The organism is Streptomyces sp. NPDC028308, from assembly GCF_055565855.1.
Genome location: NZ_JBVHTO010000009.1, coordinates 1 through 56,092, shown reverse-complemented (window position 1 = coordinate 56,092; position 56,092 = coordinate 1). Strand labels below are relative to the sequence as shown.

The 56,092-nt window shown below is 72.0% G+C and carries 54 protein-coding genes (1 of these 54 cut by a window edge); 23 read left to right on the top strand and 31 right to left on the bottom strand.

The features are described 5' to 3' along the window. From ACZ4VA_RS21270 to hemL, 4 genes are all read right to left on the bottom strand, one after another. On the bottom strand, window positions 1-388 hold the 5' portion of the coding sequence (locus ACZ4VA_RS21270; protein WP_355791987.1) for a TlpA family protein disulfide reductase. Its footprint begins 245 nt before the window's first position; only the first 388 of its 633 coding nucleotides appear in the window; the start codon lies at window positions 386-388; its stop codon lies off the left edge, out of view. 66 nt (window positions 389-454) lie between these two features. After that, entirely contained in the window at window positions 455-1,744 is a 1,290-nt protein-coding gene (locus ACZ4VA_RS21265; protein ID WP_468082368.1) for a polysaccharide deacetylase family protein, read from the bottom strand. A gap of 202 nt (window positions 1,745-1,946) precedes the next feature. Then, window positions 1,947-2,660 (bottom strand): histidine phosphatase family protein, encoded by a 714-nt coding sequence (locus ACZ4VA_RS21260; RefSeq protein WP_355791993.1) that lies wholly within the window; start codon window positions 2,658-2,660, stop codon window positions 1,947-1,949. After that, complete coding sequence (hemL, locus tag ACZ4VA_RS21255; RefSeq protein WP_356167011.1) at window positions 2,657-3,973, bottom strand: glutamate-1-semialdehyde 2,1-aminomutase; 1,317 nt, start codon at window positions 3,971-3,973, stop codon at window positions 2,657-2,659. The genes ACZ4VA_RS21260 and hemL overlap by 4 nt, the downstream gene beginning before the upstream one ends. Before the next feature lie 364 nt (window positions 3,974-4,337). Between hemL and ACZ4VA_RS21250 the strand changes: the two genes are divergently transcribed. The 5 genes from ACZ4VA_RS21250 to ACZ4VA_RS21230 all read left to right on the top strand — a co-directional run bounded on the left by ACZ4VA_RS21250 (window position 4,338) and on the right by ACZ4VA_RS21230 (window position 7,894). After that, on the top strand, window positions 4,338-4,775 hold the full coding sequence (locus ACZ4VA_RS21250) for a hypothetical protein (RefSeq protein ID WP_003974483.1): 438 nt from the start codon (window positions 4,338-4,340) through the stop codon (window positions 4,773-4,775). A gap of 308 nt (window positions 4,776-5,083) precedes the next feature. After that, window positions 5,084-5,287: a cold-shock protein gene (locus ACZ4VA_RS21245; protein WP_003974279.1), complete on the top strand. Its 204-nt coding sequence runs from the start codon at window positions 5,084-5,086 to the stop codon at window positions 5,285-5,287. Window positions 5,288-5,571: 284 nt separating this feature from the next. Continuing rightward, window positions 5,572-7,134: a DEAD/DEAH box helicase gene (locus ACZ4VA_RS21240; protein ID WP_356167009.1), complete on the top strand. Its 1,563-nt coding sequence runs from the start codon at window positions 5,572-5,574 to the stop codon at window positions 7,132-7,134. A 151-nt stretch (window positions 7,135-7,285) separates the two neighbouring features. After that, the gene (locus tag ACZ4VA_RS21235) at window positions 7,286-7,576 is read left to right on the top strand and encodes a CBS domain-containing protein (protein ID WP_388906603.1); all 291 of its coding nucleotides are present in this window, start codon (window positions 7,286-7,288) and stop codon (window positions 7,574-7,576) included. Between the two features lie 6 nt (window positions 7,577-7,582). Continuing rightward, complete coding sequence (locus ACZ4VA_RS21230) at window positions 7,583-7,894, top strand: SCO5918 family protein (protein WP_356167005.1); 312 nt, start codon at window positions 7,583-7,585, stop codon at window positions 7,892-7,894. A 79-nt stretch (window positions 7,895-7,973) separates the two neighbouring features. Here the strand turns inward: ACZ4VA_RS21230 and ACZ4VA_RS21225 are convergent, their stop codons facing one another. Continuing rightward, entirely contained in the window at window positions 7,974-8,348 is a 375-nt protein-coding gene (locus tag ACZ4VA_RS21225) for a hypothetical protein (RefSeq protein ID WP_355795252.1), read from the bottom strand. Window positions 8,349-8,832: 484 nt separating this feature from the next. Here ACZ4VA_RS21225 and ACZ4VA_RS21220 point away from each other — a divergent pair, with 484 nt between their 5' ends. Further along, window positions 8,833-9,171, top strand: coding sequence for a MerR family transcriptional regulator (locus ACZ4VA_RS21220; RefSeq protein WP_355795253.1), 339 nt, complete (start codon window positions 8,833-8,835; stop codon window positions 9,169-9,171). Window positions 9,172-9,200: 29 nt separating this feature from the next. Here the strand turns inward: ACZ4VA_RS21220 and ACZ4VA_RS21215 are convergent, their stop codons facing one another. Further along, on the bottom strand, window positions 9,201-10,697 hold the full coding sequence (locus tag ACZ4VA_RS21215) for a HAMP domain-containing sensor histidine kinase (protein WP_356242397.1): 1,497 nt from the start codon (window positions 10,695-10,697) through the stop codon (window positions 9,201-9,203). Then, window positions 10,698-11,417 carry a response regulator transcription factor gene (locus tag ACZ4VA_RS21210; RefSeq protein WP_355786874.1) on the bottom strand — a complete coding sequence of 240 codons (720 nt, stop codon included), beginning with the start codon at window positions 11,415-11,417 and terminating at the stop codon, window positions 10,698-10,700. A 207-nt stretch (window positions 11,418-11,624) separates the two neighbouring features. Between ACZ4VA_RS21210 and ACZ4VA_RS21205 the strand changes: the two genes are divergently transcribed. After that, entirely contained in the window at window positions 11,625-12,917 is a 1,293-nt protein-coding gene (locus tag ACZ4VA_RS21205) for a glycosyltransferase family 4 protein (RefSeq protein ID WP_468082442.1), read from the top strand. A gap of 46 nt (window positions 12,918-12,963) precedes the next feature. Here ACZ4VA_RS21205 and ACZ4VA_RS21200 read toward each other — a convergent pair whose 3' ends face one another. Both ACZ4VA_RS21200 and ACZ4VA_RS21195 read right to left on the bottom strand, forming a co-directional pair. Further along, window positions 12,964-13,620 (bottom strand): FMN reductase, encoded by a 657-nt coding sequence (locus tag ACZ4VA_RS21200; RefSeq protein ID WP_468082367.1) that lies wholly within the window; start codon window positions 13,618-13,620, stop codon window positions 12,964-12,966. Further along, window positions 13,617-14,714, bottom strand: coding sequence for an LLM class flavin-dependent oxidoreductase (locus tag ACZ4VA_RS21195; protein WP_389391120.1), 1,098 nt, complete (start codon window positions 14,712-14,714; stop codon window positions 13,617-13,619). The genes ACZ4VA_RS21200 and ACZ4VA_RS21195 overlap by 4 nt, the downstream gene beginning before the upstream one ends. 124 nt (window positions 14,715-14,838) lie before the next feature. Between ACZ4VA_RS21195 and ACZ4VA_RS21190 the strand changes: the two genes are divergently transcribed. Both ACZ4VA_RS21190 and ACZ4VA_RS21185 read left to right on the top strand, forming a co-directional pair. After that, a complete protein-coding gene (locus ACZ4VA_RS21190; protein ID WP_468082366.1) occupies window positions 14,839-15,645 on the top strand; it encodes a DUF6597 domain-containing transcriptional factor in 807 nt (268 codons plus the stop codon). Between the two features lie 251 nt (window positions 15,646-15,896). Then, window positions 15,897-17,315 carry an MFS transporter gene (locus ACZ4VA_RS21185; protein WP_452922851.1) on the top strand — a complete coding sequence of 473 codons (1,419 nt, stop codon included), beginning with the start codon at window positions 15,897-15,899 and terminating at the stop codon, window positions 17,313-17,315. Window positions 17,316-17,321: 6 nt separating this feature from the next. Here ACZ4VA_RS21185 and ACZ4VA_RS21180 read toward each other — a convergent pair whose 3' ends face one another. Further along, complete coding sequence (locus ACZ4VA_RS21180; RefSeq protein ID WP_355795541.1) at window positions 17,322-17,804, bottom strand: MarR family winged helix-turn-helix transcriptional regulator; 483 nt, start codon at window positions 17,802-17,804, stop codon at window positions 17,322-17,324. A 622-nt stretch (window positions 17,805-18,426) separates the two neighbouring features. Next, window positions 18,427-18,813, bottom strand: a complete 387-nt coding sequence (locus ACZ4VA_RS21175; protein WP_355779321.1) for a hypothetical protein — start codon at window positions 18,811-18,813, stop codon at window positions 18,427-18,429. A gap of 218 nt (window positions 18,814-19,031) precedes the next feature. Here ACZ4VA_RS21175 and ACZ4VA_RS21170 point away from each other — a divergent pair, with 218 nt between their 5' ends. The 5 genes from ACZ4VA_RS21170 to ACZ4VA_RS21150 all read left to right on the top strand — a co-directional run bounded on the left by ACZ4VA_RS21170 (window position 19,032) and on the right by ACZ4VA_RS21150 (window position 22,539). Continuing rightward, window positions 19,032-19,370, top strand: coding sequence for a YnfA family protein (locus ACZ4VA_RS21170; RefSeq protein WP_355779324.1), 339 nt, complete (start codon window positions 19,032-19,034; stop codon window positions 19,368-19,370). A gap of 164 nt (window positions 19,371-19,534) precedes the next feature. Next, the gene (locus tag ACZ4VA_RS21165; RefSeq protein ID WP_356175545.1) at window positions 19,535-20,302 is read left to right on the top strand and encodes an SDR family NAD(P)-dependent oxidoreductase; all 768 of its coding nucleotides are present in this window, start codon (window positions 19,535-19,537) and stop codon (window positions 20,300-20,302) included. Next, window positions 20,302-20,574, top strand: a complete 273-nt coding sequence (locus tag ACZ4VA_RS21160; protein ID WP_355779330.1) for a hypothetical protein — start codon at window positions 20,302-20,304, stop codon at window positions 20,572-20,574. Before ACZ4VA_RS21165 ends, ACZ4VA_RS21160 begins: the two co-directional genes overlap by 1 nt. Before the next feature lie 60 nt (window positions 20,575-20,634). After that, window positions 20,635-21,387 carry a tyrosine-protein phosphatase gene (locus tag ACZ4VA_RS21155; RefSeq protein ID WP_355779332.1) on the top strand — a complete coding sequence of 251 codons (753 nt, stop codon included), beginning with the start codon at window positions 20,635-20,637 and terminating at the stop codon, window positions 21,385-21,387. 276 nt (window positions 21,388-21,663) lie between these two features. Beyond that, window positions 21,664-22,539: a hypothetical protein gene (locus ACZ4VA_RS21150; protein ID WP_468082365.1), complete on the top strand. Its 876-nt coding sequence runs from the start codon at window positions 21,664-21,666 to the stop codon at window positions 22,537-22,539. 44 nt (window positions 22,540-22,583) lie between these two features. On the opposite strand, the gene ACZ4VA_RS21145 is transcribed toward ACZ4VA_RS21150, so the two are convergent. After that, window positions 22,584-23,777: an RtcB family protein gene (locus ACZ4VA_RS21145; protein WP_356175548.1), complete on the bottom strand. Its 1,194-nt coding sequence runs from the start codon at window positions 23,775-23,777 to the stop codon at window positions 22,584-22,586. A gap of 203 nt (window positions 23,778-23,980) precedes the next feature. Here ACZ4VA_RS21145 and ACZ4VA_RS21140 point away from each other — a divergent pair, with 203 nt between their 5' ends. From ACZ4VA_RS21140 to ACZ4VA_RS21130, 3 genes are all read left to right on the top strand, one after another. Then, window positions 23,981-24,859 (top strand): DUF3558 domain-containing protein, encoded by an 879-nt coding sequence (locus ACZ4VA_RS21140; protein WP_356244510.1) that lies wholly within the window; start codon window positions 23,981-23,983, stop codon window positions 24,857-24,859. A 145-nt stretch (window positions 24,860-25,004) separates the two neighbouring features. Beyond that, a complete protein-coding gene (locus ACZ4VA_RS21135) occupies window positions 25,005-25,877 on the top strand; it encodes a DUF3558 domain-containing protein (RefSeq protein ID WP_356175554.1) in 873 nt (290 codons plus the stop codon). A 190-nt stretch (window positions 25,878-26,067) separates the two neighbouring features. After that, a complete protein-coding gene (locus ACZ4VA_RS21130) occupies window positions 26,068-27,405 on the top strand; it encodes a DUF2637 domain-containing protein (RefSeq protein ID WP_355779344.1) in 1,338 nt (445 codons plus the stop codon). A 63-nt stretch (window positions 27,406-27,468) separates the two neighbouring features. Here ACZ4VA_RS21130 and lysS read toward each other — a convergent pair whose 3' ends face one another. Beyond that, window positions 27,469-29,214, bottom strand: a complete 1,746-nt coding sequence (lysS, locus tag ACZ4VA_RS21125; RefSeq protein ID WP_355779347.1) for a lysine--tRNA ligase — start codon at window positions 29,212-29,214, stop codon at window positions 27,469-27,471. A gap of 146 nt (window positions 29,215-29,360) precedes the next feature. Here lysS and argS point away from each other — a divergent pair, with 146 nt between their 5' ends. After that, the gene (gene argS / locus ACZ4VA_RS21120) at window positions 29,361-31,130 is read left to right on the top strand and encodes an arginine--tRNA ligase (RefSeq protein WP_355779349.1); all 1,770 of its coding nucleotides are present in this window, start codon (window positions 29,361-29,363) and stop codon (window positions 31,128-31,130) included. A 91-nt stretch (window positions 31,131-31,221) separates the two neighbouring features. On the opposite strand, the gene ACZ4VA_RS21115 is transcribed toward argS, so the two are convergent. After that, window positions 31,222-31,506, bottom strand: a complete 285-nt coding sequence (locus ACZ4VA_RS21115; RefSeq protein WP_468082364.1) for a hypothetical protein — start codon at window positions 31,504-31,506, stop codon at window positions 31,222-31,224. Between the two features lie 844 nt (window positions 31,507-32,350). On the opposite strand from ACZ4VA_RS21115, the gene ACZ4VA_RS21110 reads away from it, so the two are divergent. Next, window positions 32,351-33,235, top strand: a complete 885-nt coding sequence (locus ACZ4VA_RS21110) for a DUF4253 domain-containing protein (protein ID WP_356175563.1) — start codon at window positions 32,351-32,353, stop codon at window positions 33,233-33,235. Window positions 33,236-33,280: 45 nt separating this feature from the next. Here ACZ4VA_RS21110 and ACZ4VA_RS21105 read toward each other — a convergent pair whose 3' ends face one another. Next, window positions 33,281-34,495, bottom strand: coding sequence for an aminotransferase-like domain-containing protein (locus tag ACZ4VA_RS21105; protein WP_388906623.1), 1,215 nt, complete (start codon window positions 34,493-34,495; stop codon window positions 33,281-33,283). 127 nt (window positions 34,496-34,622) lie between these two features. Further along, window positions 34,623-36,035 (bottom strand): transcriptional regulator, encoded by a 1,413-nt coding sequence (locus ACZ4VA_RS21100; RefSeq protein ID WP_356244497.1) that lies wholly within the window; start codon window positions 36,033-36,035, stop codon window positions 34,623-34,625. A gap of 216 nt (window positions 36,036-36,251) precedes the next feature. Between ACZ4VA_RS21100 and ACZ4VA_RS21095 the strand changes: the two genes are divergently transcribed. Further along, a complete protein-coding gene (locus tag ACZ4VA_RS21095) occupies window positions 36,252-36,956 on the top strand; it encodes a DUF4232 domain-containing protein (RefSeq protein ID WP_355794096.1) in 705 nt (234 codons plus the stop codon). 22 nt (window positions 36,957-36,978) lie between these two features. Here the strand turns inward: ACZ4VA_RS21095 and hemB are convergent, their stop codons facing one another. The 6 genes from hemB to ACZ4VA_RS21065 form a co-directional block, all read right to left on the bottom strand. Next, window positions 36,979-37,974, bottom strand: a complete 996-nt coding sequence (hemB, locus tag ACZ4VA_RS21090; protein WP_356175571.1) for a porphobilinogen synthase — start codon at window positions 37,972-37,974, stop codon at window positions 36,979-36,981. Between the two features lie 238 nt (window positions 37,975-38,212). Next, on the bottom strand, window positions 38,213-39,958 hold the full coding sequence (locus ACZ4VA_RS21085; protein WP_356175574.1) for a bifunctional uroporphyrinogen-III C-methyltransferase/uroporphyrinogen-III synthase: 1,746 nt from the start codon (window positions 39,956-39,958) through the stop codon (window positions 38,213-38,215). Beyond that, a complete protein-coding gene (gene hemC, locus ACZ4VA_RS21080; RefSeq protein WP_355780153.1) occupies window positions 39,955-40,968 on the bottom strand; it encodes a hydroxymethylbilane synthase in 1,014 nt (337 codons plus the stop codon). Before hemC ends, ACZ4VA_RS21085 begins: the two co-directional genes overlap by 4 nt. Further along, window positions 40,965-42,671 carry a glutamyl-tRNA reductase gene (locus ACZ4VA_RS21075; protein WP_355780156.1) on the bottom strand — a complete coding sequence of 569 codons (1,707 nt, stop codon included), beginning with the start codon at window positions 42,669-42,671 and terminating at the stop codon, window positions 40,965-40,967. Before ACZ4VA_RS21075 ends, hemC begins: the two co-directional genes overlap by 4 nt. Beyond that, window positions 42,668-43,417, bottom strand: coding sequence for a redox-sensing transcriptional repressor Rex (locus ACZ4VA_RS21070; protein WP_355780159.1), 750 nt, complete (start codon window positions 43,415-43,417; stop codon window positions 42,668-42,670). Before ACZ4VA_RS21070 ends, ACZ4VA_RS21075 begins: the two co-directional genes overlap by 4 nt. A 344-nt stretch (window positions 43,418-43,761) precedes the next feature. After that, window positions 43,762-44,073 carry a glutaredoxin family protein gene (locus ACZ4VA_RS21065; protein ID WP_356175578.1) on the bottom strand — a complete coding sequence of 104 codons (312 nt, stop codon included), beginning with the start codon at window positions 44,071-44,073 and terminating at the stop codon, window positions 43,762-43,764. A 184-nt stretch (window positions 44,074-44,257) separates the two neighbouring features. Between ACZ4VA_RS21065 and ACZ4VA_RS21060 the strand changes: the two genes are divergently transcribed. From ACZ4VA_RS21060 to ACZ4VA_RS21050, 3 genes are all read left to right on the top strand, one after another. After that, window positions 44,258-45,208: an HAD family hydrolase gene (locus tag ACZ4VA_RS21060; RefSeq protein WP_389392674.1), complete on the top strand. Its 951-nt coding sequence runs from the start codon at window positions 44,258-44,260 to the stop codon at window positions 45,206-45,208. Window positions 45,209-45,715: 507 nt separating this feature from the next. Next, the gene (locus ACZ4VA_RS21055; RefSeq protein ID WP_121405342.1) at window positions 45,716-46,489 is read left to right on the top strand and encodes an ECF subfamily RNA polymerase sigma factor, BldN family; all 774 of its coding nucleotides are present in this window, start codon (window positions 45,716-45,718) and stop codon (window positions 46,487-46,489) included. A gap of 256 nt (window positions 46,490-46,745) precedes the next feature. Then, on the top strand, window positions 46,746-47,969 hold the full coding sequence (locus tag ACZ4VA_RS21050) for a DUF5667 domain-containing protein (protein ID WP_468082363.1): 1,224 nt from the start codon (window positions 46,746-46,748) through the stop codon (window positions 47,967-47,969). Between the two features lie 115 nt (window positions 47,970-48,084). On the opposite strand, the gene ACZ4VA_RS21045 is transcribed toward ACZ4VA_RS21050, so the two are convergent. From ACZ4VA_RS21045 to ACZ4VA_RS21005, 9 genes are all read right to left on the bottom strand, one after another. Further along, the gene (locus ACZ4VA_RS21045) at window positions 48,085-49,134 is read right to left on the bottom strand and encodes a lysophospholipid acyltransferase family protein (RefSeq protein WP_355780171.1); all 1,050 of its coding nucleotides are present in this window, start codon (window positions 49,132-49,134) and stop codon (window positions 48,085-48,087) included. A 14-nt stretch (window positions 49,135-49,148) separates the two neighbouring features. Next, window positions 49,149-50,210 carry an NAD-dependent epimerase/dehydratase family protein gene (locus ACZ4VA_RS21040; RefSeq protein ID WP_355780174.1) on the bottom strand — a complete coding sequence of 354 codons (1,062 nt, stop codon included), beginning with the start codon at window positions 50,208-50,210 and terminating at the stop codon, window positions 49,149-49,151. Window positions 50,211-50,512: 302 nt separating this feature from the next. Then, window positions 50,513-50,611: a 30S ribosomal protein bS22 gene (locus ACZ4VA_RS21035; protein WP_003948845.1), complete on the bottom strand. Its 99-nt coding sequence runs from the start codon at window positions 50,609-50,611 to the stop codon at window positions 50,513-50,515. A 160-nt stretch (window positions 50,612-50,771) separates the two neighbouring features. Next, window positions 50,772-50,984, bottom strand: coding sequence for a helix-turn-helix domain-containing protein (locus ACZ4VA_RS21030; RefSeq protein ID WP_004984898.1), 213 nt, complete (start codon window positions 50,982-50,984; stop codon window positions 50,772-50,774). 129 nt (window positions 50,985-51,113) lie between these two features. After that, a complete protein-coding gene (locus ACZ4VA_RS21025; RefSeq protein WP_355780176.1) occupies window positions 51,114-51,929 on the bottom strand; it encodes a phosphatase in 816 nt (271 codons plus the stop codon). A gap of 110 nt (window positions 51,930-52,039) precedes the next feature. After that, window positions 52,040-53,212 (bottom strand): acetoin utilization protein AcuC, encoded by a 1,173-nt coding sequence (locus tag ACZ4VA_RS21020; RefSeq protein WP_355780179.1) that lies wholly within the window; start codon window positions 53,210-53,212, stop codon window positions 52,040-52,042. After that, entirely contained in the window at window positions 53,163-54,401 is a 1,239-nt protein-coding gene (locus tag ACZ4VA_RS21015) for an MFS transporter (RefSeq protein ID WP_468082362.1), read from the bottom strand. Before ACZ4VA_RS21015 ends, ACZ4VA_RS21020 begins: the two co-directional genes overlap by 50 nt. Window positions 54,402-54,461: 60 nt before the next feature. Then, window positions 54,462-55,157, bottom strand: a complete 696-nt coding sequence (locus tag ACZ4VA_RS21010) for a VC0807 family protein (RefSeq protein ID WP_355780188.1) — start codon at window positions 55,155-55,157, stop codon at window positions 54,462-54,464. A 168-nt stretch (window positions 55,158-55,325) separates the two neighbouring features. Next, window positions 55,326-55,970: an HAD family hydrolase gene (locus tag ACZ4VA_RS21005; protein WP_355780185.1), complete on the bottom strand. Its 645-nt coding sequence runs from the start codon at window positions 55,968-55,970 to the stop codon at window positions 55,326-55,328. Between the last annotated feature and the right edge of the window lie 122 nt (window positions 55,971-56,092).

Sequence of the window (56,092 nt, the reverse complement as noted above, 5' to 3'; positions counted from 1 at the left end):
TGATGCCGACGAACTGCACGCCCCGCGCTTCGAGGTCCTCGGCGACCCTGGTGAAGCCGGGCGCCTCGGCGCGGCACGGCGGGCACCAGGAGCCCCAGACGTTGAGGACGACGACCTTGCCCTTGTAGTCGGCGACGTCGATCTTCTTGCCGTCGACGGTGGGGCCCGACAGGTCGGGGGCGTCGGCCCGTTCGCCCTTCGCTGCGGTGGCGATGCCGTCGGTGCCGGTGACGAAGTTCGTGTTGCCCGATCCCCCATGCGTGCCGCCGGAGCCGCAGGCGGTCAGGGCGAGTGCCGCGACCGCGGCCCCGGCGGTGAGCAGGGCGGCACGGCTACGGCTGCGGTTCGCGCGGTCGAGGCGCTGGCGGGCGCGGCGGGCGGCACTCATGTGAAAAGTTTCGCATGTCCGTTCCGGGGATCTTGCGCACCCCCCTCGCGGGCGGAAACCCGCATATCAGGCGCCCTTTTCGCCCTTGCCCGAGGCGCTTCCGCCGGTCCCGCCGGTCCCGCCGGAGAGCCCCTTCCAGCCACCGGCCGGTTTCTGTCCCACGTCCAGCGACTGGAGCGCGGCCAGCACGTCGGGCCGCTGCACGTCCATCCAGTCCACGAACTGCCGGAAGGAGACGAGGCGTACGTCGCCGCCCTTCTCCCTCTGCCGCGCGATGTACTTGATCGCGCGCTCCACGGCGTCCATGTAGATGCCGCCGTTCCACTCCTCGAAGTGGTTGCCGATGAAGAGCGGTGCCCGGTTCGTCTCGTATGCCCGCTTGAATCCCGCGATGTACGCCCCGGCGGACTGGGTGCGCCAGCCCGGGTAGTTGTACGCCGGCGCCTTGGTCGAGTTCACCGACTGGTTGGCCAGCATGTTGTAGTCCATCGAGAGCACCTCGAAGCCGCGGCCCGGGAACGGGATCGCCTGGAGCGGCAGGTCCCACACGCCCTCGGCCTTCCGCGGCCAGCGCTGGCGGCCGCCGGGCGAGGAGGCGTCGTAGCGCCAGCCGAGCTCACGGGCGGTCGGCAGCAGGTTGTCCTGGCCGAGGAGGCAGGGGGTGCGGCCGCCGATGAGTTCCTTGTCGTAGTCGAAGGGCAGCGACGGCAGGTCGGTCCAGCCGGTGTTGGTCCGCCACTCCTTCACGAAGGACTTGGCCTGGTGGATCTCGCTGCGCCACTGCTTGGGCGTCCAGTTGGCGACGCTGCCGTAGCCGGAGCAGAAGTGGCCGTTGAAGTGCGTGCCGATCTCGTGGCCGTCGAGCCAGGCGCGCCGGACACCCTTCAGCGTCATCCGGATGTGCTCGTCGGTCAGGTAGCCGATGTCGGAGGCGCCCGGCGCGTTGTTCGGCGGGAGGTACAGGCGCTTCTTCGACTCGGGCAGCAGGTAGACCCCGGACAGGAAGAACGTCATGTGCGCCTCGTGGTCCTTCGCGAGGTCCAGGAAGCGCTCGAAGAGGCCGGTCCCGACCTCGCCCGCGCCGTCCCAGGAGAAGACCACGAACTGCGGCGGGGTCTCGCCGGGCTCCAGGGGCACGGGCTGTCCGGGCTGCCGGGGCTGCTTGCCCGTGAAGGAGGTCGACCCGTCACCGAGGGGGCGTACGGGGGTCTTGGGGGCACCGGGGCCGCCGGTGCGGGAACCGCCCGGGGTGCTCGCGCCCTCTTGTCGGTGAGCGGTACCGCAGGCGGTGAGGCCGAGCGCGGTGGCGGCGCCCGCCCCCATCCCGATCACTCCGCGTCGGCTGACGTCCCGCATGTCGTCCCCATTTCGTCGCGCCCTCTCAGCCGGCTATCGGCCGGCATCCCATGAGAGGGCGCGACGAGGACGGGGGTTCCGTCTCACTCGCACATATTCATATTATTTTACGAAGATGCGCTCGAATGGCCCGGATGTGCACGCTTTGTGACGATGCGTACGCCCGGCGCACACCTCCCGGGCACAGGCCATCCGCTCTCGATCAGGCCCCGAACGCCTTGCCCTGGCCTTGCACCGGCTTGGCACCGGCGAGGAGATGAGCGGGCACCAGATCCCGGGCGGGCTCGCTGTAGCCCACCGAGACGATCTTGTCGCCGCGGTAGGTGAAGCTCGTCAGCGAGGCCAGCGTGCACTGCCGCTTGCGCGGGTCGTGCCACAGCCGCCGCCGCTCCACGAAGGACCGCAGGATCCAGATCGGCAACTGGTGGGACACGCACACCGCTTCGTGCCCGCGCGCCGCGTCCTTGGCGGCGTCCAGCGCCCCCATCATCCGCACGACCTGCTCCACGTACGGCTCGCCCCAGGACGGCTTGAACGGGTTGACCAGGTGCTTCCAGTTCTCCGGGCGGCGCAGCGCGCCGTCCCCGACCCCGAAGGTCTTGCCCTGGAAGACGTTCTCCGCCTCGATCAGCCGGCCGTCGGTCGCGAGGTCCAGCCCGTGCGCCTTCGCGATGGGCGTCGCCGTCTCCTGCGCCCGCTCCAGGGGCGAGGCGACGACGTACGTGACGTCCCGTGAGGACAGCTTCTCCGCGACCCGGTCGGCCATCTGCCGCCCCAGCTCGGAGAGGTGATAGCCGGCCAGCCGCCCGTACAGGACGCCGTCCGGGTTCTCCACCTCGCCGTGCCGCATCACATGGACGACCGTCAGATCGTCGTCCCTCTTCTCAGGTGCCTTCTCGGCTCCCGTGCCGGTCATGCCGTGGCCTCCGCCGCTGCCCGTGCCGCCGCCGGAAGGGCGTCGGCGATCCGCTGAACCGCCCGCTCGTCGTGCGCCGTGGACACGAACCACGACTCGAACGACGAGGGCGGCAGATAGACGCCCTGCGCGAGCAACGAGTGGAAGAACGCGGTGTACCGGAAGGACTCCTGCGTCTTCGCGTCCTCGTAGTCGCGCACCTCCCGCTCGGTGAAGAAGACCGAGAACATGTTGGACGCGTTCTGCAGCCGGTGCGCCACGCCCTCCTTGGCGAGCGCCTCGGTCACCAGCGTGCGGATCTGCAGGGACACCGCGTCGACCGTCTCGTACGCGGCGTCGTCCAGCAGCCGCAGCTGCGCGAGCCCGGCGGCGGTCGCCACCGGGTTCCCCGACAGCGTGCCCGCCTGGTAGACCGGCCCCGCGGGCGCGAGGTGGCCCATCACGTCGGCCCGTCCACCGAAGGCGGCGGCCGGGAAGCCGCCGCCCATGACCTTGCCGAAGGTCATCAGGTCGGGACGGACGCCGTCCACCCCGTACCAGCCGGACCTGCTGGTCCGGAAGCCGGTCATGACCTCGTCCGAGATGAACAGCGCGCCGTTCTGCGCGCAGGCGTCCTTCAGACCCTGGTTGAACCCGGGCCGCGGCGGCACGACACCCATGTTCCCGGGCGAGGCCTCCGTGATGACGCAGGCGATCTCACCGGGGTGCGCCCGGAACGCGGCGTGCACGGCGTCCAGGTCGTTGTACGGCAGGACGATGGTGTCCCCCGCCTGCGCACCGGTGACGCCGGGGGTGTCCGGCAGGGCGAAGGTCGCAAGCCCGCTGCCCGCGGCGGCCAGCAGGGAGTCGACGTGCCCGTGGTAGCAGCCGGCGAACTTGATCACCTTGGCGCGGCGGGTGAAGCCGCGCGCCAGACGGATGGCGGACATGGTCGCCTCGGTCCCGCTGGAGACGAGGCGCACCTGCTCGACGGGCTCGACGCGCGCGACGATCTCCTCGGCCAGCGCGACCTCGCCCTCGCCCGGGGTGCCGAAGGACGTGCCGCGCCCGACGGCCTCCTGGACGGCGGCGATGACCTCGGGGCGGGAGTGCCCGAGGATCATCGGCCCCCAGGAACACACGAGGTCGACGTACTCCCTCCCGTCGGCGTCGGTCAGATAGGGACCGCTGCCCGACACCATGAAACGGGGCGTACCGCCCACGGCGCGGAACGCGCGCACGGGCGAGTTCACACCGCCCGGTGTGACGGCAGCCGCACGGTCGAAAAGAGTCTGCGAAACTGGGGCTTCGTACGGATAGCTCACACAAGCCATGGTGTCAGAGGCCGCGAAGATCCTGCGGACAGGTGTTTCAGCCCACGTTTCGCCGAGCGGCCGTGGGGGAGGTCACTGACACGATGATCGGGTTGCGCGGCGGGGGTCGCGCGGCCTAGAAAAGCAGTCGGGTGGAGATATGCATCGCGGTGGCGGACTGGGCGAGGGGACCGATGACCTCGGTCCTCGGCGTGCCCGGCGGGGGAGGCACCGACGCGAGGCGGAGGAAGCCGCAGAGGCACGGCAGGCGCAGGGTTCACAGGGTGAGCCTGAGCGGATCGAGCAGTCGGCCCGTATGGACGGTATGGACTACACGGACCGTGGAGCAGACCGGCTCAGGGCAGGGAGCGGGAATGGTGGCCGGGTGGGGGTGACGTACAAATACTTCGGCGCGCCCGACGGCGCGACGGCAGCGCGGGTCCCGATCTCGATGCGCCCCGAGGAGCTCGGCGGCGACGAGCTCGGGATGAACGGCATGTTCACCAAGATCAAGCCGGAGACGATGGCCGCGATGGTCCTCACCGGCATCGAGGGCGTCCCGCTGCACAAGGTTCCCCCGCTGGAGCTCGTCGTCCTGCACCCCGACTACGCGGTCGTCAAGCTCCCCATGACGGTCGTGGACCCGCTGCGCGGCATAGGAGAGGAAGCGGTGGGCGCCGCCGCCTTCATCTGGTCGACGGTCCCGGACCGCGGCGGCCCGCGTGACGCGTTCAACGTCTACCAACTGCTGCACGAGTGGCAGGACTTCTCCCACCGCCTGCACGAGGCGGGGCACCAGCCGTACTGCCTGGTCTGGCCCTGAGCCGCGAAGGCCGCACTTCGCCGCGACAATATCTGTGCTCGCGAAATAAGAAATGGCCGTAACACGCCATGAGAATTTCACGCCCGCCCGGCTGAACGGAATTACTTACCGTGCACGCCCGGGCCGGGCGTGCTACTGTCAGTCAAAGTTGCAGTTGTGATTCCCAAAACTTCAAGCGCCCCCGGCGGCTCCTGTGCCGGGTGGGAGTGCTTGTGTATTTCCGGTCATTTCCGGACGGGGCGATCATCGCGACGACGCGGAATCGGCACAGTGCGGATTCCGGGGAATGCCCCCGAAGGAGATTAGACATGGCTACTGGCACCGTGAAGTGGTTCAACGCGGAAAAGGGCTTCGGCTTCATCGAGCAGGACGGCGGCGGCGCCGACGTCTTCGCCCACTACTCGAACATCGCCGCCCAGGGCTTCCGCGAGCTGCTCGAAGGCCAGAAGGTGAACTTCGACATCGCGCAGGGCCAGAAGGGCCCGACGGCCGAGAACATCGTTCTCGCCTGACGCGACGCCTTAACTTCGCAGCTGGGGCCCGCACCTTGGGGTGCGGGCCCCAGCTCGTTGCCGCTCGCCCCCGGCGGGCACAGCTCGTGCACGATTCCTCCGTCCGGCCCTGAGTTTTTCCGCAGCGGCCCGGCCCGAGGACTGTTATCAAAAAGGCGCAGGCCCCGGTTTTTCTCCGCGGCTGGATTCGCCTCCGTATTCACTGGGCGCGTCCCTGCGATTCTCCGTGCTGTTTCTCATGCCGGGAATTCCTTGATGCGTGCCGCGTCGAGGAAGGTTCCCCTTTGAACCGCACACGTACGAACACCCGCTCCACCACCTCCCGCAATCGCGCCGGCGCCTCCGGTGCGGGCCGCGGCGGTGCGCGCTTCGGCTCGGCCTACGCCGGCCGCTCGGGCGCTCCCAGCCGCTCCGGCTCCCCGAGCCGCTCCGGCGGCTACGGACGGCGTTCCGCTCCGCAGGGCGAGTTCGCCCTGCCGGTCACCGTCACCCCCGCGCTGCCCGCCGTCGAGGCGTTCGCCGACCTCGACATGCCGGCGGCGCTGCTGGCCGCGCTGACCGCGGAGGGCGTCACCACCCCGTTCCCCATCCAGGGGGCGACCCTGCCGAACTCCCTCGCCGGCCGTGACGTGCTCGGCCGTGGCCGCACCGGCTCCGGCAAGACGCTCGCCTTCGGTCTCGCCATGCTGGCCCGCACCGCCGGACAGCGCGCCGAGCCCCGCCGCCCGCTGGCCCTGGTCCTCGTACCGACCCGCGAGCTCGCGCAGCAGGTGACCGACGCCCTGACCCCGTACGCCCGCGCCGTGCGGCTGCGGCTGACGACGATCGTCGGCGGCATGTCGATCGGCCGGCAGGCAGGCGCGCTGCGCTCCGGCGCGGAGATCGTCGTGGCCACCCCGGGACGGCTCAAGGACATGGTCGACCGCGGGCACTGCACCCTGGACCAGGTCGCCGTCACCGTCCTCGACGAGGCCGACCAGATGACCGACATGGGCTTCATGCCGCAGGTGACCGACCTGCTGGACCAGGTGAGTCCCGGTGGGCAGCGGATGCTGTTCTCGGCGACCCTGGACCGCAACGTCGACCTGCTGGTCCGGCAGTACCTGTCCGACCCGGTGGTCCACTCCGTCGACCCCTCCGCGGGCGCCGTGACCACCATGGAGCACTACGTCCTGCACGTGCAGGGCGCGGACAAGCAGCGCACCACCACCGAGATCGCCGCCCGCGACGGCCGGGTGATCATGTTCCTGGACACCAAGCACGCGGTGGACCGGCTGACCGGGCACCTGCTGGAGAACGGCGTCCGCGCCGCGGCCCTGCACGGCGGCAAGTCCCAGCCCCAGCGCACCCGCACCCTCGCCCAGTTCAAGTCCGGGCATGTGACGGTGCTGGTGGCGACCAACGTCGCGGCCCGCGGCATCCACGTCGACGACCTCGACCTCGTGGTGAACGTGGACCCGCCGAGCGACCCCAAGGACTACCTGCACCGCGGCGGCCGTACCGCCCGCGCCGGGGAGTCCGGCAGCGTGGTCACCCTGGTGACGCCCAACCAGCGCCGCGAGATGAGCCGCCTCGTGGCCGCCGCGGGCATCGTCGCCCACACCGCGCAGGTGAGCTCGGGCGAGGAGGAGCTGAGCCGGATCACCGGCGCCCAGGCCCCCTCCGGCATCCCGGTCACCATCACGGCGCCGCCGTCGGAGCGCTCCCGGCGCGGCACCTCGTCCTCGCCCCGCGGCCGCCGTGGCCGCCCCGGCCAGGACGGCCGCGGCGCCCAGAGCCGCGGTGCCTCGGCCCCGCGCCGGACGTCGGCCCAGCGGCCGCCGTCCGCCTTCGACGCGGCGGCCTGACGGTCCCCGTCCGGCAGGAGCAGTCGTCCCCATCCCCTCTTCGCAGGAGGCACCTTTGACGCTGGTTCAGACACAGTCGCGGCCGGCGGATCCCGCCGGCAGGCCGACGGCCGCCTCCCCGGAGGCGTCCGCACCGCACGTCCGTGACGACATGACCGTAGAGGTCGCCCTGTCCGTCATGGCGAGCGCGCGTACCTGCCATCTGCTGATCTGCGACGAGGACGACCAGCTCACCGGCCGGGTCACCCGGGCCCGGCTCACCGCCGTCCGCGACAGCCCCGGTTACACGGACCGGGTCCGTCTGCGGGACGTCTGCGAAGAAGACGCGGGCCCCTCGGCCCGCACGTGCCAGGGAGACCGCGCGGAGCGCGGAGTGCTCTCGGCGCCCCCGGCCGTCCGGCACCGCCCGGCCGGACCGTTCTCCCTCTCCCACTCCCTGTGAGGCACCATGCGCTGCATCATCGCCCGCTTCCCGTTCGACCTGACCAAGGCCGGCGTGCTGGAAACGATGAAGGGCGTCAAGCCCGAGCCGATCACGGGTGAATCGGTGATCATCGGCCGTCGCCACTACCCCGTCAAGCAGGTGGGCCAGGTCGTCACCCGGCAGGACCGCCGCGACTTCACCGCCGCCGAGGTCACCCGGGCGATGACCCAGCTCGGCTTCACCTGCCGTCCCCACCTCCCCGAGGCCACGCCCCACCAGGCCCTCTCCCCGTTCGAGAACGCGTCGGTGCTGCTGGGCGCCCCCGCGGCGGTGTAGACCGGGACCACGACAGCGAAGAGGGCCCTGCCGGCGCGCGCCGGCAGGGCCCTCTTCGCTGTGTTCGGCCCGTTCGGCCTCAGTGGTCGGAGTAGCTGAAGTCGCCCACGGTCCAGGCGGTGACGTCCTGGATCGCGACGCGGTACATCCCCCCCGTCTCCGGGATCCCCATGCTGCCCTGGAGGATGCGGGCGACATGGAAGTGCAGATGGGTGGGTGCCCCGCCGTCGCCGGAGCGGCCCTGCTCCCGGCTTCCGGTGAAGATGCCGGAGAAGGGGCCCAGTTGGTCGGAGTCCACCAGCACCTCGGCGACCCGCTGTCGCCACACGTCCTCGGGAGCCAGCCGGCCGGTGATGACAGTGCCGCCGGCGACCACGGTCAGGGACATCTGCGTGCTTTTCTCGGCCTCCACCAGGGCGGCGATGCCGATGAGCAGTTCGTCAGGGTTCGACATGAGTGCGGATTCTATGCAGCGACCCGGCCGCGCCCCACCCTGGACCGGGGAAAACGTGCACGCGACAAGAAACCGTGGCCGCGAGCTCTCCAAAATCTACTCTGGCCGGAGTAGACATTGCCGGGCTGCGTGGCTACGATTTCTCGCGTAGTCACAGTCGAGCAGGACCCGCCAGACACGAACTGGCGGGGAGTAGTACCGGTTTTCAGCACGTGAAGGATCCAGCGGACGGACGGAGGAGCTGACGCCATCAGGATCGCCCGGGCACGAGAGGGATTCGGCCCGGGTACCGCAAGACCCCGGAACGGAAGGTGGTCCCCGGTCACGCATCCGCGATCCCCGCAGCTCCGCCCCTCTCCCGGGCCGGACCGCGGAAACAGAAGGTCGGCACTCCGATAGGGCCGGCAGATGGTGTTGAATTTCCTTCGGGGCCCTGGTGCCGTACGGCACCAGGGCCCCTCGAGGCGTTGTACTACGAGGTGAGATGACAGCAGATAACCCGCTCAGCAATCGTCTGGACGACGACGACTATCCCGCGTACACCATGGGACGGGCCGCCGAGATGCTCGGTACGACGCCCGGCTTCCTGCGTGCCATCGGGGAGGCCCGTCTGATCACGCCGCTGCGCTCCGAGGGCGGCCACCGCCGGTACTCGCGCTACCAGCTGCGGATCGCCGCCCGCGCCCGTGAACTGGTCGACCAGGGCACGCCGATCGAGGCCGCCTGCCGCATCGTCATCCTCGAGGACCAGCTCGAGGAGGCACAGCGCATCAACGCCGAGTTCCGCCGCGCCGCGGCCGACTCGCCGCACGGCGCACGCTGACTCCGGGGCCGCCGGCCGAAGCGGGCGCTTCAGCCACGGCCGTCGTCCTCGGAGCCACCGGCGTCCACCGTGAACCCGATCACCGCCCCGCCCCCGTCCCGCGGGAAGGCGAAGGGCGCACCGCCGTGGGACGCGGCGACCTCCCGCACGATGGAAAGCCCCAGCCCGGAGCCCGGGCGGCTGCGGGCGTCCGCGGCGCGGTAGAAACGGTCGAAGACCCGGGTCCGGTCGCCCTCCGCGATCCCCGGCCCCCGGTCCCGCACCTCCACCCGCACCGTGCCGTGCGGAGCACCGGAGTCCCAGGGCCCCTCTCCCGGACCGCCGCCCGCCTCGACCGGGCGCCCCTCCACCACGATCTCGATCGTCCCCTCGCCGTCCGGATCGAACTTCGCCGCGTTCTCGACCAGGTTCGACAGCGCCCGCTGGAGCGCGGCGGGCCGCCCGCCGATCCGGGTGTCACCGCTCGCGTGGACGGTGACGTCGCGACCCGTGCGCCGACGGGCGAGGACCGCCACGTCCTCGGCCGTCTCGGCGAGGTCCAGCGCGCGTACCGGCTCGGTGTCGGACTGGCCCGCCGCCAGCTCCACCAGCTCGTTGACCAGGTCGGTCAGCTCGCGTGACTCCAGCGCCAGGTCCGCGACCAGTTCCTCGCGGGCCGCGGGCGGCAGCTCGTCGATGCGGCGGAGCATGGAGATGTTCGTACGCAGCGAGGTCAGCGGCGTACGCAGTTCGTGGCCCGCGTCCTGGACCAGACGGCGCTGGTCCTCCTCGGAGCGGGCGAGCCTGCCGAGCATGCGGTCGAAGGAGCGCCCGAGCCGGGCCACCTCGTCGTGCCCGGTGACCGGCACCTGGATGCCGAGCCGCCCGGTGCGCGCCACGTCCTCGGCGGCCCCCGCGAGCCGCACCAGCCGCCGGGTGATCCGCCGGGCCAGCCACCAGCCGAACACCCCGGCCGCGACCACCACCGCCGACACCAGCAGCACGGTCCGCTGCTGGAGCTCGCGCAGCAGGTCCTCGGTGTCGCTGAACTCCTGGGCGACCTGCACCGCGCCGCGCCCGCCGCCCAGCGCGACGGTGGCCAGCCGGTAGCGGTCGTCGGCGACCTCGACCTCCCGGTGCTCGCGCAGGGTGCCGGCGGCGTCCGCGTCGGCGGTCAGCCGGTCGCCGGGTCCCACGGGCAGCGGCGGGCTGCCCCGGTCGGCGACCGTGCCGCCGGGGCCCAGCACCTGCACGTCCGTGCGGCCGGCCCGGATGAGGTCGTCGCGCGGGCCGTCGTGGTCGGGGTCCGTGGTCGCGAAGTCCGCCACCGTCAGCTGCCGCTGCCGCACCTGCTCGCGCAGGTTCTGGACGACCTGCGTGTACACGGTCTGCTCGTCCACCCGGACCAGCCGGGCGGCGGCGTCGTAGCTGAGGAAGCCGACGAGGACGGTGACGACGGCGGCCACGGCCGCGAAGGACACGGTGAAGGTCGCGCGCAGCGACGAGAGGGGCCGCCCGCGGGGCCGGCGCGGGGCGGCGCCCGCCACTCAGTCCTCCCTCAGGACGTATCCCACGCCCCGGACCGTGTGGATCAACGCCGGCGAACCCGGCTCGTCGAGCTTGCGCCGCAGGTAGCCCACGTACACGGCGAGGTTCTTGGAGCCGGGCCCGAAGTCGTAGCCCCAGATGCGGTCGTAGATGGTGGCGTGGTCCAGGACGATGCCCGCGTTGCGGACGAGGAGTTCGAGGAGCTCGAACTCGGTGCGGGTCAGTTCCAGCTCACGGTCCCCGCGCCATGCGCGGCGCGCCTGCGCGTCGATGCGCAGCCCGGCCGCCGCCACCTGCCCCCTCGGCCCCGCCGGTACGTCACCGGCGGCCCCGGGCGCGGCGGGGGCCCCGGAGCCGGTGCGGCGCAGCAGGGCGCGGAGCCGGGCGAAGACCTCCTCGACGTCGAAGGGCTTGACCACGTAGTCGTCGGCGCCCGCGTCCAGGCCCGCGATGCGGTCCGCCGTCTCGACCAGCGCGGTGAGCATGAGGACCGGCGTGCGGTCGCCCTCGGCGCGCAGCACACGGCACACCTGGAGGCCGTCGATGCCGGGCATCATCACGTCCAGGACCAGCACGTCCGGGGCCCTGCGGTGGGCCTGGGCCAGGGCCGCCACGCCGTCGGCGACCGCCGTCACCTCGTAGCCCTCCAGCGTCAGCGCGCGTTCCAGGGCGTGGCGGATGGCGCGGTCGTCCTCGGCGAGCAGCACGGTGTGGGGCACCCGCCCAGTCTGCCAAGGCCGCGCCCGCCCACCACCCGCCGTGAGCCGCGCGGGCGCTGTTCTTACCGGCCTCTCACCCCGGCCGGTCCGGTGGCTTACCTCGCCGGACCACTGTGGGCGGTCAGTGAGGGACGGGCGGCCGTGCCGGTGCCGCGCCGGGAAAGGCAGCACATGCGGAACTGGACGGGTGAGGGGCGAGGGCGGCGGCTGAGGATCGTGTTCCTGCTGCACAACGCGTACGCCATCGGAGGCACGGTCCGTACGACGCTGAACCTCGCGTCGGCGCTGGCCGACCGGCACGACGTGGAGGTCGTCTCCCTGTTCCGCCACCGGGACACCCCGCGCTTCGGCGTCGACCCGCGGATCAGGCTCGTACCGCTGGTCGACACCCGCGAGGGCAGTGCGGACCGGCTCGACCCGGCGTTCGCGCGGCCGGCCGAGGACTTCCCGGTCGAGGACCGGCGCCACCCGCAGTACACGCGGCTGCACGACCTGCGGGTCCGCGACCTGCTCGTGCGCCGCGACGCGGACGTGGTCGTCGGCACCCGCCCCGGCCTCAACGTCTACGTCTCCCGGTTCGCCCCGCGCGGGGCCCTGCGCGTCGGCCAGGAGCACCTGCGCCACGACGCCCACGGCAAGCGGCTGCGGGCCGTGCTCGCCCGCCACTACCGCAGGCTGGACACGCTGGTGACGGTGACCGCGGCGGACGCGGAGGTGTACCGGACGCGGATGGCGCTGCCCGGGGTGCGCGTGGAGCCGGTGCCGAACATCGTGCCGGACGCGGGACTCGCGCCGTCGGACGGCTCGGCGAAGGTAGTCGCGGCGGCCGGACGGCTCGTCGCGGGCAAGCGGTTCGACCTGCTCCTGGAGGCGTTCTCGACGGTCGCCGCGAAGGAGCCCGAGTGGCGGCTGCGGATCTACGGCGGCGGGGCCGAGCGGGAGAACCTGCGCCGCCTGGCCGACCGGCTCGGGCTGACCGGGCGGGCCACTCTGATGGGGCCCGTCACGCCCATCGAGGCGGAGTTCGCCCGGGCGTCACTGGTGGTCAGCGCCTCGGACGCGGAGTCGTTCGGGATGACGCTGGCCGAGGCGATGCGGTGCGGGGTGCCGGTGATCAGCACGGACTGCCCGCTGGGCCCGGCCGAGATCGTCACGGACGGCGTGGACGGGCTGCTGGTGCCCGTCGGCGACGCCCGCGCCCTCGCCGAGGCGATGCTGGACCTGATCGCGGACGCGCCCCGACGCCGCGCGATGGGACGGGCCGCGCTGGGCAGCGCCCGCCGCTACGACGCCGCCGGGATCGTCGCACGCTACGAACTCCTCTTCGCCGAGCTGCGCGCCACCCGGCACCGGCGGGCCTGGGACCGCAATCGCGCCCGGGTCGCGGGCGCGGTCCGGCGCCGGTTCCGCGCGGCCGGCCACAGGACGCGCGCGCCCTGGGCCGGACGTCCGCGGCGTCCGGCCCGCACGGGAATCAGGCCCACGGCCCGGGAGACCTGAGACCCCGCCCCCCAAGGGCTCCACCGCCGCCCCGGACGTGGGAGGGCTACCAAGTGCGCAGCGCGGCGAGGCGCTCCTCGAAGGGGATCACGGTCGCCCTCCCGGTGACGGCCCCGGTCGCCGGCACGACGTCCGGGTGCCCGTCGCGGCCCGCGGACTCCGGCACGGCGTCCTCGCGCGCGCCGGCCGCGCCCATGAGCCTCGCCAGTTCCCCGGCGGCCCGCTCGATCCGCTCGGCCAGTCCTTCGGCGCCCCAGTCCTCGGAGGCGGCGTAGACCCCGGTGGGGACGACCACGGCCCGCAGATACGCGAAGAGCGGGCGCAGGGCGTGGTCCAGCACCAGCGAGTGCCGGGCCGTGCCGCCGGTCGCCGCGACGAGGACCGGCTTCCCGGCGACCGCCTCCGCGTCGCCGGCGCTCAGCACGTCGAAGAAGGACTTGAACAGTCCGCTGTAGGAGGCCGAGAAGACGGGCGTGACGACGATCAGTCCGTCCGCCCCCTTCACCGCCTCGACGGCGGCGCCGAGCGCCGGGCCGGGGAAGCCGTTGGTGAAGTTGTGGGCGATCTCCACTACCAGGTCGCGCAGTTCGACGAACTCGACCTCCGCCGAGGTCCGCCCGGCGGTCGCGGCGGCCAGCCGGTCGGCCAGCAGCCGCGTGGACGACGGGACGCTCAGTCCCGCCGAGACGACGACGAGCTTCATGCGCTCGGCACCTCCTCCTGGGTGCGGGCCGCGGCGAGACGCGCGGCGTGGGTCGGCGCGTCCGGCACGTCGGCCGGGCGGCCCTTGGCGAACTCCTCACGGAGCACCGGGACGACCTCCTCGCCGAGCAGGTCGAGCTGCTCCAGGACGGTCTTGAGCGGCAGCCCGGCGTGGTCCATCAGGAACAGCTGGCGCTGGTAGTCGCCCGCGTACTCGCGGAAGGCCAGCGTCTTCTCGATCACCTGCTGCGGCGAGCCGACGGTCAGCGGCGTCTGGTCGGTGAAGTCCTCCAGGGACGGCCCGTGCCCGTACACCGGCGCGTTGTCGAAGTACGGGCGGAACTCCCGTACCGCGTCCTGCGAGTTGTGCCGCATGAACACCTGGCCGCCGAGCCCGACGATCGCCTGTTCCGGCGTGCCGTGCCCGTAGTGCGCGTACCGCTCCCGGTAGAGCTCGACCATCCGCTTGGTGTGGTCGGCCGGCCAGAAGATGTTGTTGTGGAAGAAACCGTCGCCGTAGTACGCGGCCTGCTCGGCGATCTCCGGGGAGCGGATCGAGCCGTGCCAGACGAACGGCGGTACGCCGTCCAGCGGGCGCGGGGTCGCGGTGAACGACTGGAGCGGCGTGCGGAACCTGCCCTCCCAGGTCACCACGTCCTCGCGCCACAGGCGGTGCAGCAGCGCGTAGTTCTCCACGGCGAGGTTGATGCCCTCGCGGATGTCCTTGCCGAACCAGGGGTAGACCGGGCCGGTGTTGCCGCGCCCCATCATGAGGTCCATCCGCCCGTCCGCGAGGTGCTGGAGCATCGCGAAGTCCTCGGCGATCTTCACCGGGTCGTTGGTGGTGATCAGGGTGGTGGAGGTGGACAGCACCAGCTTCTCGGTGCGCGCCGCGATGTAGCCGAGCATCGTGGTCGGCGACGAGGGCACGAACGGCGGGTTGTGGTGCTCACCGGTCGCGAAGACGTCCAGGCCGACCTCCTCGGCCTTCTGCGCGATGGCGACCATGGCCTTGATGCGCTCGTGCTCGCTCGGCGTCCGCCCGGTCGTGGGGTCCGGTGTGACGTCGCCGACGCTGAAGATCCCGAACTGCATGGTCGCTCACCCTCCACAGGTTGTTTATGATTCAACTATACCGGCAAACGACGGGGCCCCCTCACCTATTCCACGCCCGCGCCGCCGACCGGCGCCTGTCGGTGCCGCGCCCTACCATCGCGCCATGGCCGCCCCACGCCGTGACACCCGCGGCATCGTCGACGCGGCGGAGCTCCTCGCCCGCGTCCGCTTCCGCCGCCACGAACCCGCCGAGCCGCTGCGCCCCTACCTGGAGCACTACTGGCTGATCGACTGGGACCTCCCCGAGCCGTACGCCTCGCACGTCGTCCCGCACCCCTCGGTCAACGTCGTCTTCCAGCGCTTCGAGGGCCGGGAGCCCTTCGGCGAGGTCTCCGGCATCGGGCTCGACCTGTTCACACAGAAGCTGGAGGGGCGCGGGCGGGTTTGCGGGATCAAGTTCAGGCCCGGCGGCTTCCGCCCCTTCGCGCCCGGCCGTTCCCTGACCTCGCTGACGGGCCGGCGGCTCGCGCTCGACGCGGTGTTCCCCTCGAGGGAGGGCGCCAGCGAGGCGGTACTCGGACCGGAGGACGAGCGGGCACGGGTGGCCGCGCTCGACGCGTTCCTCCTGGACGTGGGCCCGCACCCGGACCCGCAGGCCGACCTGGCCATGGCCCTGGCCGACCGCATCCGGCGCGACCGCTCCATCCGCCGGGTCGCGGACTTCGCCCGCACGGAGGGTCTGTCGGTCCGCGCGCTGCAACGCCTCTTCTCGTCCCACGTGGGCGTCGGCCCCAAGTGGATCATCCTGCGCCACCGCATCCACGAGGCCCTGGAGCACGCGGAGGCCGCGGGGAAGGTGGACTGGGCCACCCTGGCGGCCGACCTCGGCTACGCCGACCAGGCCCACCTGGTCAGGGACTTCACGGCGACGGTCGGGGTCCCGCCGACGGCGTACGCGCGGCGGGGCTGACCCACGGAAACCGGCCGATCTCGGCCGGGGTCCCGCTGAGGGCGCACGGGCGGCGGGCCTCACCCGCAGAACCGGCCGACACGCCCGCCCCCCCTGCCCCGAATCCAACCGACACCCCCGCCCCCCTCACCTCGAATCCGGTCGACGCCCACCGCCCCGCCCGCCGCATCCGATTGACGCGCCCGCCCCCTCTTGCCCCCATCTCCCAATCCGGTTGACGGAGCCTGCCCTCATGCTTCACATTTATCTGCGTGACACAGATACTGCATGACGCAAACAAGTCGGCGCATCCACCCGCCCGCGTCCGGTGGGCGATCCTCGCCGTCGTCCTCGCCGCCGACGTCCTGGACCTCCTCGACGCCACGATCACCACCGTCGCGGCCCCGTCCATCGCCCGGGACCTCGGCGGCGGCCCGGCCCTCGTCCAGTGGCTCGGCGCCTCCTACGCCCTCGCGCTCGGCGTCCTGCTCGTCCTCGGCGGGCGGCTCGGCGACGCGTACGGGCGCCGGCGCCTCTTCCTCACCGGGCTCGCGGGATTCACCGCCGCCTCCGTGGCCTGCGGCCTCGCGGGCAGCCCCGGGGTCCTCGTCGCCGCCCGGCTCGCGCAGGGAGCCTTCGGGGCGCTCGTCATCCCGCAGGGCTTCGGAATCCTCGGCGCCGTCTGGCCCCGCGACCAGATCGGCAAGGCGTTCAGCCTCTTCGGACCGGTCATGGGACTCTCCGCGGTCGGCGGCCCGGTGCTCGCCGGGTTCCTGATCGACGCCGACCTCGCCGGGCTCGGCTGGCGGCCGATGTTCCTCATCAACCTGCTGCTCGGCGGCGCCGCCCTCCTCGCCGCCGTCCGCCTGCTGCCCCGCGACACGGGAGACCGCACGGTCACCGTCGACGGACCGGGCTCCGCACTCCTCGGCGGCGCGATGCTCGGCCTGCTCGGCGGCCTCATCGAGGGGTCGGCCGGCGGCTGGACCCTGGGCCCCGCCCTGCTGCTCCTCGCCGGCACCGTCCTCTTCGCCGCGTTCTGCCACCGTCAGCGCACCGCCGACGACCCGCTGATCCGACCCTCACTGCTGCGCAACCGCGGCTTCACCTCGGGACTCGTCGTCGGCGCCGTCTTCTTCGCCGCCGTCGCGGGGCTCCTCTACGTCGTCTCCCTCTTCCTCCAGCAGGGCCTCGGCCGCTCCCCGACGGGCGCCGCCCTCGGCCTGCTGCCGCTGTCCGCGGGCATCGTCGTCGCCTCCATCGCCTGCTACCGCCTGATCGGCAGGTTCGGACGCCGGCTCGTCCTCGCCGGACTGCTGATCACCCTGACCGGGACGTCCTGGCTGCTCGCGCTGATCGCCGCCCGCGGCACGGACACCGCCGGCTGGGCGCTCGTCCCGCCGCTGCTCGTCGTGGGGCTCGGCATGGGCACCTGCTTCGGCACGGTGTACGACGTCGCGATCGGCGACGTCGCCCCCGACGAGGCGGGCAGCGCGGGCGGTTCGCTCGGCGCCGTCCAGCAGCTCGCCAACGCGGCAGGGGCAGCGGCCGTCACCGCCGTCTACTTCGGCACGGACGGCACACGGGCACACGCCACCGTGGTGAGCCTCGCCGCGGTCGCCGCCGTCACGCTCGTCTGCTGCCCCCTCGTACGGCTGCTGCCGCGCAACGCGCCTGAGCAGCGGCACTGAGCGCCCCTACGGGCCGTCGAGCGCGCCGTCCCTGAGGCGGGCGATCTGCTTGCCCGTGAAATCGACGGTACGGCGCATGTGGCCGATGATCAGGGCGAGTTCGGCGTCGTCCAGTCCCTCGAAGAGGGTGTACCAGCCGGCGCCCAGCCGGTCCCACATCCGCCCGAACTCCGCGAGCTTCTCGGGCACCGTCACCACGAGGACGCGCCGCCGGTCGACGGCGTCCCGCTCCCGTACGACGTAGCCCGCGCGCTCCAGCCGGTCCACGAGTCGCGTCGCCGAACCGGTGGTCAGCCCCGTCAGCTCCGCGATACGGCCCGTCGTGACGGGGGCCTCCTCCAGGCTCAGCAGGTTGAGGCACTGGAGGTCCGTGGGGTGCAGGTTCAGGTGGTCGGCGACGGCCTGGTTGAACAGGGCGTACGAGGCCATGTAGCGCCGTGACTCGACCGACAGCTCCGCCGTCAGCCGCTCCCGCCCGTCCCCGGCCATCACACCCACCTCCCGCAAAACCCCCATGCTACGCGCCCACCCCGCACCTCCCCCGACCCAAGGAACCCCTGGCAGCGGACGCCCACTCCCCTACGCACACCAGCCCCCGGCACCAGGGAGTACGGCCCGGCTGGGCCAACTCCCCTCGGTCACATCAGCACCCGCTGCCTGAGCTGGGCCGGCGCGGGACGGCGAACCCGGCGCTAACGGGGGTGCCGCCCGGGCGGGCCCACTCCCCCTCACCTGCATCAGCACCCAGCACTCCGGCCAACGTCGAGGTGGGACGGCGAACCCGGCGCCAGCGGGTTGCCGCCTGCGCCCACCCTCCCCCACTCTCGGCTCCGCTCGAGCGGGGGGACCCCCATCGCCCCGAGCGGCACGATTGCCCGCAGCTAGGGCCACCGGGCCCGAGACCTCCGCAGCTCAGCCACCCACGACCGCAAGTCGCCATGGCACCGAAGGGGCCGTGCCGGTACATCAAATGGCCGTCGAGACGGGGACGTACCCGACCGAGGAACGCTGGTGACGGACGCCGACACCCACTACCGACGGCCGGATGTACCGGCACGGCCCCGACCCACCCACCGGACCGAAAGCGCCCGACGCCCACCGGACCCACACCTCAGAAGACGTAAGAGTCCCCCGTGTCCAACGCCAGCACCTGTTGGCGGTCGTTCTGGTGGTTCCGGTCCACCGCTCCCCCGCTCCACACCGTGTCGATCACCATCGTCACCTCGGTCGGCGCCCCCTTCAGCAGCACCCCCAGCCGGATCTCCTCCCCCACCCCGTCCGCCGCCAACGCCCCCGTCCGGCACACCACCGCCCGGACCCCGGCCCGCGCACACCCCTCCGGCAGCACCTGCCGGTCCGTCAACGGCACCGACCACCGCAACCGCACCGTCGCGTCCTCGACATCCGCCGGCCCGTGGTTCCGCGGAGTCATCCGCACGTCGACGCGCCCGCCCGCCATCTCCACGTACCCGTGATAGGCCAGGTCGGCCTCCGGCACCCCACGGACCGCAGCCGCCGCAGACCCACCCGCACCCCCGACCACCGGCAGAGCCCCCAAGGCCAGCCCCAACCCCAACGACAACGCACGCACCCCGCGCATCCGACTCTCCTCACCTCGCCCGCGCGCCTCACCTCGGCACCCCCGCATACATCCCACCCGCACCCCCGAACGAGACGCCGCCCATCAGGTGAGCCCCCGCATGCCAGAGTGACCGCATGTCCGTGCTCCGCTCCGCCGCCCTCTTCGTCCTCGCCGCGCTCTTCGAGATCGGCGGCGCCTGGCTGGTCTGGCAGGGCGTACGGGAGCACCGCGGCGCCCTGTGGATCGGCGCCGGCGTGATCGCCCTCGGCGCCTACGGGTTCGTCGCCACGCTCCAGCCGGACGCGGAGTTCGGCAGGATCCTCGCGGCGTACGGCGGCGTGTTCGTCGCCGGCTCGCTGGCCTGGGGCGCGGTGGCGGACGGCTACCGCCCCGACCGCTGGGACATCACGGGCGCCCTGGTCTGCCTCGCCGGCATGGCGATCATCATGTACGCCCCCCGAGGCGGCAACTGACCCCGCCCCCGCCGCCCGCCCACACCCCCCACCTATCCTGGCGCCAGACCCCACGACACCCCGCACACCACCAGACGCACCGCACCGCGGACCACCGCACCGCAGACCACAGGACCGCGGACCACCGCACCGCGGACCACCGCATCGCACCGAGGAGCAGCCGTATGACCCCCGCCGCCGCATCCCGTATCGCCGTAGTCACCGGTGCGAGCAGCGGCATCGGCGCCGCCACGGCACGGCAGCTCGCCGCGGCCGGCTACCGCGTCGTGCTGACCGCCCGCCGCAAGGACCGCATCGAGGCGCTGGCGGAGGAGATCGGCGCGGCCGGCGGCCAGGCGACGGCGTACGCGCTGGACGTCACGGACCGTGCCGCGGTCGACGAGTTCGCGTCGGCCTTCCAGACGATCGGCGTGCTCGTCAACAACGCGGGCGGCGCCCTCGGCGCGGACCCGGTGGCCACCGCCGACCCCGCGGACTGGCGCCGGATGTACGAGACGAACGTGATCGGCACGCTGAACGTCACCCAGGCCCTGCTGCCCGCGCTCACCGCGAGCGGCGACGGCACGGTCGTGGTGCTCTCCTCGACGGCCGGCCACGGCACGTACGAGGGCGGCGGCGGCTACGTCGCCGCGAAGCACGCGGAGCACGTGCTGGCCGAGACCCTCCGCCTGGAGATCGTCGGCACGCCGGTCCGGGTCATCGAGGTGGCGCCCGGCATGGTGAAGACGGACGAGTTCGCGCTGACGCGGTTCGGCGGGGACGCGGAGAAGGCGGCGAAGGTGTACGCGGGCGTCGCCGAACCGCTGACGGCGGACGACGTGGCGGAGACCATCACCTGGGCGGTGACCCGCCCGAGCCACGTGAACATCGACCTGCTCGTCGTCCGCCCCCGGGCCCAGGCGTCGAACACGAAGGTCCACCGGGAAGCGTGATGCCGGACGAGCACCGGCCCACCCCGGAACCGGGCGCACCACACGCCCCGGCTCCGGGGCCACCGCCCGACCCGGCCACGGGTCCACCGCCCGGCACGGCCCCGGGTCCAACGTCCAACCCGATCCCGGGGCCCCCACCCAACCCCGAACAGCGCCGCCTGGCCGAGGAGACGAAGAACGAGCGCTACGTCTGGTGGTACCTCGCCTACTTCCTCTTCGGCATCCACATCGTCGCGTTCGTGATGATCTACGCCGTGATGCACGCCAAGTAGGCACGCCACGCCGGTAATCGCCGCGCGGCACGGCGAACCCCCGTCCTACGCTGGCGCGTTGTGAACAGACACATACCCTTCGCCCGCCTGCACAACTTCCGCGACCTGGGCGGGTACACGACCGCCGACGGCAGGACGGTACGCAGCGGCATCCTCTTCCGGGCCGACTCGCTGGGCAAGCTGGCCGGCGACGGCGAGGAGACCCGGGCCGACCGGGAGCGCTTCCTCTCCCTGGGCATCCGCACGGTCGTGGACCTGCGCTACCCCTGGGAGATCGAGGCGAAGGGCCGCGTCCCGGAGCACCCGTCCCTCACCTACCACAACCTGAGCATCGAGCACCGGCCGTACGACCAGCCGTCCCTGGCGGCGTCCGTCGACCCCGGCCCGTACCTCGCGGAGCGCTACGCGGAGGTCGCCGAGGACGGCACGCGGGAACTCCGCGAGGTGCTCCAACTGATCGCGGAGGCGGGCGAGTCGGAGGCCCCGCTGGTCTTCCACTGCGCGTCCGGAAAGGACCGCACGGGGCTGGTGGCGGCCCTGGTCCTGTCCCTCCTGGGGGTCCCGGAGAAGACGGTCGTCGAGGACTTCGCCCTGACGGAACTCGCGACGGACCGGCTGATCGCGGACTGGCGGGCGGCGAACCCCGACCGGGCACTGACCTGGCCGGGCTACGGCAGGGCACCCGCCGAGGTGATGACGCTGTTCCTGGCATCCCTGAACGCCCGCTACGGCTCGGTGCGTTCGTACGCCACCCACACCCTGCACCTGGACCCCACCCTCACGGAGTCACTCCGGGCGACACTCCTGGACTGAACGCCCGCTCCATCGCCGGACGGCGTTGTCACAACGGGTGATCCCTCAGATCGGTGACCGGCCGGACGGCGTTGTCACAACGGGTGATCCCTCGGATCGGTGACCGGCCGGACCGCGAGCAAGGTCGTCCTCGTCACCCACACGCGTGAACGGATTCGATCACCAGGACAAGCACAGAACAGGCGACCTAGGCTCGCGCCACACAGGAACGGACCGCCTTCGCCCGGGGCGTCCGCCCGCACGAGGGCCCGACCGACCAGAAAGGCCGGCGCACGCATGGACGAACCCGAACCTGACACGCTGAGCGACGCCCTGGCGGACGCTGCGGGCGTGCGCACCTCACAGTTCATGGACTTGCGAAACCCTCAGTACGCCTACATGTTCGGCTTCCTGCAGGCCGACGGACACCTCGCCGCGGGCACGGGGCAGAAGGGCCGTCTGACGGTCGAGATCAGCGCCCGTGACGTCGGGATCCTCCGGGAGTTCCAACGGCTGACTCCGTACAGCAGCAACATCACCGGACGCACTCGTGCGACGAACTTCTCGGCTTCACACCATTCGGTGAGCTGGAATCTGTGTGCCCTGGAGGCGCGGACCCGGCTGGCCGAACTCGGTCTGCCCTATGGACGCAAGTCGTCCGTCATCAAGCCGCCGCGCGGCGCGTTCTCACGGCGCGACTACCTCCGGGGTGTGATCGACGCCGACGGGTCGGTGGGGTTCACGGGCAACGGTCTCCCCTTCGTCTCCCTGACCACCGCCAGCACTGCCATCGGCGCCTATCTGTGCTTCTACGTCAGAAAGCTCACAGGCGCCGAACGGTCGATGAGGCGCAACGCCCGCGACGGCATCTACAACCTCATTTACACGAAGGAAGCCGCCCGGAAACTGGCAGCCCACCTGTACTACCCGGGATGTCTCGCGCTGGACCGCAAGCGAGATGCCGCCGCGTCCCTCCGCTCCTGGTCACGTCCCGTCGGCATGCGCGTCGCGCCCGACCGCCGCCGCTGGACCGAATCCGAGGACCGGATGCTGCTGGCGTGGGGCGACGACGTCACCGCGGCGGCGAAGCGACTCGGCAGGACCGAGAAGAGTTGCGCCATCCGTCTGTGGCGACTGCGCACCGGCAGGACGCCCCCGCCCTCCGGCATCTGACCGACGACACGCGCGAGGCCACCGCATGTCGGGGCCTCGCGGCGTCAGCCCTTCACACAGATGAACTGCTTCAGCTTCGCAACGACCTCCACGAGGTCACGCTGCTGCTCCATGACCTGCTCGATCGGCTTGTACGCACCCGGGATCTCGTCCACGATGCCCGAGTCCTTACGGCACTCCACGCCCCGCGTCTGCTCCTCCAGGTCCTTCGTCGTGAACCGGCGCTTCGCGGCGTTCCGGCTCATGCGCCGACCCGCCCCGTGCGAAGCGGAGTTGAAGGCCTTCTCGTTCCCGAGACCCTTGACGATGTACGAACTGGTGCCCATGGAACCGGGAATGATCCCGAACTCCCCGTTGCCCGCGCGGATGGCGCCCTTCCGCGTGACGAGCAGATCCATACCCTCGTACCGCTCCTCCGCCACGTAGTTGTGGTGGCAGGAGATCTCCTGCTCGAAGGTCGGCTTCGCCTTCTTGAACTCCTTGCGGATGACGTCCTTCAGGAGCGCCATCATGAGGGCGCGGTTGTACCTGGCGTACTCCTGCGCCCAGTAGAGGTCGTTCCGGTAGGCGGCCATCTGCGGCGTGTCGGAGACGAACACGGCAAGGTCGCGGTCGACCAGGCCCTGGTTGTGCGGAAGCTTCTGCGCGACACCGATGTGGTGCTCGGCCAGTTCCTTGCCGATGTTCCTCGAACCGGAATGCAGCATCAGCCAGACCGCGCCCGACTCGTCCAGACAGGTCTCGATCATGTGGTTGCCGGAGCCGAGCGTGCCCATCTGCTTCGTCGCCCGGTCCTGACGGAACTTCACCGCGTCCGCCACTCCATCGAACCGGCCCCAGAACGCGTCCCACCCGGCCGTGGCCATGCCGTGGAAGCCGCCGGGCTCGACCGGGGAGTCGTGCATCCCGCGGCCCACCGGGATGGCCTGCTCGATCTTCGAGCGGAGCCTGGAGAGGTCGCCCGGCAGGTCGTTGGCGGTGAGCGAGGTGCGGACCGCCGACATCCCGCAGCCGATGTCGACCCCGACCGCCGCCGGACACACCGCGTCCCGCATGGCGATGACGGAACCGACCGTCGCCCCCTTGCCGTAGTGCACGTCCGGCATGACGGCGAGGCCCTTGATCCACGGCAGCGTCGCCACGTTCTGCAACTGGCGCAGCGCGACGTCCTCGACCGAGGCCGGGTCGGTCCACATACGGATCGGAACCTTCGCGCCCGGCACTTCCACGTACGACATATCGTCCTCATTCCCCCGGAAAACCAACAGAAGTCTTTAATCGCAAAACCGGCGCCAAGATCGACGTATGAGACAACGGACCGGCGTCCACGGCGTTGCGTGCGATACACATTGTTCCCAGCGGCCGCCCCCGGGCGGCAACCGAATAACCACAGGACACCCGCCCAGGACCGACCCGGGGCCCCGTCGAGAGGAGTCTGACCGTGCAGCGGAAGGCGTACGTACCGGGCGCCGCCGTGCTCCTCGCGGCACTGCTGGCCGGCTGCACGGGCAGCTCGGACGGCGGCGACACACCGCCCGACTCGAAGCCGGGCAACTCCACGACGTCGGCCGCGGCGGCCCGTCCCGGCAAGTACCGCACCCTTCCGGAGCCGTGCGGCGCGATCGGCCAGGACTCCCTCGACGTACTGCTCCCGGGGATCGAGGGGATCACCGACGAGCGGCAGCGCGAGAAGGCGTACGCGGGTGAGGCGACGCTGACGTACGACACGGACCGCAAGGTCGGCTGCCGCTGGAAGGTGGAGTCGGCGGACGCGACGGACCACCTCCTGGTCGACTTCGAGCGGGTGGTGTCCTACGACGGCGGTGTCAGCGACGACAGCAGGGCGGCGACCGTCTACGGCACCCAGGAGGAGGCGGCGGACCTTCCCGAGCCGTCCGGCGACCAGGCGTCCGGCTCGTCCGACGACTCCCCGTCGGACGGTTCCTCCTCCGGTGACTCCCCGTCGGAGGACTCCGGTTCGGGCGACGAGGAGACCCCCTCGGGTTCCGCCGAGGGCGCGGGCGGCGGCGACGCGGTCAGCCCCTCCGGCTCGGCCGGCGAGAGCGGGACCCCGGCCGCCCTCCAGCCCCGTACGCTCGACGGGCTCGGCGACGAGGCGTTCCTCGACGACGAGCTGAGCGCGTCCGGTTCGACGGCCCGGCGGCGCACGGTGACTGTGGTGTTCCGCACGTCCAACGTGATCGTGACGATCCGGTACGAGGAGCAGCCGGCCCGGGTCGGCGTGGTCCCGGACAGCGAGGAAATGCAGGACAGGGCCCGGAATCTGGCGGAGGACCTCGCCGAATCGCTCAACTCGTAGCGGACCGCGCGGGGCTCGGGGCCCGTCCGGCCGTCCCCCCGGAAGCCGACCGTGCCTCGCGCTCACCGCGTACCGTGGCCCCTCGGACCGGACGGTCGCACGCCCCATGTGCGTCCGCACCACGAGCGTCATGAGTGAAGGAACCATGCACCGACCCGTACAGCGAGCCCCGCGAGACCGGCGAGTACTGCGACTTCCCCGCATCCTTGTGTGCGCCGCCGCCGTCCCGGTGATGCTCGTCGCCGCCGGCTGTTCCTCGGACTCCGGCTCCGGCGACGACGCGAAGAAGAGCGCCGAGCAGAGCCCGAAGGCGTCCGCGAGCGCCACGGCCGAGGCGATCGAGCCGGCCGCGTACGCGAAGCTGCCCGAACCGTGTTCGGTGGTGTCGAAGAAAACGCTGGGCGACCTGGTCCCGAAGGCGAAGAAGTCGGGCAACGAGGGCAAGTCGGACGATCTGTCGATCCGTGGCAACTGCTACTGGGACAGCCTCGACAGCAACGGTGTGAAGGGCTCGCAGTACCGCTGGCTGAACGTGGCGATGCTGCGCTTCGAGTCGGACGCGCGGGGCGGGGGCGACAAGCTCGCGCACGACTACTACGAGAAGCAGGTCGCGGGCGCGCAGGCGGTGACCGGCGCGAAGAACACGAAGTCGGAGCCGGTGTCCGGGACGGGCGACGAGGCGACGGCCGTGCGGTACGAACTGAAGAAGAAGGAAGGCTCGTTCAGGCAGCAGACGGTCGTGACGCGCGTGGAGAACGTCGTCGTCACGGTCGACTTCAACGGCGCGGGTCTCGCCGGTGACAAGGCGCCGGACGCCGGTGACCTGATGAAGGACGCGCGGAAGGCGGCCAAGGAGGCGGTGGCCGCGGTGGCCGCCGCGAACGGGGACGGCGGGGGCGCCTCCCCGTCGAAGTCGCCGTCCAAGTCGCCGTCGAAGTCCGCGTCGAAGACCCCGGACAAGACGGCGTCGAAGACCCCGACCAAGTCCGCGAGCAAGGCCGCCGCCAGGAAGAGCTGACGCACCGCGACGGACGGGCGGCCCCGGGCCGGCGGAGCGAGGATCCGCCTGCCGGCGCGCCGCCCGGCCCGGCCGGCCGGAGGAGTCCGGTCCTCGCGCGAGCCGGCCTCCAGCCGTACCGCTCACCCGTCCGGCGTACACATGTGCCACCCTGTTGCGCGCAACAACACGCAAGGGGAGGGGATTACGGGTGGCTGGCCCACTGCAGCTCACACGGATGCACCGCATTCTCATCGGCGTGGTCGTCGCCGGAGCGGTGGTCATCGCCGGTATCGGCTTCGCCGGTTCGTACGCGGCCGTCCGTGAGCTCGCCCTTCAGAAGGGCTTCGGGAACTTCAGTTACGTCTTCCCGGTCGGCATCGACGCGGGCATCTGCGTGCTGCTCGCCCTCGACCTGCTGCTGACCTGGATCCGCATCCCCTTCCCGCTGCTGCGCCAGACGGCATGGCTGCTGACGGCGGCGACGATCGCGTTCAACGGCGCCGCGGCCTGGCCGGACCCGCTGGGCACCGGCATGCACGCGGTCATCCCGATCCTGTTCGTCGTGTCGGTGGAGGCGGCCCGGCACGCCATCGGCCGGATCGCGGACATCACCGCCGACAAGCACATGGAGGGCGTCCGCCTCACCCGCTGGCTGCTCTCCCCGCTGCCGACCTTCCTGCTGTGGCGGCGGATGAAGCTGTGGGAGCTGCGCTCCTACGAGCAGGTGATCAAGCTGGAGCAGGAACGTCTCGTCTACCAGGCCCGCCTGCGCTCCCGCTTCGGCCGCGCCTGGCGCCGCAAGGCCCCCGTCGAGTCGCTGATGCCGCTGCGCCTGGCGCGCTACGGCGTCCCGCTCGCCGAGACCGCGCCCGCCGGCCTCGCCGCCGCCGGCATCGAGCCGGTGCTGCTGCCGCCGGTACCGCGCCAGCCGCAGCTGGACGCGCCGGCCGCGGACCACCGGCCCGCCGTCGCCCCGCCCGCACCGCGACAGGACGGGCCCGGGGCGGGACCGCAGCGGCAGTCCGGGGACGGCCGGTACGAGGAGGAGCCGGAGTACGGGCAGGAGGAGTTCCAGCCCGAGGAGAGCCCGTGGTTCGCCGCGCCTCCTCCCACGGAGATCGTCTACGAGGGCGGCTACGACCCCACGTACGTCCCCGAGGAGCAGTACGAGCAGTGGTACGAGGAGCAGCAGTCGCAGCGGTACGAGCCCGGCCCCGAGGAGACGGGCAGCTTCCCGATCCCGGCGGGCCCGGGCCGCACCCGTCAGCTGGGTGAGGGCGGCGCCCCGGAGCCGGAGCAGCTGCCGATCCCCGGTCCCCGTGAGGAGCAGTCGCCGCTCGCCGACGAGAAGTCCCGCGAGGAGAGCTTCTACCAGGTGTTCCGGCAGTCGATCATGCCGGGCCAGGGGCTGCCGACGAAGGGCGAGTTCGGCGGCAACGTCGAGGCCACGTACGGCGTGACGCTGACGGACAGCGAGCTGAAGCGCTACATGAACCGCTTCCAGAACCGTTTCAACACGGAGCTGGAGGAGGACCACATCGCCTAGAGGCTCTACGACGAGAGGGGGCGCCCGGTGGTCACCGGGCACCCCCTCTCGTCGTACCGGCCGTCAGGCCCCGAGCAGCTTGCGCACCCGGTCCTGGCCCACCGCGAGGAGCAGCGTGGGCAGCCGCGGGCCGGTGTCCCGGCCGACCAGCAGGTGGTACAGGAGCGCGAAGAAGGTGCGCTGGGCGACCTTGATCTCCGGCGGGAGTTCCTTCGGGGTCGCGTCGGCGGAGAAGCCGGCGCGGACCTTCGGGACGCCGTAGACGAGGTGGGTCAGCCCGTCCAGCGACCAGTGGTCGTCGAGGCCCTCCAGGAGCAGCCGCAGGGACTCGCGGCCCTCGTCGTCGAGGGAGGCGAGCAGTTCGGCGTCGGGCTCGGCGCGGACGACGGTGCGCTGCTCGGCGGGCACCTGGGTGTTGATCCACGCCTCGGCGCGGTCGAGCCGGGGCCGGACCTCGTCCAGGGACGCAAGCGGGTTCTGCGGGTCGAGCTCGCTGAGGATGCGCAGGGTCTGGTCCTCGGCGCCGGCGGTGATGTCGGCGACGGAGGCGAGGGTGCGGTACGGCATCGGGCGCGGGGTCCGGGGCAGTTCCCCGGCGGCGGTGCCGACGGCCCGGGCGTGCGCGGCGGCGTCGGCAGGCAGCGCGGAGCCGTCCGCGACCTTGGCCTCCAGCTTGTCCCACTCGTCGTAGAGCCGCTGGATCTCCTGGTCGAAGGCGATCTTGAAGGACTGGTTGGGGCGGCGGCGGGCGTAGAGCCAGCGCAGCAGCTGCGGTTCCATGATCTGCAGCGCGTCGGCCGGGGTCGGCACGCCGCCCTTGGACGACGACATCTTGGCCATGCCGCTGATGCCGACGAACGCGTACATCGGGCCGATCGGCTGCTTGCCGCCGAAGATCCCGACGATCTGCCCGCCGACCTGGAAGCTGGACCCCGGGGAGGAGTGGTCCACGCCGCTGGGCTCGAAGACGACGCCCTCGTACGCCCAGCGCATCGGCCAGTCGACCTTCCAGACCAGCTTGCCGCGGTCGAACTCGTTCAGCCGGACCGTCTCGGAGAAGCCGCAGGCCGAGCAGGTGTAGGCCAGCTCGGTGGTGTCGTCGTCGTAGGACGTGACGGTGGTCAGGTCCTTCTCGCACCGCCCGCAGTAGGGCTTGTACGGGAAGTACCCGGCGGCGGAACCGCTGCCGTCGTCCTCGTCGGCGGCGCCGGAGCCCTCGGCGGCCTCCAGCTCGGCCTCGTCGAGGGGCTTCTGCGACTGCTGCTTCTTCGGCGGGGCCTTCTTGGTGCGGTACTGCTCCAGGATCGCGTCGATGTCCCCGCGGTGCTTCATCGCGAAGAGGACCTGCTCGCGGTAGACGCCCGAGGTGTACTGCTCGGTCTGGCTGATCCCGTCGTACTCGACGCCGAGCGCGGCCAGCGACTCGGTCATCGCGGCCTTGAAGTGCTCGGCCCAGTTCGGGTACGGCGAGCCGGCGGGCGCGGGCACGGAGGTCAGCGGCTTGCCGATGTGCTCGTTCCACGAGTCGTCGACGCCGGGGATGCCGAGCGGGACCTTGCGGTACCGGTCGTAGTCGTCCCAGGAGATCAGGTGGCGCACGGTGTACCCGCGGCGGCGGATCTCGTCGGCGACGAGGTGCGGGGTCATGACCTCGCGGAGGTTGCCGAGGTGGATCGGGCCGGAGGGGGAGAGTCCGGACGCGACGACGACAGGTTTGCCCGGGGCCCGGCGCTCCGACTCCTCGATGACCTCGTCCGCGAAACGGGAGACCCAGTCGGTGGTCTCGGTGCTCTGAGCCACGATCGGCACGTCCTTCTTTCTCATACGCCAGTACGGCTGACGGGCACCATTCTCCCAGCTCGGGCCTGAACCGCGAAAACGGCTTTTCACCGCGTGGGATACTGGGTTCCCTGTCCTCAGCAACTCCTGGAACCCGAGCAGAACGGCATCACTCCATGGCCTCGGTCACGTCCCTCACCGCTTCCGTCCACCAGCGCCTCGCGGACGCCCTCTCGGCAGCACTGCCGGAGGCCGGTTCCGCGGACCCGCTGCTGCGACGAAGCGACCGGGCCGACTTCCAGGCCAACGGCATCCTGGCGCTCGCGAAGAAGGCGAAGGCCAACCCGCGCGAGCTGGCGACGCAGGTCGTGGCGCGGGTCGAGTCCGGTTCCGTGATCAAGGACATCGAGGTCTCCGGACCCGGCTTCCTGAACGTCACGGTCACCGACGCGGCGATCACCGGGAACCTCGCGGAGCGGGCCGCCGACACCGAGGGCCGCCTCGGCGTGCCGCGGGCCGAGCACCCGGGCACCACGGTCATCGACTACGCGCAGCCGAACGTGGCCAAGGAGATGCACGTCGGTCACCTGCGGTCCGCGGTGATCGGCGACGCGGTCGTGCGGATGCTGGAGTTCACCGGCGAGTCCGTCGTGCGGCGGCACCACATCGGCGACTGGGGCACGCAGTTCGGCATGCTCATCCAGTACCTGATCGAGCACCCCCACGAGCTGGACCACGAGGGCGGCGAGGTCTCCGGTGAGGAGGCCATGTCGAACCTGAACCGGCTCTACAAGGCCTCGCGGGCGCTCTTCGACTCCGACGAGGAGTTCAAGACGCGGGCGCGGCGCCGGGTGGTGGACCTCCAGGCGGGCGAGCCGGAGACGCTGGCCCTGTGGCAGCGGTTCGTGGACGAGTCGAAGATCTACTTCTACTCGGTGTTCGACAAGCTCGACATGGAGATCCAGGACGCGGACGTGGTCGGCGAGTCCGGCTACAACGACATGCTGGACGAGACGTGCCGCCTCCTGGAGGAGTCGGGCGTCGCCGTGCGCTCCGAGGGCGCGCTGTGCGTGTTCTTCGACGACGTGAAGGGCCCGGACGGCAACCCGGTGCCGCTGATCGTGAAGAAGTCGGACGGCGGCTACGGCTACGCGGCGACCGACCTGTCCGCGATCCGCGACCGCGTCTTCAACCTGAAGGCGTCGACGCTGATCTACGTGGTGGACGCCCGGCAGTCCCTGCACTTCAAGATGGTCTTCGAGACGGCGCGCAGGGCGGGCTGGCTCAACGACGACGTGAAGGCGCACCAGCTCGCGTTCGGCACCGTGCTGGGCAAGGACGGCAAGCCGTTCAAGACCCGCGAGGGCGAGACGGTCCGCCTCGTCGACCTGCTGGACGAGGCGATCGAGCGGGCGACGGCCGTCGTGCGCGAGAAGGACACCCTGGGGCAGCTGTCCGAGGAGGACATCGCCGAGCGGGGCACGCAGGTCGGCATCGGCGCGGTGAAGTACGCGGACCTGTCGACGTCCGCGAACCGCGACTACAAGTTCGACCTGGACCAGATGGTCTCGCTGAACGGCGACACCAGCGTCTACCTGCAGTACGCGTACGCCCGGATCCAGTCGATCATCCGCAAGGCGGGCGACGTCGCCCCGGTGGCGCACCCGGAGCTCGAACTGGCCCCGGCCGAGCGCGAGCTGGGCCTGCACGTGGACCGGTTCGCGGAGACGGTCGCCGAGGCCGCCGCCGAGTACGCCCCGCACAAGCTGGCGGCGTACCTGTACCAACTGGCGTCGCTCTACACGGCGTTCTACGACAAGTGCCCGGTCCTGAAGGCGGACACCCCGGCGCAGGTGGAGAACCGTCTGTTCTACTGCGCCGTCACGGCCCGCACGCTGCACCAGGGCATGGACCTGCTGGGCATCCGGACGCCCGAGCGCCTCTGACCAACCCGGGCCCGGCCACCGCACGGTGACGGCCCCGGCGGGACGGCGTGACCGTCCTGCCGGGGCCGTCTGCCTGCCGGGTGCCTTCGCGTCAGGCGTAGTAGTGGATGGTCCCCCGCAGGGCGGGTTCGGCGCCCTCGCAGTGCTGGACGAAGGTCGCCGCGAGCGCCGTCACAGTGCCGTCGTCGTCGCGCGCGAGCCTCGTGACGGTGAACTCACCGGTGGTGGTGTTGCAGCCGCGCCCGTTGCCGTACACGTCGAGTCCGGCGACGCCCTCCCCGCTGCCGCGTTCGGCCCGGTAGGTGCGGCCCGCCTCCAGCCGCTCGCCGGTGGGCGGGGTGAGCAGCGCCGTGGCGTACTCGCGCCTGCCGGACACGTCGTACTGGACGCCGTCGCCCCACGGGCGCAGGGCGAAGGTGCTCGTGGCGCCGGTGTGCGTGAGGTGCGCTCCCTGGCCGATGTAATCTCACCGGGATCGCTGGTCCAGGCGTAGGACAGCGGCAGGGCACGGTACTTGACGACGCCCTTGAGCGCGGGGGCGTCGGCGCGCTCGCACCGCTGGGTGTAGCCGGCGTCCAGGACGGTGACGGCGCCCGACGCGTCCGTCTCGATCTGGTTGACCGAGAACTGCCCGTGGACCTCGTTGCAGCCGCGCCCGTCGCCGGACACGTCGAGACCGGGCGCGCGGCCGGTGCGGAACGCGGCCCGCTCGGCGTCGCGGTAGACACCGGGGCGCAGCTTCTCGCCGATGGGCGCGGCGAGTTCGACCTCCCACCGGCCGGCGTCGCCGGACACGCGCACGCGGACCGACTCCGCCGTCCCCTGCACGGTGATGGTGGCCGTCCTCGGCGTGAAGACGACGCTGCCGCCCTGTCCGACGGAGTCCCCGGCCTCGCTGGTGTGGCTGTACCTGGTCACCGGCGTCGGTACGCCCGTGACCGCCTGCGCGGGTGCGGCCAGTGCCGTGACGAGCCCGATCGTCGCGGTCAGGGCGGCCGTACCGCCGGTCAGAAAACGCCGCCATCCTGTGCTGCTGCGCACGGATGTGTCCCCCTCCGTGAGAACGGGCGCCCCGGCTGGACACCCGTTCCCCTGTTGTAACTCCCGGCACCGCCCACCGACTGCCGGAATCGAGCCAACTCCGGTCAGCGCAGGCGCCGTTGAGGGGGTGCCGTGACCGCGCTCGGCTCACTGTCAGTGGCTCGCCCTACAGTCTGCGCATGGCGACACTTCCGAACCCGCTGCCGAAGCTGATGGACGACCCGAGCGGCGGCGCGCTCGGGCTCGCACTCCCGCCCGGGACCCTGGTCGACGCGACGGTCGACGGCCCCTGGCACGAACCGCTGCTGTGGTGCGCCGACGGCCCGGCCGCCCCCGGCGACTGGCTGCGGCTGTCGCTCGCGCGGCGGACGGCGGGACTGCACCCCGTGCTCATCGCCTCCGGCGAGAAGGACGGAGACGGGCCCGCCGACTGGGACCTGGGCCCGGGCAGGACGTCGTACGCGGGCGACCACGACGCCGAGGACGTACTGGCGGACGCCTGGGAGGAGTACGCGGCGGACGAACTCGCCGAGGGCGCCGACCACCCCGGCCGGGCCGGGGTCGAGGAGGTCTTCGGTCCCCCCGCGACGTACGACGAGCGGGTCGCCCCCTTCGGCCCGCTGTGGCCCGGTCTCGCGCCGGCCGCCCCGCTGGACGCCGATCCGGACGCGCGGGCGGCCGAGGTCGCCGACTCCCTGACCGACGGCGGCTCCTGGCTCGGGGAGCCCCGCCTCGCCCTGGTCCCGGCCCGCCGCAGCGCGGACCTCCCGGCGGCCGTCGGCTGGTCGGGAGCGGTGAACCACGAGGACGACGTGGCGCGGCTGTCGTCGGTCCTGCGGTCCTGGGAGGACCGCTTCGGCATACGGGTGGTCGCGCTCGCCTTCGACCAGCTGGTCCTGTCGGTGGCCGCCCCGCCCGCCACCACGGCCGCGGCCGAGGCGGTCGCCGCCGAGCACCTCGCCTTCTGCCCGGACAACATCACCCAGGGCAGCCACGAGACGCTGCGCGCGTACGCGCGGCACGAGGTGCTCGGCAAGCGGGTCTGGTCCTTCTGGTGGGACTGACGGGCCCGGCCGGCGGACGCGCCCCCGGTCGCTTCCGCCGGCCGCTCAGTCCCGCAGTGCGCGTCCCAGCCTGCGCAGCCCCTCGGCGATCTCCTGCGGGGTCTGCGTGACGAAGCACAGCCGCAGCGTCGCCCGGTCCGGCGGGCCCGCGTGGAAGGGCTCCCCGGGCACGTACGCCACGTCGTGCTCCACCACGCGCCGGAGCAGCTCCGTGGTGTCGCGGGAGCCGGGCAGCCGCGCCCAGAGGAACATGCCGCCCTCGGGCCGCGTCCACGTGGAGCCCTCGGGCAGCGCGTCCGCGATCCCCGCCAGCATGGCGTCGCGCCGCCTCCCGTACTCCGCGGCGACCCGGGCCACATGGGCGTCGAGGTCCCGGTCGGCCAGGTACCGCGCGGCGGCGAGCTGGTTGACGGTCGGGGTGTGCAGGTCGGCGGCCTGCTTGGCGACGGTGCAGGCGCGGCGCAGCGCGGCGGGCGCCCGCATCCAGCCCAGCCGCATCCCGGGCGCCATCACCTTGGAGAAGGAGCCCAGCAGGACCGTGCGGTCGCCGGCGCCCTCGTACGAGGCGATCCACGGCACGCGCTCGCCCTCGAAGCGGAGTTCGCCGTAGGGGTCGTCCTCGACGATCCACAGTCCGCGCCGTGCGGCGACGGCCGCCACGGCGGCGCGGCGCCCGGCCGGGAGGGTGCGCCCGGTCGGGTTCTGGAAGGTGGGCACGGTGTAGAGCAGCTTGGGCCGCTCGCTCGCCACCAGGGCGTCGAGCGCGTCGGGGTCGATCCCCTCGTCGTCGCCCGGCACGGGCACCACACGGGCCCCCGCGAGCGAGAACGCCTGAAGTGCCGCCAGATAGCAGGGGCTTTCGACGAGCACCGCGTCGCCGGGCTCCACCAGGGCGGTGGCGAGAAGCGACAGCGCCTGCTGCGATCCCGTGGTGACCAGCACCTCGTCCGGCCCGGTCGGCAGCCCCCGTACGGTGGTGCGTTCCGCGAGGGCGGTGCGCAGCGCGGGCTCGCCCTCGGTCGTGGAGTACTGCAGCGCCCGGCCGGGCGCCTGCGCGAGCACGTCCCGGTAGGCGGCGGCGATCCCCTCCGCGTCGAACAGCTCGGGCGCGGGCAGCCCGCCCGCGAAGTTGATCATCCCGGGGCGGGCGGTGACCGCGAGGATGTCCCGTACCGCCGACCCCTTGGCCGCGGCGGCCCGCGCGGCGAGCGGCGGCAGAGGGGCGGAAGGCCGGGCGGCGACGGGCTCGGTGACGGTCACGAGGACGGCTCCTTGTCCTTGATGCGGCTCGTGTCCGCACCCTAGGCAGACGCGTGCCCTGTGCACCGGTCATTCCGCGATCCGGACGAACTGCCCTCGCCCGCACGCTCCTTGGGGGCCGAAGCTCTCAGCCGGGGACCTCGGGCTCGTACTCGTCCAGCGCCCACTCCGAGGAGCCCAGCGGGTACGTGTAGGCGGGGCGCCCCACGTTCCCGCTGGTCCGGAAGACCTTGCCGCGGTCGTCGACGCGCACGGTGCCGTGCTTCGTGCCGCTGGACCAGTCCAGCTCCAGGTACCAGCTCACGTGGTGGGTACGGGCGTCGGCGAACACGTAGAAGACCTCGGGGTCGGACTCGCTCACCTTGTACGGGAAGTCCCGCTGCCCGCCCGCGGGCCGGACCGCCGGCCGGCCCGCGTCGAGGTCGACGTGGAAGGACGCCGTGTCCACCCCGCCGCCGCAGCCGACGCCCATCGCGTAGTCGTTCCAGGCGAGCGGCGCCGTCTTGTCCACCACGCGCACATGCAGCGCCTCCAGGACGACGGTGGCCTTCCCGGTGCCCTGGACGGTCAGCGCGACCATCTGCCGGCCGCCCGCGACCCCGCCGAGCGCGCTCACCCAGCCGCGCGCGTCCGGCTCGCTGGGCGGCGGCGGCACCTGCGCGGCCTTCCGGTCGACGAGGTAGTGCTGGCTGCACGGTCCTTCCCACCTGTACGGGTTGGCGGCGACGACGGGCGCGGCGGCCCCGCTGTCCGCGCCGCCCTCCTGCGGGGCGGCGGCCCCGGCACCGCGCGACGGCGACGCCTTCGGACCGGCGCTGCGCGAGGCGGACGGCGAGGGGGACCGGTGCTTCCCGTCGGCGGACGCTGCGGCACTCGGGCTGCCGGTGACGGCGGAGGAGACGGCCCCCGCGGTCCGCGCCCGGGCCCCGTCGCCGTCGTCGCCCGGCACCAGGTTCACGACGAGGGCGGCGGCGACGGCCGCGGCGACCACGGCCGCTCCGGCGAGCACGACGGTACGCCGCCGCCGACGCGCGCCGGGCTCCGGTACGGCCCCCGGCCCGGTCTCCGCGACGACACCACTCGGGCTCGTGGGATCGGGGTCGGGATCGGGGTTGGGGTCGGCGGAACCCGACTCGGCCTCCTCGGCGACGGACGGCCGCGGCGCGTCCACACCGGACGAGCCGACCGCCCCCGCAGCAGAGGGCCGGGCCGCACCCGCGTCAGGACCGGAGGACCGTGCCGCACCCGCACCGGACCCACCCGCGCCCGGCGAACCGGCCGCCGTCCCCTTCTCCTTCCGCCCCCGCAGCGCGTCCGCGAGGACCCAGCGCCGGTGCAGCTCCACGAGCTCCTCGGGGGTGGCCCGGCAGATCCGGGCGAGCCGCTCCACGGGTGCGTAGTCGGCCGGTACGGCGTCCCCGTTGACGTAGCGGTGCAGCGTCGACGCACTCACGTGGAGCCGCTTCCCGAGCACCCCGTAGCTGAGTCCGGACCGCTCCTTCAACTCCCGCAGCAGCTCCGCGAACCCGTCCCCGCCCACCGTTCCTCCATCCCCCGCGTTCCACACCGCGTTCCAGGGGGACCACATTCCCCCAGGTCAAACCCCGTACGAGCGTTCCGGCGTCCCGTACCGCCCGGCAGCCGTGGCGGCCGGGACGGATCACCGCACAAGCTGTGGCCATCCAAGCACGCCGCTCCCGCCGACCGGTCGAGCGGACGTGCCGGACCGTCCGAACCAAGCCAAGGGGGACCCACCATGTCCGCACGCACCACCCGCACCCGCCTGTTCGCCGCCACCACGGTCGCGCTCGCCGCCCTCGCACTGACGGCCTGCGACAACGGGAAGGGCGTTCGCGACGAGGGCCCCTCCGTCGCGGCCGGCGCCCCGTCGCGGCCGAGCCCCTCGAAGACGGCCACCGGCCCGGCCGCGAAGCCCGCCGGCAAGGGCGGCGCCGACACCGGCACGGCGGGCGGCACCAGCGCGTCCGGCTCCAAGGGCTCCGCCGGGAAGACCATCGGGGGCACGGGCTCCTCCGGGGGCGGCGGGAACACCCGCAACGCCGCCTGCGACGGCGCGACGACCCGGACCACGGCGACCGAGGTCAGCCGCCCGCTGAACCACATCCTGCTGACCGTCACCAACACCGGCTCGAAGAACTGTGACCTCACCGGCTATCCGGCGGTCCGCTTCGGCGACGCGCAGGCCGTCCCCCCGGTGGCCGAGGAGACCAAGCCGCAGGCGGTCGTCACCCTCGCACCCGGCGAGTCCGGCTACGCCGGGGTGCTGCTGGCGGCGGCCGACGGCAGCGGGAAGAACGGCTACACCGCCAAGACGCTGGAGGTCTTCTTCGGCAGCGGCAGGAGCGCCAGGCCGGCCCTCCCCGCGAAGGGCGTGTACGTCGACGACCGCCTCACCGTGACGTACTGGCAGTCGGGACTGGACGACGCGCTCGCCTACTGAACGAAAACCGCCCCCGGGGAGCCTAGGGCCGCAGCTGCCGGGCGACCTCGGTGGCCCAGTAGGTGAGGATGTTGCGGGCGCCGGCCCGCTTGATGCCGGTCAGGGTCTCCAGGATCGCCTTGTCGCGGTCGATCCAGCCCTTCTCGGCGGCGGCCTCGATCATCGCGTACTCACCGGAGATCTGGTAGGCGGCCACCGGCACGTCGACGGCCTCCGCGACCTTGGCGAGGACGTCCAGGTAGGGGCCCGCCGGCTTGACCATCACCATGTCGGCCCCCTCCTCCAGGTCGAGGGCCAGCTCGCGCAGCGACTCGCGCAGGTTGGCCGGGTCCTGCTGGTAGGTCTTCCGGTCGCCCTTCAGCGACGAGCCGACGGCCTCCCGGAAGGGCCCGTAGAAGGCGGAGGAGTACTTGGCGGTGTACGCGAGGACGGCGACGTCCTCGCGGCCGATCTGGTCGAGGGCGTCCCGGATGACCCCGATCTGACCGTCCATCATCCCGCTGGGTCCCACGATGTGGGCGCCCGCGTCGGCCTGGACCTGCGCCATCTCGGCGTACCGCTCCAGGGTGGCGTCGTTGTCGACCCGCCCCTGCTCGTCGAGCACACCGCAGTGACCGTGGTCGGTGAACTCGTCGAGGCACAGGTCGGACATGACCAGCAGCTCGTCCCCGACCTCGGCGCGCACGTCCCGCAGGGCGACCTGGAGGATGCCGTCGGGGTCGGTACCGGCCGTGCCCTGGGCGTCCTTCTTGGCCTCCTCGGGCACACCGAAGAGCATGATCCCGGAGACCCCGGCCTCCAGCGCCTCCACGGCCGCCTTCCGCAGGCTGTCGCGGGTGTGCTGCACGACCCCCGGCATCGCCTGGATCGGCACCGGCTCGCCCGCACCCTCCCGCACGAACGCGGGCAGGATCAGATCGGCGGGGTGCAGCCGCGTCTCGGCGACCATGCGCCGCATCGCGGGCGTCGTACGCAGCCGCCGCGGCCGCGTACCGGGGAAGGATCCGTAGGTGGTCATGGCTTCTACGCTACGCCCGCCCCGACGGTGCCCTTGCCGACACGATGCCGGTACGGAACCCGCCCCGCCCGGGCCGGTTTCGGGCCGCCCGGGCCGCCTCGGCAGGTCCGGCGCCCGAGGAGGAACGCGAGCCGCGAAGGGGGTCCGGGGCGCGGCCCCGGCGACGGAACGAGAAGGGGCGGAGGGGCCGAACCGCGCCCCTCCGCCCCTTCCACTCCTACGTGGAGCACCGCGCCGACTAGGTGGTGCGCCGCCTCCGCGACCCGGGCCGGCGCTCGCTCGGCCGGGTCACCGGGTCACCGGCGTCCAGCGCGGCGGCCCGGCGCCGCAGACCGAAGTCCGCCAGCGCCTCCGCCAGCTTGAGCACCGAGGGCTCCGGAGCCATCACGTCGACCCGCAGCCCGTGCTCCTCCGCGGTCTTCGCGGTGGCCGGACCGATGCACGCGATCACGGTGACGTTGTGCGGCTTGCCTGCGATGCCGACCAGGTTCCGGACCGTGGACGACGAGGTGAACAGCACCGCGTCGAAGCCACCGCCCTTGATCGCCTCACGCGTGTCCGCCGGCGGCGGCGACGCCCGCACGGTCCGGTAGGCCGTGACGTCGTCGACCTCCCAGCCCAGCTCGATCAGCCCCGCGACCAGCGTCTCGGTGGCGATGTCGGCACGCGGCAGGAACACCCGGTCGATCGGGTCGAAGACCGGGTCGTACGGCGGCCAGTCCTCCAGGAGGCCGGCCGCGGACTGCTCACCGCTCGGCACCAGGTCCGGCTTCACACCGAACGCGATCAGCGCCTTCGCGGTCTGCTCGCCCACCGCCGCGACCTTGATCCCGGCGAAGGCGCGGGCGTCGAGCCCGTACTCCTCGAACTTCTCGCGCACGGCGCGCACCGCGTTCACCGAGGTGAAGGCGATCCACTCGTACCGTCCGGTCACCAGGCCCTTGACCGCGCGCTCCATCTGCTGGGGCGTGCGCGGCGGTTCGACGGCGATCGTCGGGACCTCGTGCGGCACGGCGCCGTACGACCGCAGCTGGTCGGAGAGCGAAGCCGCCTGCTCCTTCGTCCGCGGCACGAGCACCTTCCAGCCGAACAGCGGCTTGGACTCGAACCACGACAACTGGTCGCGCTGGGCGGCAGCGGAACGCTCGCCGACCACGGCTATCACCGGGCGCCCACCGTCCGGCGACGGCAGCACCTTCGCCTGCTTCAGCGTCTGCGCGATCGTCCCGAGCGTCGCGGACCAGGTCCGCTGGCGGGTCGTCGTACCGGCGATCGTCACGCTCATCGGCGTATCGGGCTTGCGCCCCGCGCCGACCAGCTCGCTCGCGGCCGCGCCCACCGTGTCCAGCGTCGCCGACACCACGAGGGTGCCGTCGGACACGCCGACCTCGGTCCAGCAGCGGTCCGAGGCGGTACGGGCGTCGACGAACCGCACGTCCGCGCCCTGCGCGTCCCGCAGCGGGACACCGGCGTACGCGGGCACGCCGACGGCGGCGGCGACACCGGGCACGACCTCGAAGGGCACGCCCGCCGCGGCACAGGCCAGCATCTCCTCGGCGGCGTACGCGTCGAGTCCGGGGTCCCCGGACACCGCACGCACGACCCGCTTGCCGCCCCGTGCGGCCTCCATGACAAGATTGGCCGCATCCCTCGAAGAGGGACCTCCAGCGGTCGTTGACGAGCCGTCAACTACCGCCAGCCGAGGCGTGCCTGAGCCCGGACGGGCCTCGGCGGACGCACCGACGGAGGCGGCCACGGCCGTCCCCGGGGGCGCCCCGGAAGCGGCGTCCGTGTCCAGCACGGCGACGCCCTGCCTGGCGTGCGCGCGCACCACGTCGAGCACGTCGTGCTCGGCGACGAGTACGTCCGCGTTCGCCAGCGCCTCTACGGCGCGCAGTGTCAGCAGTCCCGGATCCCCGGGTCCGGCACCGAGGAAGGTGACGTGCCCGTGGCCGAGGCCGGCGGAAAGGTTGGTGGGGCTCAAAGTGCTCGCTCCCCCATCAGACCGGCCGCGCCCTTGGCAAGCATCTCGGCGGCGAGTTCACGGCCGAGCTCCATTGCTTGGTCATGTGTCTCGGGCACGGGACCGGTGGTGGACAGCTGCACCAGCGAGGAGCCGTCGGTCGTGCCGACGACGCCGCGCAGGCGCATCTCCTTGACAGTCTGCCCGTCGGCCAGAAGGTCGGCGAGCGCACCCACGGGTGCGCTGCAGCCGGCCTCCAGGGCGGCGAGCAGGGATCGCTCGGCGGTCACGGCGGCCCGGGTGAACGGGTCGTCGAGCTCTCCGAGCGCCGCGACGAGGTCCGCGTTGTCCGCGGCACACTCGATCGCGAGGGCCCCCTGGCCGGGGGCGGGCAAAACCGTGTCGACCGACAGGAACTCGGTCACCTCGTCGGTGCGGCCGATGCGGCTGAGTCCGGCGGCGGCCAGGACGACCGCGTCGAGCTCGCCCTTGTGCACGAAGCCGACGCGCGTGTCGATGTTGCCCCGGATGGCGACCGTCTCGATCGACATCCCGTGGCTGCGCGCGTACGCGTTCAGCTGCGCCATGCGGCGCGGCGAACCGGTGCCGACCCGCGAGCCGTCGGGCAGCTCGGCGAAGGTCAGCCCGTCGCGGGCGACGAGGACGTCGCGCGGGTCCTCGCGCACCGGCACGGCGGCCAGCGCGAGGTCGTCGGGCTGGGCGGTCGGCAGGTCCTTCAGCGAGTGCACGGCGAAGTCGACCTCACCGCGCAGCAGCGCCTCGCGCAGCGCGGTCACGAAGACTCCCGTGCCGCCGATCTGCGCCAGGTGCTCGCGGGAGGTGTCCCCGTACGTGGTGATCTCGACGAGCTCCACGGCCCGTCCGGTCACCCGGCTCACGGCGTCCGCCACCTGGCCGGACTGGGCCATGGCCAGCTTGCTGCGCCTGGTTCCGAGCCTCAGCGGCCCTGTCTCGTCTGCCCGCCCGTGGGACCCAGCAGCCGGCCCCTTCGGCTCACGCGGCTCACTCATGCTCGCCCTCGGTTCTCGGCGTTCTCGGTGCTGATGTCATTGACGGCCCGGGAGACGGAGGCGACCGTCTCCTGGTCCAGGTCGAACAGGGTGCGCAGCGCGTCCGCGTACCCGGCGCCGCCGGGTTCGGCGGCCAGCTGCTTGACCCGTACGGTCGGCGCGTGCAGGAGTTTGTCGACCACCCGCCGGACGGTCTGGGTGATCTCCCCGCGCTGCCGGTCGTCGAGGTCGGGCAGCCGGCCGTCCAGTCGCGCGATCTCGCCTGCGACGACGTCGGCGGCCATGGTGCGCAGGGCCACGACGGTGGGGGTGATGTGGGCGGCCCGCTGGGCGGCGCCGAAGGCGGCCACCTCGTCGGACACGATCCGCCGCACCTGGTCCACGTCGGCGGCCATCGGCGCGTCCGCGGACGCCTCGGCCAGCGACTCGATGTCGACGAGCCGCACGCCGAGCAGCCGGTGCACGGCGGCGTCGATGTCGCGGGGCATCGCGAGGTCGAGGAGGGCGAGCACGGGCGCGGGCCGCGGGGCCTCGGCGACGGGCTCGGGCCTGCGCCGCTCGGGCACCCGGCCGATGGCGGCGGCGGTGGCCGCCAGCGCGGTGATCAGCTCGGCGTCGGCCTCGGGCGTACGGCGGTTGTCGCGGCGCTCGCCGGGGGCGTTGTCCACCCAGGCCGCGTGCTGTTCCAGCGCGGCCGCGTCCAGGCCGGCCACCGCGGCCTCCCCCATGACGGAGAAGCCGGTGGCGCCCTGTACGGCGGACAGGTCGAGCGGACAGTTCTCCTCGGCGCCCACGTTCGTGGCGGCGAGGGGGCCCGCCGTGGCCGCCGGGGCGCTCTGCCGTATCTCCGCGCGTGCGCCCGTGCGTCCCTCGACGGCGGTGGCGACGGTGTCCGCCGACAGGACGAGTCCGGTCGCTCCGGTGCAGGAGACGGCGATGTCGGCACGTGTCAGCTCGACCGGCACCGAGTCCATCGGTACCGCGCGGGCGAGCACGTCCGTGTCGTCGCCCTGCGCGAGGATCTGCGCGAGGCGCTCGGCCCGTTCCGGCGTGCGGTTGGCGACGACGATCTCGGCGACCCCGGCGCGCGCCAGCGTCGCCGCGGCCAGCGAGGACATGGAGCCGGCGCCGATCACCAGCGCCCGCTTGCCCTTGGCCCAGCTGTCGACGGCGGCGCCGGACGACAGCTGTTCCAGGCCGAAGGTGACCAGGGACTGGCCGGCGCGGTCGATGCCGGTCTCGGAGTGGGCGCGCTTGCCGACCCGCAGGGCCTGCTGGAACAGGTCGTTCAGCAGCCGGCCCGCGGTGTGCAGCTCCTGCGCGGTGGCGAGGGAGTCCTTGATCTGGCCGAGGATCTGGCCCTCGCCGACCACCATCGAGTCCAGGCCGCAGGCCACGGAGAAGAGGTGGTGGACGGCCCGATCCTCGTAGTGCACGTAGAGATAGGGGGTGAGCTCGTCGAGCCCGACCCCGCTGTGCCGGGCGAGCAGGGTGGACAGCTCGGCGACGCCCGCGTGGAACTTGTCCACGTCGGCGTACAGCTCGATGCGGTTGCAGGTGGCGAGCACCGCGGCCTCGGTGGCCGGCTCCGCGGCCAGCGTGTCGTGGAGGAGCTTGACCTGCGTGTCCGCGGACAGCGTGGCCCGCTCCAGGACGCTGACCGGAGCGCTGCGGTGGCTCAGGCCGACGACGAGAAGACTCATGCCGGCATCACGGCGGGGACATCCCCGTCCGGTCCCTTCTCGGTCTCCGTCGAGGCCGCTGCGACGGCCTCGGCCGCGGCCTCCTCGCCGGCCTTGCGCTGCTCGTGGAAGGCGAGGATCTGCAGCTCGATGGAGAGGTCGACCTTGCGCACGTCGACGCCGTCCGGGACGGACAGGACGGTCGGCGCGAAGTTCAGGATGGAGGTGACGCCGGCGGCGACGAGCCGCTCGCAGACCTGCTGGGCCGCGCCGGCGGGCGTGGCGATGACACCGATCGAGACACCGTTCTCGTCGATGATCTTCTCCAGGTCGTCCGTGTGCTGGACGGGGATGCCGGCGACGGGCTTGCCGGCCATCGCGGGATCGGCGTCTATCAGCGCGGCGACGCGGAATCCGCGGGAGGCGAAGCCGCCGTAGTTGGCGAGCGCGGCGCCGAGGTTTCCGATACCGACGATCACAACCGGCCAGTCCTGGGTCAGGCCCAGCTCGCGGGAGATCTGGTACACGAGATACTCGACGTCGTACCCCACACCGCGGGTCCCGTAGGAGCCGAGGTAGGAGAAGTCCTTGCGCAGCTTCGCGGAGTTGACCCCCGCCGCGGCCGCGAGCTCCTCGGAGGAGACCGTGGGCACCGAGCGCTCCGACAGTGCGGTGAGGGCTCGGAGGTACAGCGGAAGGCGGGCGACGGTGGCCTCGGGAATCCCTCGGCTGCGGGTCGCCGGTCGGTGAGTTCGGCCAGTTGCCACGGTGCTCCTGCGGGTAGAGCGGGGCTGCAGGCGGTCACACGTTCCTGGACCGCCCCGTCGAATGCAGGCTATGTCTTTGTGAACGCGTGCACAAAGATGGTGTCCGATTTGCCCGGCCAACGTGACCGGGGTCACGCGGCCCCGGCGCACGCGTATGGAACCCGCGCGCACGGGCCTTCGTTCTCTCCTGGATGGGGGCAAAACCGTACACACTCCTTACGCATCCCGCCCCCGAGATCTGAACCGCCCTCGATCCTAAGCGACTTTCCGGACCACTTGGACTACTCAGTCAGTCACGGTTCGGACCCGCTGTCCCGTGCGCCCCAAGGGATCGGGGCCCACGCTCACGCGGTCAGGGCCCTGCGCAGCCGCTCCTCGTCGACCCTCCAGAACGTGTGCTGCGCGCCGTCCACCAGCACCACCGGGATCTGCTCCCAGTACTGACGGTTCAGCTCCTCGTCCTGCGTGATGTCCTTGCCCTCCCACGGGACGCCGAGCTCCGCGCAGACCTTCTCGACGACCGCCTGTGCGTCATCACACAGATGGCATCCGGGCTTCCTGACGAGTGTGACCAACCGCTCCCGCGGCTCCTTCTTCATGCCCGTCTTCTCCTTACGGCGGTCACTGCGCCGGAACATGGGACTCATGTCGGCCATTCTCGCCCCGAGCGGGCCCGGACGCCGCTCCCCTGGGCCCGGGGGCCCATAACTCAGAGACCCGCGCGGACGCGTCCGCGCCGCGCCGGTCGGATCGCGGCTTTAACGACACGGTCGCGGAGAGTTCACAGCCCGGCATCCTCTCGACTCCGGAAGCACCGAACAGACTGGCTATGCTCACGACATGGCCGCTCTCGGATGGCTCACTCCCCGTAGGCGCTCCGCCACGGCGCGGAGCGTGTTGGCAGGCGAGGCCTCGGCGGAGGCAGCGCGCAAGACCTCCCAGGAGCTGGAGGACCACGCGGACCTCGCGCACGAGGCCCCCGACCTCGCCGTGCAGGAACCGGAGTTCCCGGTGCTCGGCGACGTCAAGGCCGCCGCGTTCTTCGACCTCGACAACACGGTGATGCAGGGCGCCGCGCTCTTCCACTTCGGCCGCGGGCTCTACAAGCGCAGGTTCTTCGAGACCCGCGACCTCGCCCGGTTCGCCTGGCAGCAGGCGTGGTTCCGGCTGGCGGGCGTCGAGGACCCCGAGCACATGCAGGACGCCCGCGACTCGGCGCTCTCCATCGTCAAGGGCCACCGCGTCGCCGAACTGATGTCGATCGGCGAGGAGATCTACGACGAGTACATGGCGGAGCGGATCTGGCCGGGCACGCGCGCGCTGGCGCAGGCGCACCTGGACGCGGGCCAGAAGGTGTGGCTGGTCACCGCGGCGCCCGTGGAGATCGCCACCGTGATCGCCCGCCGGCTCGGGCTGACCGGCGCGCTCGGCACGGTCGCGGAGTCCGTCGACGGCGTCTACACCGGCAAGCTGGTCGGTGAGCCGCTGCACGGCCCGGCGAAGGCGGAGGCGGTCCGCGCGCTGGCCACCGCGGAGGGCCTGGACCTCTCGCGCTGCGCCGCCTACAGCGACTCCCACAACGACATCCCCATGCTGTCCCTGGTGGGCCACCCCTACGCGATCAACCCCGACGCCAAGCTCCGCAAGCACGCCCGGTCCTCGGACTGGCGGCTCCGGGACTACCGCACGGCACGCAAGGCCGCCAAGGTCGGCATCCCGGCGGCGGCCGGGGTCGGCGCGGTCGCGGGCGGCACGGTCGCGGCGATCGCCATCAGCCGGCGCCGCCGGTAACGGCTCCGCCGCCGTCCTTCCCCTCTGCACGCTCCGCACGGTGCGCCCGTCCCCGGACGGTCCGGCACCGAGTCTCCGCCTGCCGTCCGCCGGACCTCTTCCACCCGTCGCCGTACGGGACTTCGCCGTGCCCGGCGAGTAGGCACCGCGTTGACGCTCCCGTACAGAAGTGCGCGCGAACACGGGTTCCGGGCAGGGCGACAGAGGGCAATCCTGCTGTTCTACCCCGCAACGCCCCCGCCAGTCCCGACGTACGCAGACGAGCACAACCCGCCCCGCACCCAGACGGAAGTCGAACCGGTTCGATCAACAATCGGTCACCGAACGGCACTCGATGAGGCGCTGATCGGTTACGGAAACGACGTAATCGATGATTTGAGCAACTGGGTGTAGCGCTGCCTGTACGAAGCGTTATTCTCCTCAAACGCATGACGGACACCACCAGTCGCTACGACGGGTGAACGGTCCGGTACTGCACGTGATGGAAGCTCTGCCTCTGGGAGTCCCGTGTACCCACACGTCGGGGTTGACGCCTCGGGCCTGGCTACGCTGCGCGCAACGGTCCTCGACCGCCTGCGCGGCTTCGTCCCCACCGCGTACGCCGTCCCCGCCCTCGCTGTCTCCGCCGCACCCGTCGGTCCGTGCTACGCACTGGCCGACGGCAGCGCGGCGGTCGGCAGACGAGGCCGCTCGGCCGCCACGCCCACCGCGCGCCGCCCGGCCGCGGACAGTGACAGCGCCCGGATGATGGATCTCGTCGAGCGGGCCCAGGCCGGCGAGGCCGACGCCTTCGGACGCCTCTACGACCAGTACAGCGACACCGTGTACCGCTACATCTACTACCGCGTCGGGGGCAAGGCGACGGCGGAGGACCTCACCAGCGAGACCTTTCTGCGGGCGCTGCGCCGCATCGGCACGTTCACCTGGCAGGGCCGCGACTTCGGCGCCTGGCTGGTGACCATCGCCCGTAACCTGGTCGCCGACCACTTCAAGTCCAGCCGCTTCCGGCTGGAGGTCACGACCGGCGAGATGCTCGACGCGAACGAGGTCGAGCGCAGCCCCGAGGACTCCGTCCTGGAGTCGCTGTCCAACGCGGCACTGCTGGACGCCGTGCGGCGCCTGAACCCCCAGCAGCAGGAGTGCGTCACGCTGCGCTTCCTCCAGGGGCTCTCGGTCGCCGAGACCGCCCGGGTGATGGGCAAGAACGAGGGCGCCATCAAGACCCTCCAGTACCGGGCCGTGCGCACCCTCGCCCGGCTCCTCCCCGACGACGCGCGCTGACCCCGCAAAAGATCACATTGCGATCCCACACGCTCAGCGACGATCAACTCACTGTCCGTAAGAGTCCTTTGACTTCGCGGTCCGATCATCCGTCGTCCGTAACCCAAGTGCCGCGACGCTCGTTGTGCGGGATACAGGCTCCCTGTGGTCACACCCTGGCCACCACCGATCACCCGATCGTGTGAGTGCGCTCAGGGCGTGCAACCCTCAGGACCCCCTGGGGAGTCGACCGTCATGACGAGAGGAGGTGCCGCCAGTGATCGCGAACGTATCGGCGCACCGGCGGGCGAACGCCTTCGCCCAGGCCCTGGAGGAGCAGTCCGACCGGGGCACGGCGGCCGAGCAGCCAGATGGATCGGCACCGCCCCCGGCTGCTGCGGAACAGACCGAGCAGGGCCTCATGCTGGCCCTCGCCACGGGTCTCGGCGAGCTGCCCAAACCAGTACTGGACCCTGAGGTCAAGGTCGTCCAGCGGGCTCAGCTCGTGGCCGCGATGGAGGCCATGCTGCTGGACGGCACGGCTCCGCTGGGCGAAGCGAGGGATTCTTCCGTACCCGAGCAGCGCTCCCACCGCCGGGGCGCCCACCGGGCGACCGGCCTCGGGAAGCTGCGACCGCGGTCCCGGCTGTCCAAAGGACTGGCCGCGGGCGGGCTCACCGTCGGAGTGGCCGCCGGAGCGTTCGGCGGTGTCGCCGCCGCCAGCTCCGACGCCCTGCCCGGAGACTCGCTCTACGGGCTCAAGCGCGGCATGGAGGACATCAAGCTGGGGCTGGCCGACGGCGCCAGCGACCGCGGACAGATCTACCTCGACCACGCCTCGACGAGGCTGAACGAAGCACGCCGGCTGATGGAGCGGGACCGCTCGGGCCCGCTCGACCACGAGTCGCTCAGCGAGATCCGCCGCGCGCTCTCCGGTATGCAGCACGACGCCTCCGAAGGCCACCGCCTGCTGCACGAGGCGTACGAGCGGGACGGCTCACTGGCCCCCATCCAGGCCCTGTCCGCCTTCTCCCAGTCGCACCGTGAGGCCTGGGGCGCGCTGCGGGACCGGCTGCCCGTGCAGCTCGGCGACGTCAGTGACCAGGTGACGTCGGTCTTCGACGCCATAGACGAGGAAGTCGACCCGCTGCGCGCGCTGCTCCCGCAGCCCCCCGCGAAGGAGGGCGGCGGCAGGCAGGGCTCCGGCTCGGCCTCCACGGACTCCTCGCAAACGGACCGTCCGGAGCCCAGCGCCACCGGCGGTTCCTCCGACAGCCGGCACTCCGGCAGCGGCAGGCCGAAGCCGTCCACCTCGGACAGCGACGACGACGGCCTGCTCGGGGGGAACACGGGCGGACTGCTCGACCCGCCCGAGGACGACACCAGTTCGTCCCCCTCGGCCGGCCGGACCAGCCCGACCGCCGAACCGGACGTCACGCTGCCACCGCTCCTCCCGGGACTCCTCCCGGGACTGGGCATCGACGCCGAGGACACCAGGTAACGCGCGTACGGGAACGGGGCGCCTCCCTGCGAAGGGGGGCGCCCCGTTCCCGTGTCCGCCACGCGCGCCCGGACCGGAGTCGGCGCCGCGGACGTACACGCCTCAGAAGAACACCTCAGAAGAAGACCGACCGCCGCTGCACCAGCAGCTTGTAGAGCGTGTGCTGGATCTGCTCCCTGACCTGGTCCGTCAGGTTGAACATGAGCATCGGGTCCTCGGCCGCCTCCGGCGGATAGCCGTCCGTACGGATCGGCTCGCCGAACTGGATCGTCCACTTCGTCGGCAGCGGAACCGCCCCGAGCGGCCCCAGCCACGGGAACGTGGGCGTGATCGGGAAGTACGGGATTCCCAGCACCCGCGCCAGCGTCTTGGCGTTGCCGATCATCGGGTAGATCTCCTCCGCCCCGACGATCGAGCACGGGATGATCGGGGTGCCCTGCCGCAGCGCCGTGGAGACGAAGCCGCCCCGGCCGAAGCGCTGGAGCTTGTAGCGCTCGCCGAACGGCTTGCCGATGCCCTTGAAGCCCTCGGGCATCACACCGACCAGTTCGCCGCGCTCCAGCAGCCGTTCGGCGTCCTCGGCGCAGGCCAGGGTGTGACCGGCCTTGCGGGCCAGCTCGTTGACCACCGGCAGCATGAACACCAGGTCCGCCGCGAGCAGCCGCAGATGACGGCCCGCCGGGTGGTTGTCGTGCACCGCGACCTGCATCATCAGGCCGTCCAGCGGCAGCGTCCCCGAGTGGTTGGCGACGATCAGCGCCCCGCCCTCGGACGGGATGTTCTCGATGCCCTTCACCTCGACGCGGAAGTACTTCTCGTACACCGGCCGGATGAGCGACATCAGGACCTGGTCGGTGAGTTCGGCGTCGTAGCCGAAGTCGTCGACCTCGTAGTCACCGGTCAGCCGGCGGCGCAGGAAGGCCAGGCCGCCGGCGATCCGCCGCTCCAGACCACCGGCCCGGCCCTGCTCGGGCGTCTCCGGGCTCTCTCGCGTCACAGGAACATCATCCCGCGCCGGCGACGGGCCCGGCAGGGGCTGGACCTCACGTACCGCCGCGGGCTCGCCCTTGAGCCGGCTCCCCGCGCCCCGGCGCCGGGGCGGGCGCTGCACAGCGCCGCCGCGCGAGCGGTCGTCGTCGAACGGAATGACCTTGGCGTCCGCCATCGTTGATGCGCTCCTCAGTTGGCGCTCTGCGTCGGGGATGTGCCGCCGCCCAGCACGGGCAGCGCGGCGATCCGGTCGACGGCCCCCGCGAGGGCCTCCGGAGGCAGGAGTCCGGGCCCCCGGCTTCGGACGAAGTCCGCGAAGGTCTCCGCCGTCGTGTACTTCGGCTGGTAACCGAGCGTCTCGCGCATCTGGTTCGTCGCCACGACCCTTCCGTGCGTGAGCAACCGCAGCTGCTCCGGCGAGAAGTCGGTCATGCCCAGCGTACGCACCGCCGTCCCGACCCAGCTGACCGCGGGCATCAGCAGCGGGACCGTGGGCCTGCCCAGGCGCCGCGCGCACTGCGAGAGCAACAGCACCCCGTCCCCGGCGATGTTGAACGTGCCGCTGTTGAGCGTCCCGCGCTCGGGCTCGTGCGAGGCCAGGCGCAGCACCTCGATCACGTCGTCCTCGTGCACGAACTGCAGCCGCGGGTCGTAGCCGAGCACCGTGGGCAGCACGGGCAGCGAGAAGTACGAGGCGAGCGGCGAGTCGGCGCTGGGGCCCAGGATGTTGGCGAACCGCAGCACGCACACGGCGACGTCCGGCCGGCGGCGCGCGAAGCCCCGCACGTACCCCTCGACCTCGACCGTGTCCTTGGCGAAGCCGCCGCTGGGCAGCGACTTGGGCGTGGTCGTCTCGGTGAACACGGCCGGATCGCGGGGCGCGGACCCGTACACGTTCGTACTGGACTTCACGGCGAGGCGCTTGACCGTGGGGGACTTCTGGCAGGCACCGAGCAGCTGCATGGTGCCGATGACGTTGGTCTCCTTCTGGGACGTCCGGCTGCCGCTGCCCAGCGGGGTGCCGGTCACATCCATGTGGACGACCGTGTCGACGGAGTGCTCCGCGAGCACCCGCGCGATGGCGGGCTGCCGTATGTCCGCCTGGACGAAGTCGGCACCCCCCAGGTGGTGCTCGGGCGGGACCGCGTCCACCGCGATCACCCGCTCCACTTCCGGGTCCCGCTGGATCCGTCGTACGAACCGGCCCCCCAGCTGACGGGCCGCTCCGGTCACGAGCACGACCTTCCCCAAGATCAGCGCCTTCCTTCCGCCTCGTCCCGCACCACGTACCGCTGCCCGTACCCTGCCGGGTTCCCCGTGTGCGGCCAACTTAGCGGGTTGTTGTTGCGCTGTGATGACCGCCCGCTGCTCGACGTGACGACAGCCCCGGACGTACGACCAGACCCAGCCATTTGCCGCACAGACATACGTCCAGCGGGCCCGGCGGCCGGACATGACTGTGGCCCCCCACCTGACGGTGGAGGGCCACAGAGCGCGCTGTTGCAGCGTTCGCGCAACCGTAAGGACGGTCCCCGCGGATGCGGGGGACGGCCTTACTTCTTGTTGCGACGCTGAACGCGAGTGCGCTTGAGCAGCTTGCGGTGCTTCTTCTTGGCCATCCGCTTGCGCCGCTTCTTGATAACAGAGCCCACGACTACCCTCGCTCACTTCTCTTCACTCGGTGCTGGGCGCCGGGGCCCACACGACCTACGAGGGGCTAGCCTACCCGTCCGAGCGCTGAGGTCGTAATCGAGGGGGACCGGGGTTCCCCGGAGGGACCACGAGGGCCTCCGGGGGACCCGCGGAACGCCGTCAGGCGGTCTCCACCCCCACGTAGCTCTCGCGGAGGTACTCGTGAACCGCTTGCTCCGGCACCCGGAAGGACCTCCCCACCCGGATCGCCGGCAGATGACCGCTGTGCACCAAGCGGTACACGGTCATCTTCGACACTCGCATCACCGAGGCGACTTCCGCCACGGTCAGGAACTGAACCTCGTTCAGAGGCCTCTCGCCAGCTGCAGCCATGACACACCTGAACCTTCCGCACTCGACGGCCACCGGCTTCCCCTTCCGGTGACACTTCGTCGTTGCGTGCTCACTCCCCAGAGTAGGGGCGGGTGATGCGAGTGGGGAAGAGGAGCTGCCATCGGCGGCCTACTGTGACAGACACGCTCGATTGAGTACATAGCGAGTAAGCGGTCGGTAGTAATCAGACCGCACAGCGTCATCAAGTGGAACGACCACGGACACCCGCCCCTCGGCCTCACCCACGAAGAGCGCGGGATCGTCCGTATCGGCCAGCCCGATGGCCTCGAACCCCAGCTGACCTGCTCCGCAGACCCATCCGTGGTCTCCGACGACCAGCTCCGGGAGCGGCCCGCCGGCCTCCGCGGCGGCCGCCAGCGCGGTGCGGACGGGGAGCGGTGAGTGCGTGTGTGCGCCGGTCGTACGCCCGGGGGCCTGCGGTCCGGGTTCCCGCACCAGCGCGACTCCCCGTACGTAGTCCAGGTTGTGCGTGCGTAGGCCGAACCGGGTCGTTATGTCGACAGAGCTACCCTGCGCCGGGGTGAGGACTTCACATCCAGCCGCCGACAGGGCGTCCGCCAGAGCGGCGTAGAAACCGATGAGCCGGTGCGGGTGTCCGGTGCCGAAAAGCACCGGTGCCCCGCTCCTGGCGGCCCTCCCGAGCCGTTCCGCGAAGGCGTGCAGAGCGATCAGAGTGCGCTCCGGGTCGATCACATCATGCCCTGAAGTGTGACCGGGGTCGGCCGAAACCCCGCACTTGTCGGCCATCAGCTCGATCAACTCCCGCTGGCCCCAGTTCCATTCGGGGTCCAGCCCGAGCATGACCCGGGGGTCTCGGGCCGCGAAGAGCCGGTAGCTGCGCAGACTCTCCTCACGCGAGGTGGCCACGGTCCCGGCCAGCCGGGCCGCCAGCAGATGCGCACGCATTGCTCCGGTGCTCAACACGCCAGCGATGCTGACGCATCGGGACCCACGGCACCCCGAAAACCCCGAAAACGCCCCACAGTTGGCGTAATGGCCCACCCGGTCCGGCCGGCGCCCCGACCCCGCCGTACCTACGCGAGCAGCCCGCGCAGCGGGAACACCGCCCGGCGCGTCGCCAGCACCGCCTGGTCCAGCCGGTCCGCGGGGTCGTACCCCTCGTCCCAGCTCCGCCAGGACACCGGCCACCGCCCGTCGGTCATCCGCATGGGCGCCAACTGCCGTGTCCGCGCGAAGACTTCCTGCCGCCAGCTCTCGGGAATCACCGTCCCCGGCTCCACCGGCCGCCCCGCCGCGATCCCGACCAGATGCGTCCACGACCGCGGCACCACCTCGACCACCGCGTATCCCCCGCCCCCGAGCGCGACCCACCGACCGTCGGCGTACTCGTGCGCCAGGTCGTGACAGGCGACCTGCACCGCCCGCTGCGCGTCGAGCGACACCGCGAGATGGGCCAGCGGATCCTCGAAGTGGGTGTCGGCCCCGTGCTGGGTGACGAGCACCTGCGGCCGGAAGTCCGCGATCAGCTCCGGCACCACCGAGTGGAAGGCCCGCAGCCACCCCGCGTCCCCGGTCCCCGCGGGCAGCGCCACGTTCACCGCGGAACCCTCCGCGCGGTCCGCCCCGGTCTCCTCCGGCCACCCCGTCTGTGGGAACAGCGTCCGCGGATGCTCGTGCAGCGAGATCGTCAGGACCCGCGGATCCTCCCAGAACGCCGCCTGCACCCCGTCGCCGTGGTGCACGTCCACATCCACATAGGCGACCCGCTCGGCACCGAGCTCCAGCAGCCGCGCGATCGCCAGCGACGCGTCGTTGTAGATGCAGAAACCCGAGGCGCCGCCCGGCATCGCGTGGTGCAGCCCGCCCGCGAAGTTCACCGCGTGCAGCGCGTCCCCGCGCCAGACCGCCTCGGCCGCCCCCACGGACTGCCCCGCGATCAGCGCCGACACCTCGTGCATCCCGGCGAACGCGGGATCGTCCATCGTGCCCAGCCCGTACGACGCGTCGGCCGCGCCGGGGTCCACGGAGGCCGCCCTGACCGCCTCGACGTAGTCCTCCCGGTGGACGAGCCGCAGGGTCGACCCCCCGGCCGGCTTCGCCGCGACCACCTCGACCTCCCGGTCGAGCCCGAAGGCACCGACCAGGGACCGGGTCAGCGCCAGCCGGACCGGGTCCATCGGGTGGTCCGGACCGAAGTCATAGCCCGTTACTGCCTCGTCCCACATCAGCTGTGTGCGGCCGCTCATGCCCGTCACCGTATCGGTCCGGTTCAGCGCTGAACGACCTGGCATACCTCAGCGTCAGCAGGACCAGCACCATCGGTACGAGCATGGCGCCCCGGTAGCTCCAGGCGTCCCCGAGCGCCCCCACCAACGGCGAGCCGATCAGGAAGCCGACGTAGTTGAAGATGTTGAGCCGCGCGACCGCCGTGTCCGACGCCCCCGGGAACAGCCGCCCCGCCGCCGCGAAGGTCTGCGGCACGATCACGCACAGGCCGACCCCCAGCAGCGTGAACCCCAGCATCCCCACCCACGGGCCCGGCGCGAGGGCCACGACCGCGAACCCCAGCGCCGCCACCACCGCCCCGAGCCGGACGACGGCCACGGCCCCGAACCGCCGCACCCCGAAGTCCCCGATCGCCCGCCCCAGCAGCGTGGTGACCATGTAGACGTTGTACGGGACGGTCGCCATCTGCTCCGAACTGCCCAGCACGTCCTGCAGGTACTTCGCGCTCCAGTTGGAGACCGTCGAGTCCCCGATGTAGGCGAAGGTCATCACCAGGCACAGCGGCAGCAGCAGCTTGAAGACGACGGGCCCGGCCTCCGCCTGGCCCTCGCTCCCACCGCCGGCCACGGCCTCCGACGCCCCCTTCCCCCCGGCGGCGTCGACGTACCACCGGCTGCCGGCCAAGGCCGCCGGCAGCAGCACCGCCACCACCGGCAGATACGACACGAAGAGCGACAGATGCCAGTGCGCGCCCGCCCACGCGAGCGAGGCACCGACGATCCCGCCCAGGCTGTACGCGGCATGGAAGCCGAGCATGATGCTGCGCCCGTACGTGCGCTGCAGGCTCACGCCGAGCATGTTCATCGACGCGTCCAGCGCGCCGACCGCCAGCCCGAACGCCCCGAGCGCGACCGCCACTTCGGCCACGTGGTCGCCGGCTCCGACGCCGAGCAGAGCCAGCAGCACGACGGGCTGCGACCACCTCAGCACCCGGCTCGGGGGCACCCGCTTGACCATCTGCTCGGTACAGACGCTGCCGACGCCGGCCAGGATTGGCACGGCGGCGAGGAACGCCGGCAGCAGGGCGTCGGATATCCCGTACCGGTCCTGGATCGCCGGGATGCGCGTCACCAGCAGCGCGAAGGCGACGCCCTGGGCGAAGAAGCTGAACGCCAACGAGGCCCTGCCGCGCCGCAGCACATCTGTCATGGCGGCGAGCGTAGGGCCCCGGCCTACCCGTGGGTAGATCAAGCAGAAGATGAATTTCGCTCAGCTCTCCGCGGACCGGCTGCCGCAGCCGCCGCCGAGCTCCTCCCTCAGCATCATCTTCATCGGGACGACCGCGAGGGCGCCACTGAGGAGGAACGCCAGCGCCATGGAGCCGATCATGACGACCGTACCGAGCCAGACCATCGTGTCGACCGGGAGCGTGTAGGCGCCCACGACCCGGACCACGCACTCACCGAGCAGCACCACACCCCATACGACGGAGAAGGTCCGCTCCGCCCGGCGGAACCGCTCCGACCCACCGAGCAGCCGCTGCCAGGCGGCGCCCCTGGCCGCGTCGCCCTTGATGAGGAACGGCGCCATGGCCGCCGTCATCATCGGCCTGCCCAGCAGCACCGAGACCAGGACGCCGATGCCGACGACACTGCTGACCGCGCTGTCCTTGGCCAGCATCAGCCGCGGGTCACCGGCGACCGAACCGAGCACCAGCCCGGCGACGTTGACCACCAGGATCAGCGCCGCGAGCCCGTTGAGCCTGCGGTCCCGCACGGCGCTCCACACGGTCCGCACAGCCGGCAGCACGCTGCTCCAGCCGAGCGCGGCCACCGTCCCGAACCCGAACCCGTCCTTGAGGAGGTAGAACGACGCGAGGGGCACCGCCACGTCCACGACCAGCGGCATGAAGCCGCGCCGGACGGACCCCCGCCCCTGTGCCGAGTCCCTTGCGGCGGCGGGCATTTCGGTGCGGGTCGCGGTGGCCGTGAGGCTCATGGTCGGGTCCTTCCGTGGTCGCTGTGTACGTCCCGTGCTCGACGTACACAGCTTCGCGCCCGGACCCGGGGTGGCAGTAGGAACGATCGTCCGGACCCGGGGATGACAAATGTCAGTGCCGCCGGATGGCCACCGTCACGCGAGCAGGTCGGCCAACTCCCCCATGTCAGCGAAGAGTTCGGTGGCCCCGGTCAGCCGGTCGCCCGGCGTCATCGCGGTGAACCCGTACACGTCCATGCCGGCCGCGTTCGCCGCCCGCACCCCGAGCGGGCTGTCCTCCACGACGGCACACCGCTCTGCCGGTACGCCCATGCGCTCGGCCGCGTACAGGAACAGGTCGGGCGCCGGCTTACCGCGTCCCACGTCCTGCGAACTGAAGATCCGCCCGTCGTCGAACCACCGGTCGAGCCCGGTCTTCCGATGTCCCACCCGGATCCGCTCGTGGCTCCCGGAGGAGGCCACGCAGTACGGCACTCCGTCCGCGGCGAGCTTCTCCAGCACCTGCACCGCCCCGGCGACGGGCTGGAGCTCCCGCTCGAAGGCCGCGAAGACGCGCGCGTGGAAGACGTCGTCGAAGTCCGCCGGAAGGCGCTGTCCGGTCCGCTCCAGCACCGTGTCGTGCACGCGGTGCATGGCGGCCCCCATGTAGTCGCGCAGGGAGTCCTCGTACGAGGTGGGGTGCCCGAGTTCGGTGAGGTACGCGGCCAGGAGCGTGTTGGAGATCGGCTCGCTGTCCACGAGGACGCCGTCGTTGTCGAAGATGACCAGGTCGTAGCGCATATCTCGACCATAAACGACCCCGGAAAACAGAAAACCCCCGTACCGGTATCCCCGGTACGGGGGTTCTCTTTCAAAATTTGTTCGGCGGCGTCCTACTCTCCCACAGGGTCCCCCCTGCAGTA

What these genes read in the sequence shown, in the direction of transcription:
- ACZ4VA_RS21265 (WP_468082368.1), bottom strand. Translation starts at nt 1,744, where the DNA reads ATGCGGGACGTCAGCCGACGCGGAGTGATCGGGATGGGGGCGGGCGCC.
- ACZ4VA_RS21260 (WP_355791993.1), bottom strand. Translation starts at nt 2,660, where the DNA reads ATGACCGGCACGGGAGCCGAGAAGGCACCTGAGAAGAGGGACGACGAT.
- hemL (WP_356167011.1), bottom strand. Translation starts at nt 3,973, where the DNA reads ATGGCTTGTGTGAGCTATCCGTACGAAGCCCCAGTTTCGCAGACTCTT.
- ACZ4VA_RS21245 (WP_003974279.1), top strand. Translation starts at nt 5,084, where the DNA reads ATGGCTACTGGCACCGTGAAGTGGTTCAACGCGGAAAAGGGCTTCGGC.
- ACZ4VA_RS21235 (WP_388906603.1), top strand. Translation starts at nt 7,286, where the DNA reads ATGACCGTAGAGGTCGCCCTGTCCGTCATGGCGAGCGCGCGTACCTGC.
- ACZ4VA_RS21230 (WP_356167005.1), top strand. Translation starts at nt 7,583, where the DNA reads ATGCGCTGCATCATCGCCCGCTTCCCGTTCGACCTGACCAAGGCCGGC.
- ACZ4VA_RS21225 (WP_355795252.1), bottom strand. Translation starts at nt 8,348, where the DNA reads ATGTCGAACCCTGACGAACTGCTCATCGGCATCGCCGCCCTGGTGGAG.
- ACZ4VA_RS21220 (WP_355795253.1), top strand. Translation starts at nt 8,833, where the DNA reads ATGACAGCAGATAACCCGCTCAGCAATCGTCTGGACGACGACGACTAT.
- ACZ4VA_RS21200 (WP_468082367.1), bottom strand. Translation starts at nt 13,620, where the DNA reads ATGAAGCTCGTCGTCGTCTCGGCGGGACTGAGCGTCCCGTCGTCCACG.
- ACZ4VA_RS21195 (WP_389391120.1), bottom strand. Translation starts at nt 14,714, where the DNA reads ATGCAGTTCGGGATCTTCAGCGTCGGCGACGTCACACCGGACCCCACG.
- ACZ4VA_RS21190 (WP_468082366.1), top strand. Translation starts at nt 14,839, where the DNA reads ATGGCCGCCCCACGCCGTGACACCCGCGGCATCGTCGACGCGGCGGAG.
- ACZ4VA_RS21180 (WP_355795541.1), bottom strand. Translation starts at nt 17,804, where the DNA reads ATGGCCGGGGACGGGCGGGAGCGGCTGACGGCGGAGCTGTCGGTCGAG.
- ACZ4VA_RS21170 (WP_355779324.1), top strand. Translation starts at nt 19,032, where the DNA reads ATGTCCGTGCTCCGCTCCGCCGCCCTCTTCGTCCTCGCCGCGCTCTTC.
- ACZ4VA_RS21165 (WP_356175545.1), top strand. Translation starts at nt 19,535, where the DNA reads ATGACCCCCGCCGCCGCATCCCGTATCGCCGTAGTCACCGGTGCGAGC.
- ACZ4VA_RS21160 (WP_355779330.1), top strand. Translation starts at nt 20,302, where the DNA reads ATGCCGGACGAGCACCGGCCCACCCCGGAACCGGGCGCACCACACGCC.
- ACZ4VA_RS21150 (WP_468082365.1), top strand. Translation starts at nt 21,664, where the DNA reads ATGGACGAACCCGAACCTGACACGCTGAGCGACGCCCTGGCGGACGCT.
- ACZ4VA_RS21145 (WP_356175548.1), bottom strand. Translation starts at nt 23,777, where the DNA reads ATGTCGTACGTGGAAGTGCCGGGCGCGAAGGTTCCGATCCGTATGTGG.
- ACZ4VA_RS21135 (WP_356175554.1), top strand. Translation starts at nt 25,005, where the DNA reads ATGCACCGACCCGTACAGCGAGCCCCGCGAGACCGGCGAGTACTGCGA.
- argS (WP_355779349.1), top strand. Translation starts at nt 29,361, where the DNA reads ATGGCCTCGGTCACGTCCCTCACCGCTTCCGTCCACCAGCGCCTCGCG.
- ACZ4VA_RS21110 (WP_356175563.1), top strand. Translation starts at nt 32,351, where the DNA reads ATGGCGACACTTCCGAACCCGCTGCCGAAGCTGATGGACGACCCGAGC.
- ACZ4VA_RS21095 (WP_355794096.1), top strand. Translation starts at nt 36,252, where the DNA reads ATGTCCGCACGCACCACCCGCACCCGCCTGTTCGCCGCCACCACGGTC.
- hemB (WP_356175571.1), bottom strand. Translation starts at nt 37,974, where the DNA reads ATGACCACCTACGGATCCTTCCCCGGTACGCGGCCGCGGCGGCTGCGT.
- hemC (WP_355780153.1), bottom strand. Translation starts at nt 40,968, where the DNA reads ATGAGTGAGCCGCGTGAGCCGAAGGGGCCGGCTGCTGGGTCCCACGGG.
- ACZ4VA_RS21075 (WP_355780156.1), bottom strand. Translation starts at nt 42,671, where the DNA reads ATGAGTCTTCTCGTCGTCGGCCTGAGCCACCGCAGCGCTCCGGTCAGC.
- ACZ4VA_RS21065 (WP_356175578.1), bottom strand. Translation starts at nt 44,073, where the DNA reads ATGGCCGACATGAGTCCCATGTTCCGGCGCAGTGACCGCCGTAAGGAG.
- ACZ4VA_RS21060 (WP_389392674.1), top strand. Translation starts at nt 44,258, where the DNA reads ATGGCCGCTCTCGGATGGCTCACTCCCCGTAGGCGCTCCGCCACGGCG.
- ACZ4VA_RS21045 (WP_355780171.1), bottom strand. Translation starts at nt 49,134, where the DNA reads ATGGCGGACGCCAAGGTCATTCCGTTCGACGACGACCGCTCGCGCGGC.
- ACZ4VA_RS21030 (WP_004984898.1), bottom strand. Translation starts at nt 50,984, where the DNA reads ATGGCTGCAGCTGGCGAGAGGCCTCTGAACGAGGTTCAGTTCCTGACC.
- ACZ4VA_RS21020 (WP_355780179.1), bottom strand. Translation starts at nt 53,212, where the DNA reads ATGAGCGGCCGCACACAGCTGATGTGGGACGAGGCAGTAACGGGCTAT.
- ACZ4VA_RS21015 (WP_468082362.1), bottom strand. Translation starts at nt 54,401, where the DNA reads ATGACAGATGTGCTGCGGCGCGGCAGGGCCTCGTTGGCGTTCAGCTTC.
- ACZ4VA_RS21010 (WP_355780188.1), bottom strand. Translation starts at nt 55,157, where the DNA reads ATGCCCGCCGCCGCAAGGGACTCGGCACAGGGGCGGGGGTCCGTCCGG.
- ACZ4VA_RS21005 (WP_355780185.1), bottom strand. Translation starts at nt 55,970, where the DNA reads ATGCGCTACGACCTGGTCATCTTCGACAACGACGGCGTCCTCGTGGAC.